The sequence below is a fragment of the Aeromonas sp. Prich7-2 genome (genome assembly GCF_017939255.1).
In the GTDB taxonomy this organism is placed as follows: domain Bacteria; phylum Pseudomonadota; class Gammaproteobacteria; order Enterobacterales; family Aeromonadaceae; genus Aeromonas; species Aeromonas caviae.
Map to the genome: position 1 here is coordinate 1 of NZ_JAGKRI010000019.1, position 57671 is coordinate 57671.

45 protein-coding genes, 3 tRNA genes and 1 riboswitch (1 of these 49 running past the window's edge) are annotated in these 57671 nt (G+C 64.3%); of the genes, 22 read left to right on the forward strand and 26 right to left on the reverse strand.

Features of this window, described 5'->3' with window-relative positions; genetic code table 11:
* Positions 1-332: 332 nt before the first annotated feature.
* Positions 333-1952 (forward strand): methyl-accepting chemotaxis protein, encoded by a 1620-nt coding sequence (locus J9892_RS04765; protein WP_171865459.1) that lies wholly within the window; start codon positions 333-335, stop codon positions 1950-1952.
* Between the two features lie 54 nt (positions 1953-2006).
* On the opposite strand, the gene J9892_RS04770 is transcribed toward J9892_RS04765, so the two are convergent.
* Positions 2007-2609, reverse strand: a complete 603-nt coding sequence (locus tag J9892_RS04770) for a DUF924 family protein (RefSeq protein ID WP_139700309.1) — start codon at positions 2607-2609, stop codon at positions 2007-2009.
* Between the two features lie 206 nt (positions 2610-2815).
* Here J9892_RS04770 and J9892_RS04775 point away from each other — a divergent pair, with 206 nt between their 5' ends.
* From J9892_RS04775 to J9892_RS04805, 7 genes are all read left to right on the forward strand, one after another.
* On the forward strand, positions 2816-3727 hold the full coding sequence (locus J9892_RS04775) for a DUF808 domain-containing protein (RefSeq protein WP_139700307.1): 912 nt from the start codon (positions 2816-2818) through the stop codon (positions 3725-3727).
* A 169-nt stretch (positions 3728-3896) separates the two neighbouring features.
* Positions 3897-5687, forward strand: a complete 1791-nt coding sequence (locus J9892_RS04780; RefSeq protein ID WP_103243329.1) for a M3 family oligoendopeptidase — start codon at positions 3897-3899, stop codon at positions 5685-5687.
* A gap of 78 nt (positions 5688-5765) precedes the next feature.
* Positions 5766-7574: a M3 family oligoendopeptidase gene (locus J9892_RS04785; protein WP_210538026.1), complete on the forward strand. Its 1809-nt coding sequence runs from the start codon at positions 5766-5768 to the stop codon at positions 7572-7574.
* Between the two features lie 184 nt (positions 7575-7758).
* Positions 7759-8298, forward strand: coding sequence for an alpha/beta hydrolase YcfP (ycfP, locus tag J9892_RS04790; protein ID WP_005331594.1), 540 nt, complete (start codon positions 7759-7761; stop codon positions 8296-8298).
* 74 nt (positions 8299-8372) lie between these two features.
* Positions 8373-9665 carry an NAD(P)/FAD-dependent oxidoreductase gene (locus J9892_RS04795; RefSeq protein ID WP_041212859.1) on the forward strand — a complete coding sequence of 431 codons (1293 nt, stop codon included), beginning with the start codon at positions 8373-8375 and terminating at the stop codon, positions 9663-9665.
* Between the two features lie 377 nt (positions 9666-10042).
* On the forward strand, positions 10043-10360 hold the full coding sequence (locus J9892_RS04800; RefSeq protein ID WP_124244354.1) for a heavy metal-binding domain-containing protein: 318 nt from the start codon (positions 10043-10045) through the stop codon (positions 10358-10360).
* 347 nt (positions 10361-10707) lie between these two features.
* Positions 10708-11721 (forward strand): S66 peptidase family protein, encoded by a 1014-nt coding sequence (locus tag J9892_RS04805; protein WP_139700301.1) that lies wholly within the window; start codon positions 10708-10710, stop codon positions 11719-11721.
* Between the two features lie 151 nt (positions 11722-11872).
* Here the strand turns inward: J9892_RS04805 and J9892_RS04810 are convergent, their stop codons facing one another.
* Positions 11873-14143 carry an LTA synthase family protein gene (locus tag J9892_RS04810; protein WP_139700299.1) on the reverse strand — a complete coding sequence of 757 codons (2271 nt, stop codon included), beginning with the start codon at positions 14141-14143 and terminating at the stop codon, positions 11873-11875.
* A gap of 251 nt (positions 14144-14394) precedes the next feature.
* Here J9892_RS04810 and J9892_RS04815 point away from each other — a divergent pair, with 251 nt between their 5' ends.
* Positions 14395-15489 carry a hypothetical protein gene (locus J9892_RS04815; RefSeq protein WP_161470427.1) on the forward strand — a complete coding sequence of 365 codons (1095 nt, stop codon included), beginning with the start codon at positions 14395-14397 and terminating at the stop codon, positions 15487-15489.
* A 105-nt stretch (positions 15490-15594) separates the two neighbouring features.
* Here the strand turns inward: J9892_RS04815 and lysC are convergent, their stop codons facing one another.
* Complete coding sequence (gene lysC / locus J9892_RS04820; protein ID WP_128297322.1) at positions 15595-16947, reverse strand: lysine-sensitive aspartokinase 3; 1353 nt, start codon at positions 16945-16947, stop codon at positions 15595-15597.
* An 87-nt stretch (positions 16948-17034) separates the two neighbouring features.
* Positions 17035-17259, reverse strand: a riboswitch (Lysine riboswitch).
* Positions 17260-17368: 109 nt separating this feature from the next.
* Positions 17369-18697, reverse strand: coding sequence for an amino-acid N-acetyltransferase (gene argA / locus J9892_RS04825; protein WP_041215931.1), 1329 nt, complete (start codon positions 18695-18697; stop codon positions 17369-17371).
* Between the two features lie 252 nt (positions 18698-18949).
* On the opposite strand from argA, the gene msrA reads away from it, so the two are divergent.
* On the forward strand, positions 18950-19582 hold the full coding sequence (msrA, locus tag J9892_RS04830; protein WP_010674365.1) for a peptide-methionine (S)-S-oxide reductase MsrA: 633 nt from the start codon (positions 18950-18952) through the stop codon (positions 19580-19582).
* 302 nt (positions 19583-19884) lie between these two features.
* Here msrA and J9892_RS04835 read toward each other — a convergent pair whose 3' ends face one another.
* From J9892_RS04835 to J9892_RS04845, 3 genes are read right to left on the reverse strand one after another with little or no spacing between them, the layout of a single operon-like run.
* The gene (locus J9892_RS04835) at positions 19885-20220 is read right to left on the reverse strand and encodes a DUF3802 family protein (RefSeq protein WP_041215402.1); all 336 of its coding nucleotides are present in this window, start codon (positions 20218-20220) and stop codon (positions 19885-19887) included.
* A 60-nt stretch (positions 20221-20280) separates the two neighbouring features.
* Complete coding sequence (locus tag J9892_RS04840; protein ID WP_128274285.1) at positions 20281-20760, reverse strand: GNAT family N-acetyltransferase; 480 nt, start codon at positions 20758-20760, stop codon at positions 20281-20283.
* A 3-nt stretch (positions 20761-20763) separates the two neighbouring features.
* A complete protein-coding gene (locus J9892_RS04845; protein ID WP_124813428.1) occupies positions 20764-21135 on the reverse strand; it encodes an MmcQ/YjbR family DNA-binding protein in 372 nt (123 codons plus the stop codon).
* Between the two features lie 106 nt (positions 21136-21241).
* Here J9892_RS04845 and J9892_RS04850 point away from each other — a divergent pair, with 106 nt between their 5' ends.
* On the forward strand, positions 21242-22036 hold the full coding sequence (locus J9892_RS04850; protein ID WP_104452773.1) for an alpha/beta fold hydrolase: 795 nt from the start codon (positions 21242-21244) through the stop codon (positions 22034-22036).
* A gap of 15 nt (positions 22037-22051) precedes the next feature.
* On the opposite strand, the gene J9892_RS04855 is transcribed toward J9892_RS04850, so the two are convergent.
* Positions 22052-23029, reverse strand: coding sequence for a LysR family transcriptional regulator (locus J9892_RS04855; RefSeq protein ID WP_080988704.1), 978 nt, complete (start codon positions 23027-23029; stop codon positions 22052-22054).
* A 61-nt stretch (positions 23030-23090) separates the two neighbouring features.
* Between J9892_RS04855 and J9892_RS04860 the strand changes: the two genes are divergently transcribed.
* Genes J9892_RS04860 through J9892_RS04880 form a run of 5 tightly spaced genes read left to right on the forward strand, consistent with a single transcriptional unit; the run spans position 23091 to position 30460 of the window.
* Positions 23091-24788, forward strand: a complete 1698-nt coding sequence (locus J9892_RS04860; RefSeq protein WP_210538027.1) for an L-lactate permease — start codon at positions 23091-23093, stop codon at positions 24786-24788.
* 13 nt (positions 24789-24801) lie between these two features.
* Positions 24802-25593, forward strand: a complete 792-nt coding sequence (locus tag J9892_RS04865; RefSeq protein ID WP_210538028.1) for a (Fe-S)-binding protein — start codon at positions 24802-24804, stop codon at positions 25591-25593.
* The gene (locus J9892_RS04870; RefSeq protein ID WP_139700292.1) at positions 25586-27022 is read left to right on the forward strand and encodes a LutB/LldF family L-lactate oxidation iron-sulfur protein; all 1437 of its coding nucleotides are present in this window, start codon (positions 25586-25588) and stop codon (positions 27020-27022) included. Before J9892_RS04865 ends, J9892_RS04870 begins: the two co-directional genes overlap by 8 nt.
* 1 nt (position 27023) lies before the next feature.
* Complete coding sequence (locus J9892_RS04875; protein WP_043155596.1) at positions 27024-27668, forward strand: lactate utilization protein C; 645 nt, start codon at positions 27024-27026, stop codon at positions 27666-27668.
* Complete coding sequence (locus tag J9892_RS04880) at positions 27668-30460, forward strand: FAD-binding and (Fe-S)-binding domain-containing protein (RefSeq protein WP_043155597.1); 2793 nt, start codon at positions 27668-27670, stop codon at positions 30458-30460. The genes J9892_RS04875 and J9892_RS04880 overlap by 1 nt, the downstream gene beginning before the upstream one ends.
* A 696-nt stretch (positions 30461-31156) precedes the next feature.
* On the opposite strand, the gene J9892_RS04885 is transcribed toward J9892_RS04880, so the two are convergent.
* The 3 genes from J9892_RS04885 to J9892_RS04895 all read right to left on the reverse strand — a co-directional run bounded on the left by J9892_RS04885 (position 31157) and on the right by J9892_RS04895 (position 35499).
* On the reverse strand, positions 31157-32197 hold the full coding sequence (locus tag J9892_RS04885) for a lipocalin-like domain-containing protein (RefSeq protein ID WP_161470443.1): 1041 nt from the start codon (positions 32195-32197) through the stop codon (positions 31157-31159).
* A 173-nt stretch (positions 32198-32370) separates the two neighbouring features.
* Positions 32371-34797, reverse strand: coding sequence for an FtsX-like permease family protein (locus tag J9892_RS04890; protein WP_161470431.1), 2427 nt, complete (start codon positions 34795-34797; stop codon positions 32371-32373).
* 21 nt (positions 34798-34818) lie between these two features.
* Positions 34819-35499, reverse strand: a complete 681-nt coding sequence (locus J9892_RS04895) for an ABC transporter ATP-binding protein (RefSeq protein WP_043155604.1) — start codon at positions 35497-35499, stop codon at positions 34819-34821.
* 152 nt (positions 35500-35651) lie between these two features.
* Between J9892_RS04895 and J9892_RS04900 the strand changes: the two genes are divergently transcribed.
* The 3 genes from J9892_RS04900 (at position 35652) to J9892_RS04910 (ending at position 38285) form a co-directional block, all read left to right on the forward strand.
* Positions 35652-36125: a DUF4357 domain-containing protein gene (locus J9892_RS04900; RefSeq protein ID WP_010674381.1), complete on the forward strand. Its 474-nt coding sequence runs from the start codon at positions 35652-35654 to the stop codon at positions 36123-36125.
* Positions 36126-36260: 135 nt separating this feature from the next.
* Complete coding sequence (nhaD, locus tag J9892_RS04905) at positions 36261-37685, forward strand: sodium:proton antiporter NhaD (protein WP_043155607.1); 1425 nt, start codon at positions 36261-36263, stop codon at positions 37683-37685.
* A gap of 33 nt (positions 37686-37718) precedes the next feature.
* A complete protein-coding gene (locus J9892_RS04910) occupies positions 37719-38285 on the forward strand; it encodes a pyridoxamine 5'-phosphate oxidase family protein (RefSeq protein WP_043155609.1) in 567 nt (188 codons plus the stop codon).
* Positions 38286-38344: 59 nt separating this feature from the next.
* Here the strand turns inward: J9892_RS04910 and J9892_RS04915 are convergent, their stop codons facing one another.
* The 15 genes from J9892_RS04915 to J9892_RS04985 all read right to left on the reverse strand — a co-directional run bounded on the left by J9892_RS04915 (position 38345) and on the right by J9892_RS04985 (position 54083).
* Positions 38345-39541 carry a Bcr/CflA family multidrug efflux MFS transporter gene (locus J9892_RS04915; RefSeq protein ID WP_010674385.1) on the reverse strand — a complete coding sequence of 399 codons (1197 nt, stop codon included), beginning with the start codon at positions 39539-39541 and terminating at the stop codon, positions 38345-38347.
* Positions 39542-39593: 52 nt separating this feature from the next.
* Positions 39594-41270: a 6-pyruvoyl-tetrahydropterin synthase-related protein gene (locus J9892_RS04920; protein WP_161470432.1), complete on the reverse strand. Its 1677-nt coding sequence runs from the start codon at positions 41268-41270 to the stop codon at positions 39594-39596.
* A gap of 72 nt (positions 41271-41342) precedes the next feature.
* The gene (locus J9892_RS04925) at positions 41343-42605 is read right to left on the reverse strand and encodes a hypothetical protein (RefSeq protein ID WP_161470444.1); all 1263 of its coding nucleotides are present in this window, start codon (positions 42603-42605) and stop codon (positions 41343-41345) included.
* Between the two features lie 106 nt (positions 42606-42711).
* Positions 42712-43272, reverse strand: a complete 561-nt coding sequence (locus J9892_RS04930) for a hypothetical protein (RefSeq protein ID WP_161470433.1) — start codon at positions 43270-43272, stop codon at positions 42712-42714.
* A gap of 31 nt (positions 43273-43303) precedes the next feature.
* Complete coding sequence (locus J9892_RS04935; RefSeq protein ID WP_161470434.1) at positions 43304-44728, reverse strand: NAD(P)/FAD-dependent oxidoreductase; 1425 nt, start codon at positions 44726-44728, stop codon at positions 43304-43306.
* Between the two features lie 75 nt (positions 44729-44803).
* Entirely contained in the window at positions 44804-45643 is an 840-nt protein-coding gene (locus J9892_RS04940; protein WP_043155619.1) for an FTR1 family protein, read from the reverse strand.
* Positions 45643-48603 (reverse strand): hypothetical protein, encoded by a 2961-nt coding sequence (locus J9892_RS04945; protein WP_043155620.1) that lies wholly within the window; start codon positions 48601-48603, stop codon positions 45643-45645. Before J9892_RS04945 ends, J9892_RS04940 begins: the two co-directional genes overlap by 1 nt.
* Before the next feature lie 4 nt (positions 48604-48607).
* On the reverse strand, positions 48608-49057 hold the full coding sequence (locus J9892_RS04950; protein WP_043155621.1) for a hypothetical protein: 450 nt from the start codon (positions 49055-49057) through the stop codon (positions 48608-48610).
* Positions 49058-49175: 118 nt separating this feature from the next.
* Positions 49176-49661: a YqhA family protein gene (locus tag J9892_RS04955; protein WP_042075281.1), complete on the reverse strand. Its 486-nt coding sequence runs from the start codon at positions 49659-49661 to the stop codon at positions 49176-49178.
* Between the two features lie 82 nt (positions 49662-49743).
* Positions 49744-50493, reverse strand: coding sequence for a peptidase (locus J9892_RS04960; RefSeq protein WP_227656664.1), 750 nt, complete (start codon positions 50491-50493; stop codon positions 49744-49746).
* Positions 50477-51277 (reverse strand): transglutaminase family protein, encoded by an 801-nt coding sequence (locus J9892_RS04965; protein WP_043155628.1) that lies wholly within the window; start codon positions 51275-51277, stop codon positions 50477-50479. Before J9892_RS04965 ends, J9892_RS04960 begins: the two co-directional genes overlap by 17 nt.
* The gene (locus J9892_RS04970) at positions 51274-52200 is read right to left on the reverse strand and encodes an alpha-E domain-containing protein (RefSeq protein WP_043155630.1); all 927 of its coding nucleotides are present in this window, start codon (positions 52198-52200) and stop codon (positions 51274-51276) included. The genes J9892_RS04965 and J9892_RS04970 overlap by 4 nt, the downstream gene beginning before the upstream one ends.
* Entirely contained in the window at positions 52194-53630 is a 1437-nt protein-coding gene (locus tag J9892_RS04975; protein WP_042075286.1) for a circularly permuted type 2 ATP-grasp protein, read from the reverse strand. The genes J9892_RS04970 and J9892_RS04975 overlap by 7 nt, the downstream gene beginning before the upstream one ends.
* A gap of 299 nt (positions 53631-53929) precedes the next feature.
* A tRNA-Asn gene (locus tag J9892_RS04980) sits at positions 53930-54005 on the reverse strand.
* A 2-nt stretch (positions 54006-54007) separates the two neighbouring features.
* A tRNA-Asn gene (locus J9892_RS04985) sits at positions 54008-54083 on the reverse strand.
* A gap of 457 nt (positions 54084-54540) precedes the next feature.
* Here J9892_RS04985 and dauA point away from each other — a divergent pair.
* The 3 genes from dauA to J9892_RS05000 form a co-directional block, all read left to right on the forward strand.
* Entirely contained in the window at positions 54541-56277 is a 1737-nt protein-coding gene (gene dauA, locus J9892_RS04990; protein WP_161470438.1) for a C4-dicarboxylic acid transporter DauA, read from the forward strand.
* Between the two features lie 269 nt (positions 56278-56546).
* Positions 56547-56634, forward strand: a tRNA-Ser gene (locus J9892_RS04995).
* An 83-nt stretch (positions 56635-56717) separates the two neighbouring features.
* Positions 56718-57671, forward strand: the 5' portion of a protein-coding gene (locus tag J9892_RS05000; protein WP_223954969.1) for a site-specific integrase. Its footprint extends 255 nt past the window's final position; only the first 954 of its 1209 coding nucleotides appear in the window; the start codon lies at positions 56718-56720; the stop codon falls past the right edge of the window.

Sequence of the window (57671 nt, forward strand, 5' to 3'; positions counted from 1 at the left end):
TGAGTTGGACAAACAGGCAGAGCAGTTCAAGTTACCCGCCCGCCGAGAACGAAGTTACCCAAGGTGCATCAAAGCCAAACCACAGAAGTATGCGACGAGAAAACCTAGTAAAAACAATGCCAGTCAGGCTTAACTGACTGGCATTAAGGCGAATGCCTTCCTTTTTCCATTCTGCCAGAGGGGGGCGGCGGTCCCGAAGGCCGGGTTGGGGCGGCGGGTGTGACGCGGCCGAGCAGAAGTTGAAAAGTGTAATGAAATGCATGTTTTAGGCGCTATTTTCGGGGCCCGCATCGGCTACACTGGCAGGGAGTCTATGGATGGAGTAAGCACTCATGAATATCGCTCGTCGGCTTCAACTCATTGCCCTGCTGGTCATGCTGGCCCTGGGGTGCCTCAGCTGGTTCAGTATCAGCAGACTCTCCTCCGCCAATGCGGATCTCAGCTATGTAACAGACAACACAGTCCCCAGCATTTCCACGATCAAGGAGATAGAAACAGACTTCTACGCCCTGCATTCATTGATCCAGGCGCACGTGCTCAACACCGACGACGGCAAGATGAGTCAGATAGAGCAGAGCATTGCATCCCTTCACACCAAGATGGACGCCCTGCTGAGCCAGTATGAAAGCGGGATGATCTCCAATGAGGAGGACAGGCAGCTCGTCGCCGATGATCGGCGCCTGGTTGCCCAGTACGGCAAGGCCTCTGAAGACGTCCTGCGCCTGTCCCGCGAGAACAAGAATGTGGAGGCCAGAGAGGCGATCGACAAGGCGCTTGCCCCCTTGTTTGAGCAGCTTTCCCAGGCCATCGACAAGCACGTCCACTTCAACATCCAGCAAGGTGACGCCGTCAAGCTGCGAGGCGAGCAGAATGCCGATAGCAGCATGCAGGCCCTGTTGTTCATCTCGGTGGGCACGGGAGCCCTCACGCTGGTGCTCTTTCTCTGGCTGTTCAGGCAGGTCGCCAATCCCCTCCGTCTGGCCATGGCGACCCTGTCCGAGATCCAGCGCGACCTGAACTTCACCCTGCGGGCCAATGTGAGCCAGCAGGACGAGATCGGCCAGACGCTGACGGCGGTCAACCGCCTGCTGGACACCTTGCAGCAGACCTTCACCGAGTTCTCGGTGGGCAGCCTGCAAATCAAGAGCACGGCAGAGTTCCTCTCCCAGGCGGCCCAGCACATGGCGGAGTCGGCGAGTCAGGCCAATGACGCCACCAGCCTTATCGCCGCCGGAGTGGAGGAGATGAGCGTGAGCATCACTGACATCTCCCAGCGCACCCAGGAGACCAGCCGCATCACCAATGAATCCGGCAAGCTCGCCAGTGACGGCGGGGCCACCATAGAGCGCACTGTGCTCGCCATCAACGACATCGCCGACGCCATTCGTCAGGCCTCCCGCGATGTGACGGCGCTGGGGGAGGGGATCTCCCGCATCGGTGGGGTGGTGAACGTCATCAACGATGTGGCGGGGCAGACCAACCTGCTGGCGCTCAACGCCGCCATCGAGGCGGCGCGGGCCGGTGAGCAGGGACGCGGCTTTGCGGTGGTCGCCGACGAGGTGCGCAAGCTGGCGGAGCGGACTGCCCAGTCGACCCAGGAGATCTCAAGGACGGTGGAGGCTATCCAGCAAGGGTCCGAGGCCACGGTGGCCAGAATGGTCCTGGTGGAGGAGAAGGTGGCGCAAGGGGTGGCCATGGCGACGGAAAGCGGGGCCATCATCACCCAGATCCGCCAGGCCTCCCATCGCGTCATGGATCAGGTCGGCGAGATCACCCTGGCCATCCGCGAGCAGACCTCGGCGGCGGAATCCATCGCCCTCCAGGTCGAGCAGATAGCCCAGGTGGTGCAGCAGACCAGCAGCACGGCGGAGGAGACCTCCGCCGCCGCAGAGGAGCTGAACGTGACCACGGAGAATATCCACCAGCAGATCTCCCGCTATCGCATCCAGTGATGCGCGGATCGGTTGTTCTCTCCCCGCCATGCCCATGGCGGGGATTTTTTTATGTCAGAACCCCGAACCGGGCTGTTGCAGGAAGGCGGCCTCTTCCTCCGTGCTCGCCCTGCCCAGGATGGCGTTGCGGTGGGGGAAGCGGCCAAAGCGATCGACGATCACCTGGTGGCGCCGGGCAAAGTCGGCAAAGCCTTCGAAGGTGGCCCGGGCCGGGCCTGTGACCTGCTCGTCGGCCAGCGCCTCGAACAGGGCGACGCTTCTGGCCTGCTGCTCTCTGGACTCCGCGTGCTCGAGGGGCAGATAGAAGAAGACCCGGGCCAGCGGCGAGAGCCCCTTGTCGACCCCGAGGGTGAGCCCCTTGAGGCACAGCGCCCTGGCCTTGTCGTCCTGGGCGAAGGCGGCGGGGGTGTGGCGGTGAAGGTTTCGCGGCAGCTGGTCCAGCAGCAGGATGAGGGCCAGGCGCCCTGCGGGATCGCCCTCCCAATGGGCGAGCTCGCCCGCTGCGGCACGGGCCGCCAGTTCGCCGAAGCGTGAGGCCAGCAGGGCATCGGTCTCGCTGCTCTTGCCCCACCAGAGGGGGGCCTGACGGGCGGCACGGGGGGCGTCGTCTGCGTCATCGCCAAACCAGAAATCGAGCAGAGGTTGCCAGGGTTGCATGGGAACTCCTTGGGCCGGTGGCCGTGAGGTGAAAACGGAGCAGGGGATCTGCCATGGGGGGCTGCCGCCGTGGCGGCTTCCCGTTACACTGTGCCATCTTTTGCCCCAAAGGGTGATCCCCGGATGGGCCCGTGCTCCCCTGACCCCCTCATCACCCTGACCGGGGCAGCCCGGATGTGTCCCACTCAATAGAAGGAATGCCAGATATGGCCGGAGCCAGTTTGTTGACCCTGCTCGATGATATTGCCAGCGTGCTCGATGATGTCGCCCTGATGACCAAGGTGGCGGCGAAGAAGACGGCCGGGGTGCTGGGGGACGATCTCGCCCTCAATGCAGAGCAGGTCTCCGGGGTGCGGGCCGAGCGTGAGCTGCCGGTGGTGTGGGCGGTGGCCAAGGGATCGTTTCGCAACAAGCTCATCCTGGTGCCTGCCGCCATCGCCATCAGTGCTCTTATCCCCTGGCTCATCACCCCGCTCCTGATGCTGGGGGGGGCCTACCTCTGTTTCGAGGGGGCGGAGAAGCTGGTCCACAAGTTCCTGCCCCACGAGGAAGAGGCGCATCAGGCGGCGCCGGTGCCCGAGGATCTGGCGGCCTATGAGCACCAGAAGGTGAAGGGGGCCATTCGCACCGATTTCATCCTCTCGGCGGAGATCATCGTGATCGCCCTCGGCACCGTGCAGGGGTCGAGCCTGGGCCTGCAGATCGCCGTGGTAGCGGGCATCGCCCTGCTGATGACCGTCGGGGTCTATGGCCTGGTGGGGCTCATCGTCAAGCTCGACGACATCGGTCTGCACCTGCTGCAAAAGCCCGATGGGGGCGCCGTGCGCCGGGCGGTGGGGCAGGGGCTGCTGGTGACGGCGCCCCGTCTGATGCACCTGCTTGCCCTGGTGGGCACCATCGCCATGTTCATGGTCGGCGGCGGCATTCTGGTCCATGGCTGGCCCTTCCTCCATCATCTCATCGAAGGGACGGCGGACACGGTGGCCGCCCTGCCCGGGGTCGGCGGGGTACTGGCCGTGGTGACGCCCACCCTGCTGAGCGCCCTGGCCGGCGTGGTGGCAGGGCTGGTGCTGGTGGTGGCCATGACCCTGGTGAGCAAGCTTCAGCCCGCCAAATAGGTCGCTTGTCGGGGGAGGGCCGACAGGGGCCGTCGCACCCGGGGGCGCTCTTCTGCTGGTTGCCTCGAATGGGGGCTAGGCAAGTGCCTGGCCCCCTTCGTACTATCCGGTTTCACCCGCCCGCAGAGGCGGGGTGACCCGATATGGACGCAAACAGACAAGGACAACCATGAAACCACCCGTTTGGCGAGATGATCACATCTATGCCGCCCCCGACGATCCTGCCATCGAGGCCGCCTTCCAGGAGGCTGCCCGCGCCCTCACCCGGCTTGACGCCCTCCTGGCGGACCTGCCGGATCCCGCCCATCCCGTTGCGGATGCCAATGCCCTGCGCCACCTGCTGCGGGCCATCCGCCGCGAGGCCAACGGGGTGAAGAGCCTGGCCTGGAACAGTCAGGTCTATGGTTACAACCGGCTGAGCCAGAACGGGCGCGACGAGGAGGCCCGGGTACTGCTTTCCCGGGGCCAGCAGCTGGAGGCGACCCTGGCCCAGCGCAGCAAGCCGGTGGACCTGTTCTGGGTTCGCGCCCCCGAGTCACTGGTGTGCACCCTGCTGCAAGACCCCGAGCTCTTCGAGCTGGCCTACCAGATCCATCACGACAGAGCGCTGCAGGATCAGTGGCTTTCGCTCGAGAGCGAGCAGCTCATCGAGGGGTTGGCGGTGGACGGCCTGCAGGGGTGGGGGGATCTCTACGACAACCTGGTGGGGCGGCTGCTGCCGGTGGTGGAGGGGATGCCCATGGGGCTTGCCCAGGCGGACAACCTGCTCGCCCACCCGGACAGGGCGCGGCGCGCCAGCGCCTGGCACGCCATCCAGGACGCCTGGGAGGCGGAGCAGGAGACGGTGGCCGCCATTCTCAACGCCATCAACGGCTGGCGCAACGAACTCGGCCGCCAGCGCGGCAAGGGGCGCAGGCTGGATGCCCTCGAGGTCACCTGCCATCAGGAGCACATCACGGGCGCGACCCTGGAGACCCTGATGGCGGCGGCCGGGGAGCACAGGGAGCTCGGGCGCCGCGCCTTGCGTGCCATGGCCTGTGCCCAGCAGATCACCGACTTCGCCCCCTGGGATCTCTTTGCCCCGGCGCCCCAGGCCGTACACGGCAAGTTCGGCGTCGAGCAGGCGCTGAATCTGGTGATGGAGGCCTTTGCCGCCTTCGATCCCGAGATGGGGGCGTTTGTCCGCATGATGGCCGACAAGGGGTGGATCGATGCCGCCCCGAGCGAGCACAGGCGAAGTGGCGCCTATTGCACCGAGTATGCCGATCCACCCGAGCCAAGGGTCTTCCTCACCTTCGAGGGGACCATGGACAACGTCATCACCCTGGCCCATGAGCTCGGTCACGCCTGGCACAGCTGGTTGCTGCGGGATCTTCCCTTCGAACAGCGGGGCTACCCCAAGACGCTGGCGGAGACCGCCTCCCTCTTTGCCGAGATCCTGGTGCGCGATGCCCTGCTGGCCGCCACCGACAAGGTGGAGCCGCGCCGGGCCATCGCCTGGCTGGACGGGGAGCGGGCCGCGAGCCTGCTTCTCGACATCCCCGCCCGCTTTGCCTTCGAGCGCGCCCTGGTGACGGCGCGGGAGGCGGGTTACGTGGGGGCGAGCCAGATGCGGGAGATGATGAAATCGGCGCAGCAGCAGTGCTATGGTGACGCCCTCAGCCAGTATGACGAGCTGTTCTGGGCCAGCAAGGGTCACTTCTCCATCGCCGAGTCCGGGTTTTACAACTACCCCTATCTGTTTGGCTATCTCTTCAGCCTGGGGCTCTATGCCCAGCATGCGCGGGCCGGGGGCGAGTTTGTGCCCGCCTATCGCGCCCTGCTGCGAGATACCGGCCGCATGAGCGCCGAGGCGCTGGTGGAGAAGCACCTGGGGGTCGACATCCGCGAACCCGGGTTCTGGCAGGAGAGCCTGCGCTATGTGGAAGAGGCGGTGGTGCGCCTCGAGCGGCTGGTGTGATGCCTGCCCGCGAAGGTGGTGGCTCTGGCCACCTGGATTTCACGACGGGCCAGGCCCGTCCCTGACGATGAGCGTTCGATGCAACAACGAGTCTATCCACAGCAGTGGCAAAATGATCACATCTACCCCTCCCTCGACAGCTGTGTCCTCGAGGCGGACATGAGCCTGGCCCGCGCCAGCCTGGCCGAGCTGAGCGGTTTTATCGAGGGACTGGCCCAGGTTCCTCGCACCCCAGGCGCCTTGCAGGACTTCCTCAGGGAGGTACGCCTGCGGGCCCGGCGCATTCGCGACATCGGCTGGAACATCGCCGTGCTGGCCGCCTGCAAGGGGAGCCAGGACGCCCGGGATCCCCTCGCCAAGCAGGTTGCCTCCCGGGCCCGGGCCCTCAATGCGGATCTGTTCAAGACGCTTGCCCCCATCGAAGATCTGATGCTGGGGCTGCCTGCGCCCGAGTTTGAGCAACTGATGGCCGACCCCCTGCTCGGGGAGGAGGGGTACCGGCTGCGCCACGAGCGTCGCCTGCAGGATCAGCGGCTGCCGGTGGAGGCGGAGCAGCTGGTCATCGGCCTTGGCACCGACGGCCTGCACGCCTGGGGCAACCTCTACAACGATCTGGTGGGCAAGATAAGGCTGGTGATCGCGGGTCGCGAGATGGGGTTGGCGGAGGCGAGCAACCTGCTCTCCAGCCCGGATCGTGCCCTGCGCAAAGAGGCCTTCGATGCCATCAGCGCCGGCTGGGAAGGGGAGCAGGAGACGGTGGCAGCCATCCTCAACGCCCTCAACGGCTGGCGCCTGGAGCTCTCGCGCCAGCGCGGCAAACACCGGCGCCTCGATGCCCTGGATCTCTCCTGCCACCAGAGTCACATCGAGCGGGCGACCCTGGATACCATGATGGCGGAGACCTGGCAGGCCCGCCATCTGGGCCAGCGGGCCCTGGGGCTGATGGCCGGTCACCTCGGCCTCGAGGTGCTGGGGCCGGAGGATCTCTTTGCGCCACCCCCTGCCGCCAGCCGCCGGGAGATCCCCTTCGAGGAAGCGGTCGACATCATCGCCCTGGCCTTCGCGCGCTTTGACCCCGAGATGGGGGACTTTGCCCGCATGATGGCCGAGCGCGGCTGGATTGATGCCGCCCCCACCCCCAACCGGCGCACCGGGGCCTATTGCACCAAGTTTGCCGAGCCGGTGGAGCCGCGGGTCTTCATCACCTATGCGGGCACCATGGACAACGTCATCACGCTGGCCCACGAGCTCGGTCACGCCTGGCACAACTGGCTCATCCGCGACTTGCCCATGAGCCAGTGCAGCTACCCCATGACCCTGGCGGAGACCGCCTCCATCTTCGCCGAGACCCTGGTGCGCAGCGCCCTCTACGAGCAGGCCCGAAGCGCCGAGGAGCGTCTGGCCATCGCCTGGGCGGATGCCGATGGCGCCGCCACCTTCCTGGTCAACATCCCGGCCCGCTTCGACTTCGAGCGGGCCCTGGTGGCCGAGCGCGAGCAGGGCTATGTGTCGTCGGCCCGGCTCAAGGGGCTCACCGACGAGGCCTGGGGGCGCTGGTACGAGCAGAGCCTCGACCGCTATCACCCCCTGTTCTGGGCCGCGAAGGCGCACTTCTCCATCGCGGGCTTCGGTTTTTACAACTACCCCTACCTCTTTGGCTATCTGTTCAGCCTCGGGGTCTATCAGCAGCTGATGAGCCGCCAGGCCGCAGGGGAGGCGGGGGTGGCCGAGGCCTACCGCGCCCTGCTGCGAGACACTGGTCGCATGAGCGCCGAAGAACTGGTCGAACGGCATTTGGGGCAGGACATTCGAAAACCCGCCTTCTGGCAGGGGAGCCTGGCCCTGGTGGAAGCGGCGGTGGCGCGCTTCGCCCAGTGCGGCAGTTAACCTCGCCAGACCCGGTTTGCGCCATGTCCCGCCGGGGCATGGCGCTGCCACAGCCGCCCCGACGCGCGGTTTGGTGGCCCGAAGGGGCGTGATCCAAAGCAAGAAAGTGGGATGTTTTGGTGGCGCAAGGCCCTGTCGCTGGGGTAGTTTCGATAGAACCGACACAGTTTTTGAGGTCTTGTCCATGATCATCTATCTGCATGGCTTTGATGCCACCAGCCCCGGCAATCATGAAAAAGTGCTGCAGTTGCAGTTTATCGATGATGATGTGCGTTTCGTGCACTACAGCACGGTTCACCCCCGCCACGACATGAGCCACCTGCTCAAGGAAGTGAAGAAGCAGCTCGACATGAGCACCGATCCCAAACCCCTCATCTGCGGCGTGGGCCTGGGTGGCTACTGGAGCGAGCGGATCGGGTTTCTGTGCGGCATCAAGCAGGTGGTATTCAACCCCAACCTGCACCCGGAAGAGAACATGCAGGGCAAGATCGACAGGCCGGAGGAGTACGAGGACATCGGCACCAAGTGTGTAACCGAATTTCGTAATAAAAATTCAGGAAACTGCCTGTGCATCCTTTCCGTTCAGGATGAAATCCGCGATAATCGGGACACTGAACGTGAATTGAAGAACTATTACGACATCGTATGGGATGAGCGCGAGACCCATAAGTTCAAGAACATCTCGCACCATCTGCAACGGATGAAGGCCTTCAAAGAAGCCTGAGCCATCACGTCAACCGATTTCGTTTTAGGGAGCCAATGGCTCCCTTTCGTTTTGAGGAACCAAGGAAAATCATCATGATGAATATTGTCGTTGTAGGCGGTGGCGCCGGTGGTCTCGAGCTTGCGACCAGCCTGGGCCGCAAGCTGGGCAAGAAGAACAAGGCCAGGATCACCCTGGTGGATCGCAATCGCACCCACCTGTGGAAGCCCCTGCTGCACGAAGTGGCCACCGGCTCCATGGATGCGGGCATCGATGCCCTGAGCTACCAGTCCCACGCCAAGAACCACGGCTTCGAATTCCAGCTCGGCAGCCTGACCGACATCAAGCGCGACGAGAAACGCATCGTGCTGGCCCCCATCCACGACGAGAGCGGCGCCCTGGTGGTCAACGAGCGGGAAGTGGCTTACGACATCCTGGTGATGGCCATCGGCTCGGTCTCCAACGACTTCAACACCAAGGGCATCAAGGATCACTGCATCTTCCTGGACAGCCCCTCCCAGGCGCACCGCTTCTACAACAGCATGATGAACCGCTTCCTGCAGTTCGCCACCGAATACCAGCCCGGTGACAAGGTGAAGATCGCCATCGTCGGCGGCGGCGCCACCGGCGTCGAGCTCTCCGCCGAGCTCTACAACGCGGTGGAGCAGCTCTACGCCTACGGCTTCAAGAACCTCACCACCGACAGTCTCAAGGTGACCCTGGTGGAAGCGGGCCCCCGTATCCTGCCGGCCCTGCCGGAGCGCATCAGCGGCTCCGCCCATCAGGAGCTGGTGAAGCTGGGCGTGGACGTGCGTACCGCCACCATGATCACCGAGGCCACCGCCGAGGGCCTGCACACCAAGGATGGGGAGCTGATTGAAGCAGACCTCATGGTGTGGGCCGCGGGCATCAAGGCGCCGGACTTCATGAAGGAGATCGCGGGCCTGGAAACCAACCGCATCAACCAGCTGGTGGTCCACGAGACCCTGCAGACCACCCGGGACGAGAACATCTTCGTCATCGGCGACTGCGCCGCCTGCCCGCAGCCGGACGGCAAGTTCGTGCCGCCCCGCGCCCAGTCCGCCCACCAGATGGCGACCCAGGCGTTCAAGAACATCCTGGCCAAGATGAACGGCGGCGAGATGAAGCCCTACCGCTATCACGATCACGGCTCCCTGGTCTCCTTGAGCCGCTTCTCCACCGTGGGCAGCCTGATGGGCAACCTGATGCGGGGCTCCATGATGGTGGAGGGCTACATCGCCCGCATCGTCTACATCTCCCTCTACCGGATGCACCAGGTGGCCCTGCACGGCTACATCAAGACCGGCCTCATCATGCTGGTGGGCCGCATCAACCGGGTGCTGCGCCCGAGCATGAAGCTGCACTGAGTGCATGGCGGCTGCCGCTGCGAACATCAGAAAGGAGAGGCTTGCCTCTCCTTTTTTATGGCCGACGCGAGTCGCTCCTGACAGCGCCTGCCGCCGTCCAGGGCGAAGACGCAGAGGGCCTAGGCAACTGCAGTCGCATCTGTATCATCAAGGCCCCGCTTTCATCGTGGCCCGGAAGCCCTCTCCCCAGCACCGGAGCCCAAGGTCGCTGTGCGGGGGTAAGTGCACGACACAGGCCCTATGGATGGCACCTTGATGAACCTGGCGGGCGCTGTGCTTGAAGCTCCTGGCCACGCCGGGCTTATGCTTTGGCCAACGCCTTGCTACCATGACGGCAACGGTGCTTCGCGCACCCAGCCCAACTCACAGGAGACCTCATGATCCTCTCAACCACCCCCACCCTGGAAGGCAAGACCATTCGCGAGTACCGCGGCATCGTCGTGGGCGAAGCCATCCTCGGCGCCAACATCTTTAAGGATCTGTTCGCCGGCATCCGCGACATCATCGGCGGTCGCTCCGGCGCCTACGAAAAAGAGCTGGCCCGGGCCCGGGAGATCGCCTTCGAGGAGCTCAAAGAGCGTGCCCAGGCGCTGGGGGCCAACGCCGTGGTGGGCATCGACATCGACTACGAGGTAGTGGGCCAGAATGGCAGCATGCTGATGGTCAGCATCAGCGGCACCGCCGTGGTGGTGTGAGCCTGCGCTCACGCCGTTAGAAGCCAATGCCCAAGCCGATCGCGAGATCGGCTTTTTTATTGGGGAACGGCGGCGGGATGTCGTCGGGAGAGGCGGGAACTGACCTCGCGGCCATGTATCAGCGCGTGATAGGCACCTTAAAGCCGGGAAAAGGGCGCGATCTGTGCTGTTATTGTTCAGTTTTTGTGTGCATTTAGCGAAAGTCATTTAATTTTTCTAAACAAAAACGAGCACTGTGAGTGCGATTTTTCGCCCTTGCCGGGCGTTCAAAGGCCGCAGTAGGATGCAGTCTGGCGCCGGGCTCGCATTTCCCGGCGGCGTTCATCTCATATGGCAGGGCTGCATCCATGACCTTACTCAAACCGCCGGGGCTCAACCCCGGCGACACCATAGGTTTCTTCTCCCCCTCCAGCGCAGCCACCGCCTGGGCGCCGAACCGCTTTGCTCGCGCCAAGGCTTATCTGGCGGCGCAGGGCTTCGAACTCAAGGCGGGCAGCCTGACCGGCGAACAGGATCACTGGCGCTCCGGCTCCATCGCGGCGCGGGCTGACGAGCTCAATGCCCTCATTCGCGATCCGCAAGTGCGAGCAATCATGTCGGTGATTGGCGGCAGCAACTCCAACTCCCTGCTGCCCTACCTCGATTTTGATGCGCTGAAGCGGGATCCCAAGATAGTCATCGGCTACTCCGACGTAACGGCCCTGCTGCTCGGCATTCATGCCCAGACCGGCCTCGTCACCTTCTATGGCCCGGCGCTGGTGGCTTCCTTTGGCGAGCTCTCGCCGCTGGTGGACGAGACCCTGGCCGGCTTCCTGTCCGTTTGCATGGCCGGTGGCGCCAGCCTGCCCCACCGGTTGCCGACTCCGACGCAATGGACCGAGGAGCGGCTCGACTGGGAGCATCAGACCCGGGCCAAGCAGTGCTGGCCAAACCGGCTGATCTCGGTGGGCACTGGCCGGATGCGGGGTCGGCTCATTGGCGGCAACCTCAATACCCTGGCAGGGATCTGGGGTTCCCCCTTTATGCCGTCCATCGAGCGGGGCGACATTCTGCTGCTGGAAGACAGCCTCAAAACCGCCGAGACGGTGGAGCGCGCCTTCACCCACCTCAAGCTGTGCGGGATGTTTGATCGCATCGGTGCCCTGGTGCTCGGCAAGCACGAGCTGTTCGACAGCCAGGGCAGCGGCAGGCGGCCCCTCGACATCCTGCTGGAGGTCGTGGGGGAGCCGACCTTCCCCATTCTGGCGGAGTATGACTGTGCCCACACCCACCCCATGCTGACCCTGCCCCTTGGCATCGAGGCCGAACTGGATCTCGATGCCCAGAGCCTCACCCTGTGCGAGTCCTGGCTTGGGGAGTGAGTCACTGCACTGCCTGCCATAGTTGCATCGGCACATAGACAAAGAGGCCGCTCGGGCGACCTCTTTGTCGTCTGCTACTTCGCTTCGGATCAGGGCAGGGCATCGGCCCGGAAGGTGTTGCAAGGATCTGTGTCCCTCGTGTCTCAATCGATCAGGGCAATGCATCGGGCCGGAAGCTGGCGCGGATCTGCGGCACCAGGGGGGAGGGGTCGAAGCCTTTCTCCTCCCCGAGCACCGGGTGGAGCAGGGGTTGGTCCCGGATAGGGGTGAGGTCCCCCGCCAGCAGCTGCCTTGTGGCTTGGCCCATCTGGTAGAGCTGGCGCACCGGGTCGAACTGGCGGGCGAGATCCAGCCCGTCCCCGGCCCGGGTGAAGGCCATCATGGGGATCTGGTAGCTGGCATCCCGTGGCGGTTTGGCGCCGTGGATACCCTTGCCCGCCGACATCAGGAAGGGCTGGTGGTCCCCGAAGGCCACCACCAGGTAGCGCTTGCCGGAGTTGTCCAGGGTCTTGAGCAGCCGCTCCAGGGAGGCCATGGCGTCCACCACCCCGGTGTAGTAGGTGTTGAGCAACTGGGTATCCGCCGGGCTCTGATCCGGGCAGGCGCCGCTGCGTTGCTGGGCCCGGTAGCGATCCCCGTCGAAGGGGCCGTGCCCCTGCATGGTGACCGCGTAGGCGAACAGGGGCTGATCGTCCTGGTTGCTGCGTTTGAGCAGGTGATCGATGAGGGCATCGTCGGAGATATAGAGCCCCTTGTGCTCGAGGGCGGTGAAGCGGGTATCGAACCAGCGCTCCTGGTAGCCGAGGGCCGGGATCGCCTTGGCGCGGCCCCAGAACTTCTCCACATAGGGGTGGGCGAACAGGGTCTGGTAGCCGCTTTGGGCTGCACTGCGCGCAAGGCCGGGCACCCGGTCCGAGAGGTAGTAGTAGGGCACCACCCCCTGTTTGAGCAGGCCCACCGGCAGGCCGGTGTTCATCTCGAACTCCGCCAGCACCGTCATGCCCCCCGTGGTGGGGGAGTGGATGGTCTTGCGCCATTGGGCCACGCTGGCGGGCAGGCTCAAGGTGGGGGCGGGGGCGCAGAGACGGCCCTGCCAGTCAAGCCAGAGCGACTCGTATTGCAGCACGATCACCAGATCGAAGCGGGGAGCCCTGGGCTGGGCGGGCAGGCTCAGCTCCGGGGTGCGCTCGTTGATCTGCAAGGGGTAGCGAAACACGTTGCCGCTTTGCAGCATCTCGTCCACCAGGTTGAACAGGTAGAGGCCGGGGCCGGCGCGGATGATGTCCCTGTGGTAGTTCACCGCCCTGTCCACATAGCGGATGTTGGCCCCGAGCAGCTTGTTGCCGGTCTGGGTGGCGAACACGCAGAGGGCAAAGAAGGCGGCGGTGGCGGCGGCGGTGCGCAGCAAGCCCCGCAGGATCCAGCGGGAGAGGGCGAAGCGCCACACCAGAAAGAGGAGCCCCAGCACGACGAGCACCGGCACCACAGGGTGCTGATCGAGCAGGATGTGCAGCAGGGCCAGCAGGTTGCCCAGATCGTCCCCCCCCAGCGGCACCCCGTAGATGGCGATCTTCATGAAGTTGGCGAGCAGCCCGATGCCCGAGAGGGCGGTGAAGAGCAGCCCCATATAGAGGCTGAAGCCTGCGAGGGCGCAGAGGCTCCAGCCCAGCACCATGCTGCCCCAGGCGAGGTAGTAGTGCTCGGGCCGAAAGCCCGACCAGAACAGGAATTCCCCCAGCTTGAACACCACGAAGCCGTGCAGCAGCACGAAGGTGAGGTTGCCGAGCAGCAGGCTGCCTGCCACCCGGGCGCGGTAGCTTCGGCGCAGCCGCGGCAGCAGGGTCTTGAGCACGGCGGCGCTCACCAGCAGCACCAGCAGCAGGCTGGTCATCAGGTAGAGGAGGTTGAAACCGCGCTCCGGCAGGGTCTGGAGGATCTGGCTGTATTCGGCGCTCTCCGGCCTGTCTGCCAGCAGCAGCCCGATGCGCAGCTGGTAGCGGCTGTCCAGGGCGTCGTCGGGGGCGCGCAGGGCGCTGTTGAGGCTCAGGGTGCAGCGCTCCTTGCGGCACTTCTGGCGCTTGTCCACCGCCTGGCTCAGCTGATCGATGCGCACCCCTTTGTCGTTGAGCAGCTCCACCCGCACCCTGTCCCCCTCCTGCAGGGGTTTGAGCAGTTGCCACTGGCTGCGCACCACCAGATAGAAGCCCCGGTTGTCACTTTTGTAGAGCAGGCTGTAGCGATTGAGGGTAGCGATGGGCTGATCCGCCGGGCCCAGAATGAGGGGGGCGGCACGCCCGAGCCAGCTGACGGGGTTGAGCAGCGGCAGGGCGAGGGTCAGCAGCAGCAGGGCGGTCAGCAGACCCAGCAACAGCCCGGCCAGGGGCTGGGAGGCGGGGCGGTGGCCGGTGACGGGGGCATTCATAAGGGCTCATCCTTGGAGCGGTCATGGCAGCGACGACTGCCTCTATTTTGACCCGATGGTGCGTGGCTTGTTCCTTGATGTCAATTTAATGACAACAAGATGAATATTCCGTGATGAGCACAGTGAAGCAATTTGTGATCCCGATCCGCCAGGGGCACTCATTCTGTGATGAAAGCGTCATCATGAGCCTTTGCTGCTGGTCTGGGAGGGGGGCGCTGTTTAGTCTCTCAGTAACGGTTGGAGGTACATGTATGAATCCCAAAGTTGCGGCGCGTCAGGCCAGATTGCTCCAGATGCTGGAGAGCAAAGAAGAGATCCGGATCGGGCGGGAGCGGGACTGCCCCCTGCCGCTGCCCCAGCTCGTCCGGCTGACCGAGGCTCACCCGGACGTCGTCAAGGTCTACGGTCACGGGCTCACCGCCGAGGTGTTCCATCTCAAGGTGGAGGGGCACCACTGGTGCCTGAAACGCTGCCGCCAGGACTCTCTGGTGGCCAATGTGGACGGCAAGACCGCCTTTCTCACCGAGCTGGAGCGGCGCCGGGAGATAGAGAGCCTGCGGGAGCTGCACCCCACCATCCTCTCCAACGTGGTCTGCACCAGTTTCGGCTCCGCCCGGGCCGGGGTGCTGGTCTCCCCTTGGCTGCGGGGGGAGCCGGTGCGCACGCTCTGCGAGCGGAACCTGGCGCAGATGCTGGCGGTGGAGGCGGAGCTGGCCCGCTGGGGTTGGTTTGACTGGGATCCGAGCCCGGGCAACCTGCTGGATGACGGCCAGCATATCTCGGTGTTCGATTTTGGCTACATGTGGCCCTTCGATCCCCTGCACGAGTTCAATTCCAACGGCCTCACCGATCCCGACTTCCACGTGCCTGAGCGGCTGGAAACCCGCACCCTCTCCGGGCTCTGGCTGGACGAGGCGGATCCCTTGCCGCTGTTTCGCCGCTGGCGCGAGCTCTGCCTCGCCTGGGCCAGGGGAGAGTTGCAATACCTGTCGCGGGAGGGGGCGAGCGCCCCCGTGCTGGCGCGGATGCAGGGACTGGTGGGGGAGTGGAGTGCGGCGCTGGCAAGCGACGAGGCGCTGGCGGCCAACTGGTGGCGCGACATGTACCGCAGCCATCGGCTCGACATCCTGGACGATCTCAGCGGCAAGAGCTGCGGCCCGCTCACCCTGCGCCGTCTCGACTGGCTGGAGCAGGCGGTACGGGAGCACTTCCCGGCCCTGGTGGACAATCTGGCTCCTGACGAAGCGGGGCTCGGTCAGGCCGGGTTGCTGCAACGGCTGGGAGGGCTGCGCGAGCAGATCCGGGCCAATCTGCTGCCCACCCGGGCCACCCTGGTCACCAGCTGATGGTGGAAGAAGAGTGACAAGAGGGGCGCCGCGGCGCCCCTCTTTGCTGAGTGGGGAAGTGTGATGGGGCGGAGGAGGCTCGTTGTGTGCCAGCGCCGGGGCGACTCAGTCGAGCAGTTCCCGGTGCAGGCAATTGACGATGTGGCCCGCCTCGTCCTCTTTGACCAGGAAGCAGAGGTTGTGGGCGCTGGCGCCGTAGCAGATCATCCGGATGTTGTGCTCGCGGATGGCGTCGAACACCTGGCTGCCTACCCCGGCCGCCTCGCTCATGCGGTTGCCGATGAGCGCCACCAGGGCGAAACCGGTCTCCACTTCGACCTTGCACAGCTGGCCGAGCTCCGCCAGCACCTTGTCGTTCAGGATGGGTTCGCCGTTGCTCTGGCTGCCGGTGTGATCCAGGGTCAGGGAGACGCTCACCTCGGAGGTGGTGATGAGATCCACCGAGATGCGGTGACGGGCCAGGATGCCGAACACCTCGGCCAGGAAGCCGTAGGCGTGGAACATGTTGAGGCTGTGCAGGGTCACCAGCACCTGCTGGCGGCGCAGGGCCACGGCCCGGAACAGCGGGTTGCTGCGGGTGGTGGCGCGGATCCAGGTGCCACCGGCGGCGGGGTCCTTGGCGGAGCCCACGAACACCGGGATGTCCTGGCGCAGCGCGGGTTGCAGGGTGGCCGGGTGCAGCACCTTGGCGCCGAAGGTGGCCATCTCCGCCGCCTCCACGAAGCTGATTTCGGGGATGGGGCGGGCGCGGGTAACCAGGCGGGGATCCGTGGTGTAGATGCCGGGCACGTCGGTCCAGATCTCGATGCTGCCTGCGTCCAGTGCCTCGGCCAGGAGGGCCGCGCTGTAGTCGGAGCCGCCACGGCCGAGGGTGGTGGTGCGACCATCGCCGTCGGCACCGATGAAGCCCTGGGTGATGACCAGGCTGTCACCCAGCAACGGGCCCACCGCCTGCTGGCAGAGGGCGCGGGTCGCCGCGAGATCCACGGTGGCCTTGCCAAAGCGGCTGTCGGTGCGCAGCAGTTGGCGCGCATCCTGCCACTGGGCCTTGACCCCGCGCTGGTGCAGGAGTTCGGTGAAGAGACGGGTGGACATCAGCTCGCCGCAGGCGATGAGGCGATCGGCGAGTTCGGCGTCGGTGTGCTGACTGGCCTGACGGGCCATGGTGCGAATGTCGCCGAGCTGGGCATGGATGAGGGCGCTCACGTCGCTCGGGTTGCCAAGGGCGGCCAGAATGGCCAGCTGGATGTCGGCAAGACTGGCAAGCTGGGCATCCTGTCCGGCTTCGTCCAGTTCACCCTGAGCCAGGCTCACCAGCAGGTTGGTGACGCCGGCGCTGGCGCTCAGCACCACCACCCGGGTCGCCGGATTGGCCAGCACCACGTCGGCGCAGTGGTTCATGGCCGCGGCATTGGCGACGCTGGTTCCGCCAAACTTGGCGACATTGATCGGGTTCATTGCATACTCCTGTCTCAAGGTGAAAATCCGGTTTCATCGGGCAAAAAGAGAGGAGGAGGCAAAAAATGGCAGGAAAACGCGAGGATCCCGGCCAGAAGCACTCCACCTGCAGAGCCCATCCCGTACCGGCCCCAGGTGGGGCGCGGTGTGGGATGACCACTACCGATGACAACCCGGGGGATTCAGCCCCCGCAGCCGACGTGGCGGTGTCCAGTCACTCGCCTCGTCTCGGCGCTGCTCCCCCTGACCCAAGTTCACCGGACACTGGTGTCCTCCCTTGGGCTGCCTGGGCAGCGCTCCTCTTCTGGTGCCACCTGTGACAGGTGGCGTGCATGTACAAATACCTTGGTCTGGATTGCACTGTCAATCGAGTTCGTAAAAAAGAACAAAATTGACGGTAACCAGGCACAAGATCAATCAGTTACGAAATGGTCTTGGACAAAACCTTGGAGCGACGCTGCCAGTTGTAGAAGCGCTGGCGCTCCACCGGCAGATCTTCGACTTCCAGGGGATCGAAGCCCCGCTCCCGGAACCAGTGGATGGAGCGGGTGGTGAGCACGAACAGGCGACGGATGCCGAGCCGCTTGGCCCGCTCGGCCACCTTGGCGATCAGGGTGTCTCCCCGGTTGGAGTTGCGATACTCCGGGTGGATGGCGACGCAGGCCATCTCGGCCATGGCTTCTTCCATGAAGCAGTAGAGCGCCGCACAGCCGATGATGAGGCCGTCCCGCTCGATGATGGTGAACTTGTCTATCTCCATCTCCAGCTGCTCCCGGGAGCGGCGCACCAGGATCCCTTCCTCCTCCAGAGGACGGATGAGATCCAGGATGCCGCCGATGTCCTCAATGGTGGCGGCCCGGGCCCGCTCGGCGCTTTCGCGCACGATCTGGGTACCCAGCCCCTCGCGGCTGAACAGCTCCTGCAGCATGGCGCCGTCGTCCTGATAGCTCACCAGGTGGGAGCGGGGCACGCCACCCCGGCAGGAGGCGATGGCCGCGCGCAGGTAGCGGGCGGTGCCTGACATCTCTTCACCCGCCTGCTCCAGCGCCACCAGCAGCTCTTCGGCCTGTTCGGGGAAGAGCTCGGAGATGGCCTCTCCGTGCCTGTCCATGACCCCCTGGGTGCTGCTGAAGCAGATGAGCTTGTCGGCTTTGAGATCCACCGCCACCCGGCGGGCAACCTCTTCCGAGCTCAAGTTGAAGCTCTCGCCGGTGACCGAGCAGCCGATGGGGGAGATGAGCACCAGGCCGTGCTGATCCAGCTGGCGGGTGATCCCCTCCACATCGATGCGACGCACCCGGCCGCTGTGGCAGAAGTCGATGCCGTCATCCACACCCAGCGGCTGGGCGGTGACGAAGTTGCCGCTCACCACACTGATGCGGGCCCCCTGCATGGGGGTGTTGGCGAGGCCCATGGAGAGCTGGGCGGTGATGTCGTATTGCAGACCGCCGCACACCTGCTTGATGATGGCGAAACTGGCATCGTCGGTGACCCGGATCCGCTTGTGATACTGGGCCTGGATGCCGGCGCGGGCCAGGGCCTCGTCATTTTGCGGACGCGAACCAAACACCAGCACCAGGCGGATCCCCAAGGTCTGCAGCAGGGCGATGTCGCTGACGATGTTGGCGAAATTGGGGTGACAAATGGCTTCCCCGCCGATCATCAGGACGAAGGTGGCACCCCGGTGCACATTGACATAGGGGGTGGATTGCCGAAAGGCATGGACCAGGCTGGGTTCGCGTTCACGCACGTGTTTCATTCCATAAAAAAGCAGCAATTTGCCCAATATATGAAAATAAATTCACAAATCAAGACTAAATATCGACTTGATGTTTTTTTGTCGCCATTTTGACCAGTGCGGGCGGGGAGGGGGAGACGCAGGCGAGGGCGGGAGGGTAGCCCCGGGGGCCGCTCCCTGGTTGATCCGGGCTAATAACCTGATATCTTCGGTGTTCCTTTTCGTCAGCCGCATTGCGCGGGGTTTTATACAAGGACAGGGCATATGGAGCAGATTATTTCACCGGCAGAGGCGCTGCCGGGACGGCGGGAAGCGCTGGAGATTGGCCAGGTGCACGCAGTAAACGGCCACCCGACCCAGGGGCCCTGGCCCGAGGGGATGGAGCTTGCCTGGTTCGGCATGGGCTGTTTCTGGGGTGTGGAGCGTCTGTTCTGGCAGCAGCCCGGGGTCTATTCCACCGCCGCCGGGTATCAGGGGGGGCTGACCCCCAATCCCACCTACAAGGAGGTGTGCAGCGGCCTGACCGGCCACGCCGAGACGGTGCAGGTGGTGTTCGATCCCAAGGTCATCAGCTATGGGGATCTCGTCAAGCTGTTCTGGGAACACCATGATCCGGCCCAGGGGATGCGCCAGGGTGGCGACATCGGCACCCAGTATCGCTCCGTCATCTTCGTCGGGGACGACACCCAGGAGGCGATTGCCCAGCAGAGCCTGGCCGCCTACCAGCAGGCCATGACGGCGAGCGGTGACGGGCGCACCATCACCACCCGCATCCTGCCGCTGGCCCCCTTCTACTATGCCGAGGATTATCACCAGCAATATCTGGAGAAAAATCCCGAGGGGTATTGCGGCCTGGGGGGCATCGGTGTCTGCCTGCCTCCCAGCCTGAATCGCTGAGGCATCAATGCATACCACGGGGGCCATCAGGCCCCCGTGTTATTGTGATGAAAAATAATTGAAAAAAATGCGTCAGGTGGGGAACTAAACTGAACCCTGGCTGACCAACAGGGTAGCGACCACGGATGGTTGCCAAGACCAGACACATTTTTTGCCCCGAAATTCATTACTCTGACAAGCGCGATGAATTGACAATGCTAGCAAGCAGGGCTGCCCGATGAGGCGGCCCTTTTCATTGGGCGTCCCGCCTCACTCCTCGCCTCATTGCATCTCGTCCCCTTGCCGTCACGGCAGGGATGGGATCAGCCGATGGTGCTGTCGAACAGGTTCTTGATGAGGTCGATGAACTCGATGAGGAAGGCTTGCTGGGCTTCGCTGGGGGCGGACAACCAAACGGCGGAGAGCACCTCTTCCAGGTCGGCGACCACGGCATCGGCCTCCTGCATGATCAGGAAGCGCACCTTGGGGTCGAGCTGGGGGTTCTGCTCGCAGATGGCCATCAGGTTGTCGGCCACCCGGCTGCTCACCAAATCCTCGATGGTCTGGGCACCGCCGCCTTGTTGCTGGCTCTCGAACAGACCCAGACTCTCTACCAGATACTCGATCAGCGCAATGTAACCGTCGCTCTCTACCACCATGATGGCTGCCCTTTCTTCATTGCCTTGGGGAAATGGTGCGTATTTTAGTGGCTGAACCCGTCATGGCAAGCGGCAGTGGAGCCGATGGCGGATAAATTGGACACCGCCGCGCTCCACCGTCTCCAATCCGGTCAGCAGGAAGCCGTGACGCAGGAAGAGGGCGAGGCTGAAGGCGCTCGCCTCCGTGGTGAGGCTGCCAAGCCCCATCTGGCTGGCGGCTGCCAGCACCCGCTCCAGCAGCAGGGTGCCGAGCCCCTGGCGCGGATGATCCGCGCTCACGTAGAGCAGGCTGAGATGACCGTCATCGCTCAGGGTGGCAAAGCCAAGGGGCACATCGTCTTGCTCGATGACCCAGCCATGGTGCTCGCGCAACTGGCTGGCAAGCCCCGGGTGATGGGCCCCCCTGGCCCACTGCTCCACCTGCTCCGGGCTGTAGTGTGCAGGCCCCAGGCGGCGTACCGACTGCTCGAACAGATCCAGCAGCCTTGGTATGTGCGCCTCCTCGAGGGGGACGATGCGAGAAGAAGAAAGAGACGGCATGGGTCAACCCTCCCTGATGGTCGCGCGGGGGCCCTGGGGCCGCTTCGCCCTGGGCAGACCCGCCACCACCCGCTCATAGGAGTGGACTATCCAGCCCTGCCAGAGATCGTCAGACAGGCCTTCACTCAGGGTCACCGTGTTCCAGTGCTGCTTGTTCATGTGCCAGCCCGGTTTCACCTCGGGGTGGATCTCCCGCAGCAGCAGGGCGAGCTCGGGTTCGCACTTCAGGTTGATGGAGAGGGGCTCCGCCTGCCAGTCCACCAGGGCAAACATCTTGCCGGCGATGCGGTAGACCAGGATCTCCGGGCCGAAGGGGGTGTCCTCGGTGGCGCCGGGCTGGCTGAGCAAAAATTCACGCAATTGAACGAGGGTCATGGGGACTCCAGGCTGGTCCGATCATGGTGGAAGCATGTTCACCGGGGTGAGCCTTCTGTTAATATGCGCGCCGAGTATACCCCCCATCACCCCGGGAGCCCATGAGATGTTGTACCACAAGACCTTTGAACTGGGTCCCGATCGGGATTGGGTGGTGTTCGTGCACGGTGCGGGCGGCAGCTCCTCCATCTGGTTCAAGCAGTTGCGGGCCTACCGGGAGCACTTCAACGTGCTGCTGCTGGACCTTCGCGGTCACGGCCAGTCCAACCAGCTGCAGCAGGTGGTAAAGGGGCACTACAGCTTTCGGGCCGTGACCGAGGATATCCTGCGCCTGCTGGATCACCTGCGCATCCCCCACGCCCATTTTGTCGGCATCTCCCTTGGCACCATCCTCATTCGCCATTTGGCGGAGCTTCGCCCCGAGCGGGTCAAGAGCATGGTGCTCGGCGGTGCCATCCTGCGTCTCGACATCCGCTCCCGGGTGCTGGTGCAGCTTGGTCGCCTCGGCCAGCACTTCCTGCCCTACATGTGGCTCTACCGCCTGTTCGCCTTCATCATCATGCCGCGCCAGCACCATCAGGAGTCCCGCAACCTCTTCGTGCGCGAGGCCAGAAAGCTGTGCCAGAAGGAGTTCAAGCGCTGGTTCCGTCTCGCCACCGAGGTGAACCCCCTGATGCGCTACTTTCGCGAGCGGGCCCTGCCCATTCCCACCCTCTACGTGATGGGGGAGGAGGATCACATGTTCCTCGCACCGGTGCGCGAGCAGGTAGCCCGCGACCCTTACAGTTGCCTCGAAATCATCGAAAAGTGCGGCCACGTCTGCAACGTGGAGCAGCCGGATCACTTCAACCGCCAGTCCCTGGCGTTTCTCTCCCGTCAGGCGGCGTCATCCGCCCTTTGAGGCCCGGCAAGGGTCTCAGATGAAGTAGTGGCCAATTTCCAGATAGCGCTGGCGGATGTGCTCGATGAGCAGCCTTATCTTGCGCGGCGGCTGGCGGGTGAAGGGGTAGACGGCGTAGATGCCGAGCTTCTTGCCCACCCGGTCGGGAAACAAGTCCACCAGATCCCCCTGCATCAGGTCGTGATAGACCAGACAGCGCGGCACATAGACGATACCGCGTCCTCCCAGCGCCGCCTTGCGCAGGGCCCCGGCGTTGTCGGTTGAAAAGCTCCCCGACACCGACACCAGATAGTTTCCCTCTTCTCCCTTGAAAGCCCACTCCGAGGCCCCCGTGCTCTGGTAGGCGTAGCGCAGGCAGTTGTGGGTGAGCAAATCCGACGGCTCCCGCGGCGCCCCGAAGCGGCGCACATAGGCGGGGGCGGCGCAGATCACCCACTGGGAGTCGAGAATGTGGCGGGCAATCAGGCTCGAGTCATCCAGATAGCCGGTGCGAATGACCAGATCGAACCCCTCTTCCACCAGGTTGACGAAGCGGTTGTCGAGCGACATCTCCACCGTGAGCCCCGGGTGCTGCTGGCAAAAATCGGCCACCGCATCGGCGAGCAAGAGCTCCCCCGAGATGGTGGGCACCGACATCCGCACATGACCGCTCACCTTTTCACCAAATCCCGCCACCGCGTCGAAGGCGTCCAGTGCGGCGGCCTTCACATTTTTGGCACCTTGATAGAGCGCCTTGCCCGCCTCGCTCAGGGTGAGCCGGCGGGTGGTGCGATAGAGGAGCTGGACCCCGAGCTCCTCCTCAAGACGCCCGATCCGCTTGCTAACCACTGAATTTGTCAGGGAATTTTGTTCAGCTACCTTGCTGAAGGATCCGGCCTCCACCACCTGGGCGAAGAGGATGAGGTCGTCGGTACTGGCCATATTGATCAACTTTTGGAACGAATGTTGTTCATTATTTCCATATATCGCGAAAAAGGAACAGGGTAAGGTCACGTCCGCTTAACAAAACAACAACAAGGTGCGCCTCTGCACCCCTCTGGACAAGGACGCAATGATGACAGACACCCTGCTGGCCCTGGTGGCCTTCTCGCCGATCCTGGTGGCCGCCGTGCTGCTGGTCGGCCTCAACTGGCCCGCCAAGCGCGCCATGCCCGTCGCCTTCCTGTTGACCGTGTTCATCGCCCTCTGGGGCTGGCAGATGAGCCCGACCCGGGTCTTTGCCTCTACCCTGCAGGGGCTGGTGATCACGGTGACCGTGCTCTGGATCGTGTTCGGCGCCATCCTGATGCTCAATACCCTCAAACACACCGGTGCCATCAGCGCCATTCGCGGCGGTTTTACCAACATCTCGCCGGACAGGCGCATCCAGGCCATCATCATCGCCTGGTGCTTCGGCGCCTTTATCGAAGGGGCCTCGGGTTTTGGCACCCCGGCCGCCATCGCCGCGCCCCTGCTGGTGGCCATTGGCTTTCCGGCGCTCGCCGCCGTGCTGCTCGGCATGATGATCCAGTCCACCCCGGTGTCGTTCGGCGCGGTGGGCACCCCCATCCTGGTGGGCATCAACAAGGGGCTGGATAACCAGGCCATCGGCCAGACCCTGAGCGCCGGTGGCAGCAGCTGGGACATCTACCTGCAACAGGTGACCACCAACGTGGCCCTCATTCACGCCACCGTCGGCACCCTGATGCCGGTGCTGATGGTGATGATGCTGACCCGCTTCTTCGGTCGCAACCGCAGCTGGACCGAGGGGCTCTCCATCCTGCCCTTCGCGATTTTCGCCGGGCTCGCCTTCACCGTCCCCTATGCCCTCACCGGCATGCTGCTCGGCCCCGAGTTCCCGTCCCTCATCGGCGGTCTGGTGGGGCTGGCCCTGGTGGTGACGGCGGCGCGAGCCGGTTTTCTGGTGCCCAAGAACTCCTGGGATTTCGCCCCCGAGAACGAGTGGCCTGCCGAGTGGCTGGGCTCCCTCAAGCTCGATCTCAAAGAGGCCGCCGGCCGCCCCATGTCGCTCATGCTGGCCTGGCTCCCCTATGTGGCGCTGGCGCTCCTGCTGGTGGCGAGCCGGGTGAGCCCGGCATTCAAGGCCAGCCTCTTGTCGGTGAGCCTCGCCTTCACAGACCTCTTGGGGGAGAAGGGCGTGAGCGCGTCGATTGAGCCGCTCTACCTGCCGGGGGGCCTGCTGGTGCTCTGCGCCCTGCTCGCCACTCTCATTCAGGCCCGTGCCCTGGCGCCCTTCGGCCGCGCCATGAGCGAGTCGAGCCGCACCCTGATCGGCGCCGGCTTCGTGCTCATCTTCACCGTGCCCATGGTGCGCATCTTCATCAACTCCGGCGTCAACGGGGCGGATCTCGCCAGCATGCCGGTGACCACGGCCAATTTTGCCGCCGGGCTCGTCGGGGAATTCTTCCCGGCCCTGAGCGCCACCATAGGCGCGCTGGGGGCCTTTATCGCCGGCTCCAACACGGTATCGAACATGATGTTCAGCCAGTTCCAGTTCGAGGTGGCGCAGACCCTGGGGGTCTCCACCGCCGCCATGCTGGCGCTGCAAGCCGTGGGCGCAGCGGCTGGCAACATGATCGCCATCCACAACGTGGTGGCGGCCTCGGCCACCGTGGGCCTCTTGGGCCGCGAGGGGGCGACGCTGCGCAAGACGGCGCTGCCGACCCTCTACTACCTGCTGGCCACCGGCCTTATAGGGTTGGCGCTCATGTACAGCTTCCACGTCTCGGACGCACTGCTGCAGTTGAAGTAAAGGAGAGCAAGTGATGAAGGTAATGCGGGTCTATCCGGCCAAGCCGGCCGATGTTTATCTCTACGCCACCTGTCTGGTGGACCTGTTCGACCCGGTGGCGGGGCTCGATGCCATCGCCCTGCTCGAGCGGGAGGGGATAAGGGTGCACTTTGTCGAGAAACAGACCTGCTGCGGGCAGCCGGCCTACACCTCGGGCCATGAAGAGGAGGCGCGCCAGGTGGCGCAAAGCCAGATGGCGCTCTTCCCCGAGCCCTGGCCTGTGGTGGTGCTGTCTGGCTCCTGCGGCGGCATGATGCATCACCACTACCGCCGACTCTTCCCCGAGAGCTCCGAGGTGGCGGCGTTTTGCGAGCGGGTGTTCGAGCTCACCGAGTTTCTGGTCCGGATCTGCCGGGTGCGCTGGCAGGGGGTGGGGAGGGCGAGTATCGTCATGCACACCTCCTGCTCGGCCCGGCGCGAGATGCAGGTGCACACCACGGCCCGCAGCCTGCTGGGGCAGCTCGAGGGCGTCACCTTGCACGAGCAGGCCTACGAGAGCGAGTGCTGCGGCTTTGGCGGCACCTTCTCGGTGCGCCATCCCCACATCAGCCAGGCCATGGTGGAGGACAAGACCCGCCACCTGCTGGCCAGCGGCGCCGACACCCTGGTGAGCGCGGACTGGGGGTGTCTCTTGAACATCAAGGGATCCCTGGCCTATCAGGGCAAGACACTGCCCGCCATGCACCTGGCCAGCTTCCTGCTAGCCCACAGCGAGCCGATGGCTCAGGGCTTACAAGCGCAAAAACAGGGGGCTAATCATGAGTGATCACGCCAAGTATTCGCCACGCCGCTTCCATCCCCAGGCCGAGGCGGCCCTGGCCGACCCCGTGCTGCGCCAGAACTTTCGCGGCGCCATGGATTATCTGCGCGCCAAGCGCCGCGATGCCTTCGCCGACCCTGCCGAAGAAGCGGCGGTGCGCGATGCGGCGGAGCAGATTCGCCAGCGCTGCCTCTCGCGCCTGCCCGATCTTTTGGTGCAGCTCGAAACCAACTGCGAGCGCAACGGCATCCGGGTGCACTGGGCCCAGACGCCGGCCGAGGCCAATGCCATCATCCTTCGCATCGCCCAGCAACACGGGGTGAGCTCCATCGTCAAGGGCAAGTCCATGGTGAGCGAGGAGGTAGGCTTCAACCACGAGATGGCGCGCCACGGCATCCGCTGCCTTGAGAGCGACATGGGGGAGTTTATCGTCCAGCTCGACGGCGACACCCCGTCCCACATCATCATGCCCGCCATCCACAAGAACAAGCAGGAGGTGAGCGACACCTTCGCAAGCAACCTGGAAGGCTTCACCCCCACCACGGACGTGGACGCCCTGATCCAGACCGGGCGGCGGGCCCTGCGCGAAGAGTTTCGCCGCGCCGGCATGGGGCTCTCCGGCGTCAACTTTGCGGTGGCCGAGACCGGCAGCCTGTGTCTGGTGGAGAACGAGGGCAACGGGCGCATGTGCACTACTGTGCCGAAAGTGCACGTGGCCATCACCGGCATCGAGAAGGTGGTGGAGTGCCTATCCGACGTGCCGCCCCTCTACAGTGCCCTGACCCGCTCGGCCACCGGTCAGGCCATCACCACCTACTTCAACGTCATCAGCGGCCCGCGCCGGGCAGGGGAGCTGGACGGCCCGGACGAGGTGCACCTGGTGCTGCTCGACAACGGCCGCAGCCAGGCTTACCGGGATGAGGAGCTGCGCAAGACATTGCAGTGCATCCGCTGCGGCGCCTGCATGAACCACTGCCCTGTCTACACCCGCATCGGCGGCCACGCCTACGGCACCATCTACCCGGGCCCCATCGGCAAAATCATCTCCCCCCATCTGCTGGGGTTGGAGAGCACGCAGGATCTGGTGACGGCCTCGAGCCTGTGCGGTGCCTGCGGCGAGGTGTGCCCGGTGCGCATCCCCATTCCCGACATGTTGCAGCGCCTGCGCCGGGAGGCCAAGCACGACGCACAGCCCGGCCACGAACCGCTGGCGGGGCAGGGGGCGGCCAGGAGCCGGCTCGAGACCCTCGCCATGCAGGGCTTTGCCTTCGCCGCCACCCACCCGCGCCTCTACCACGCCGCAACCGGTGTGGCCGGTCGCTTGCGGGGCTTGATGCCCAAACACCTGGGCCCCTGGACCCAGTGCCGCGAAGCTCCCAAACCCGCCCCCCAGAGCCTGCACGCCCTGTTGCGCCAGAAGAAGAAGGAGTCCTGAGATGTCGAGCAAAGAGGCCATATTAAGCCGCCTGCGCGGCGCCGCCACCCCCATGGCACATGCCCCCCATGGCTGGCAGCCCTGGCGCGGAGAGGATGAACAGGCGCGGCGCGAGCGCTTTGTTGCCGGGATCAGCGCCAGCCACGCCGAGATCCTGACCGTCAAGGAAGCAACCCTTGCCCGGGATCTGGCCGCCTGGCTGGATGAAGAGGGCGTGACGAGTCTGGCCTGTGGCCAGGGCGGCCGCTGGCAGGAGGCGGTCGCGGCCGCCTGCGCCGGGCGATCTGTGCTGACCCCCGCAGGCAAGTTCGCGAGCTGGAAGGACGATCTGTTCGACGTCTGTCAGGCGGGTATTACCCACTGCGCGGGCGCCATCGCCGATACCGGGACGCTCGTATTGCTGCCCGATGGCGGCGAGCCGCGCACCTTGTCCCTGGTGCCCCCCTGCCATATCGCCCTGCTGGCGGCTTCCACCATAACCGACAACCTGGCGGGGCTGGTGGCGGCCGGGCGCTGGCAGCAGGCCATGCCCACCAATCTGTTGCTGGTCTCCGGCCCCTCCAAGACCGCCGACATCCAGCAGACCCTGGCCTACGGCGCCCACGGCCCGAGCCGCCTCTTGGTGGTGCTGGTGGAGGATTGCTGATGCGCTGGAATGAATTTGACGCCGCCGTGCTCTCGCGCATCCCGCCGGAGCGGCTGGTGAGCGACCCGGACTTGCGATTGGCCCACGGCACGGACGCGAGCTTCTACCGCCTGGTGCCTGAGCGCATCGTGCGCCTCGACTCCCTCGAGGAGGTGCGCTTCGTGCTCGGAGTGTGCCGCGAATTGGGCCTGCCGTGCACCTTTCGCGCCGCCGGCACCAGCCTCTCGGGCCAGGCCCTGAGTGATTCGGTGCTCATCACCCTGACCGACAGCTGGCGCGGCCACCGCATTCTGGACGAGGGGGCGCGCATCGCCCTGCAACCCGGGGTGATCGGCGCCGATGCCAACCGCTATCTGGCACCCCTGGGGCGCAAGATTGGGCCGGATCCCGCCTCCATCAACGCCTGCAAGCTGGGTGGCATCGCCGCCAACAACGCGAGCGGCATGTGCTGTGGCACCGCCCACAACAGCTATCACACCTTGCACGCCATGACGTTGCTGCTGGCCGATGGCACCGTGCTGGAGAGCGGCGATCCCCAGAGCCGCGCCGCCTTGGCGGCCAGGCGCCCGGAGCTGCTCACGGGGCTTGCCGCCCTGCGTGCCGAAGTGCTGGCGAATGCCGAACTTGCCGCCAAGATCCGCCACAAGTACCGGCTCAAGAACACCACCGGCTACGCCATCAACGCCCTGCTCGACCATGAGGACCCTGTCGATATCCTCACCCACCTGATGATTGGCTCGGAGGGGACCCTCGGCTTTATCGCCGAGGTGGTGCTCGACACCGTGCCCGAATACCCCCACAAGGCCTCGGCCCTGCTGGTGTTTCGGGACGCCGAGCAGGCCTGTCTGGCCACCTCGCGCCTGAAAAGTGCGCCGGTGGCGGCGGTGGAGCTGATGGATGGGCGCTCCCTGCGCTCGGTGGCGGGCAAGCCCGGTCTGCCGGACTTTATCAAGACGCTGGATCTGGCTGCCTGCGCCCTGCTTGTGGAGGTGCATGGGGAATCGAAAGAGGCGCTGGTGGCTCGCTGCGAGCAGGTGACGGCCATGGCCGCCGAGTTCGTCCAGGTCGCCTCTGTGCCTTTTACTATCGACAGCGCCGACCTCTGGGCCATTCGCAAGGGGCTCTTCCCGGCGGTGGGGGCGGTGCGTACCACAGGCACCACCGTCATCATTGAAGATGTCGCCTTTCCCATCGAGCGCTTGGCCGAAGGGGTGGCGGGGCTGCAAGCCCTGTTCGATCGCTTCGAATACGGTGAAGCGATCATCTTCGGCCACGCGCTGGAGGGGAACCTGCACTTCGTCTTTACCCAGGGCTTTGACGATCCGGCCCAGGTGGCCCGCTACGGCGCCTTTATGGATGCGGTGGCGGAGCTCGTCGCCGTGCGCTTTGGCGGGTCGCTCAAGGCCGAGCACGGCACCGGCCGCAACATGGCCCCCTATGTGGAGCTGGAATGGGGGTCGGAGGGGATGGCGCTGATGCGGCGCATCAAGGCGCTGCTGGACCCGGACGGCCTGCTCAATCCTGGCGTCATCATCAACGATGACCCCAAGGCCCACCTGGCCCACCTCAAGCCCATGCCGGCGAGCGATGCCATCGTGGATCCGTGCATCGAGTGCGGCTTTTGCGAGGCGGTCTGCCCCTCGCGCACCCTGTCGCTGTCGCCGCGCCAGCGCATCGTGCTTTACCGCGAACTGGCCCGCCGCAATCGTGCCGATGAGCCCTCCAACCAGCTGGCCCAGCTATTTGACTATCAGGGCATCGATACCTGCGCCGCCACCGGGCTGTGCGCCGATCGCTGCCCGGTGGGCATCAACACTGGCAGCCTGATCAAGAAGCTGCGTAGCGAAAAGTACCAGCGCTTTGTGCCCATCGCCCGCTGGAGCGCCGATCACTTCGCCGGCGTTACCCGCGCGGCCCGTGGGTCTCTCGGCCTCAAAGCCATTGCCGGCAAGCTGCTGGGAGACAAGGCGCTGGCAGGATTGGTGGGGGGCGTGCGCAAGCTCAGCGGCCAGCGCACCCCCGCCTGGTTGCCCACCCTGCCGGGGCCGAGCCGCTACCAATGGCTGCAAGGGGAGGGGAGCCATGACGGATCCAGCGAGCGCGCTGTGGTCTATCTGCCGTCGTGTGCCAGCCGGGTATTCGGCCAGCAGGAGGAGGCCCCGTCACTGCCGGACGTGGTGCAATCCTTGCTCAATAAAGCGGGCTGCCGGGTCATAGTGCCGCAAGGTATCGAGGGGCTCTGCTGCGGCATGCCCTATGACAGCAAGGGGATGAGCGAGGTAGCGGAAGCCAAGCGCAGTGAGCTGGCCGATGCATTGTGGCAGGCAAGCGAACAGGGGCGCTGGCCCGTGCTGCTCGATACCAGCCCCTGCGTGCAGCGACTGCTCTCGGGGGCGTTCGGCAAGGGTCTTCGGGTGTTCGAGCCCTCCGCCTTTGTGCTGGAACATCTGCTGCCCCACCTTGAGCTGACCCCCATCGATGAGACCGTGATGCTTCATATCACCTGCAGCAGCCGGCGCATGGGGCTCGGCGATAAGATGCTGGCGGTGGCCCGCGCCTGTGCCCGCGAGGTGATCGTGCCAGAGCATATCCAGTGCTGCGGCTTTGCCGGTGACAAGGGGTTGATGACCCCGGAGCTCAACGCCGCGGCACTTGCCAGCCTGGCAGCTCAAGTGCCCAGGGATTGCCGTCAGGGATTCAGCAATAGCCGCACCTGTGAAATGGGGCTCAGCCAGCACGCTGGCATTCCCTATCACAGCATCCTCTATCTGGTGGATCAGGCGGCGAGATAGAAAAATAAAAACGGCAGGATAAATATCCTGCCGTTTTCAATAGGGTTACTAAGGTAACTTATTAGGGAAAGTGCGAACAAGTATCCCACGAACAAAAAATGAAAATTTTAGTCATTTAATATCAATGGGTTACCAGTAAATGCTCTCGTGCCATATGACTTATTCGCACCTTCCCTACCGCACGGATTTCAGCTTCCGTTGTGCTGCCTTCAAGCTGAATAAAATAGGATTGAACATTGCCACTCTCTGGATGCCTCTGGGGCTATAAGGGCCGGATGAGTAGTAGCCTATCAAAGGCCGACCGCTCCTGTTGAGTAAAAACACAGCCGTTCCGTGGGATTTGAATGAAATCTTGATGGTGGTCAGATTTTTACAGGGAAAGGTCAAGAGAAACGGGGGGAGGGGAGATGGCTTCTCTTCATTGCCACACCGCCCGGCCAACCAAGTCATGTGTTATCTCTTGCTCATCAATGCCTTGTAACAGCTGGTTACAGATCTTGCGTCGACCGGCGAACCCTTCCTCCAGTAAATTCAGCGGCGATTGAATGCACCACTAAGCCATGCTGGCCATCGCCTGCACCGCCGCCCTGTCCGCCTGTGACAGCGAGAAGGCGGCCAACAGCATCGCCAAACGCGCACCGATGCTGACATCCATGAGTCGAACCTGCTCATCCGCGATGGCGAACGGGGTAAGACTCAGTAGCCCGTCATCTCCAGATAACCGACGCCTTTTGCATCCCCCGAGACGGATACCGCCCCCTCCCAGTAGTCAAAGCGTCCCGTCATGGCCTGATCGGGCAGGCGCGCCTGGATGGTGAGCCTCATATCGCCGGCTGCCAGCTGCCACTCGATGGGGTAGGCTTGCCCCTTGGGGCCGCGCCAGGTCTTGCCGGGGGTGAGGCGGATCTGCGCAGGATTCAGCACCCGGCTGCTGCCGTCTCGTTCAATCAGGATGCCGTAGCGGTTCTCCGGCTCAGAGCGTCCCGATTTGGTGCGCAGGCGAAACAGCATCAACTCGCGGCCATCTTCAAACTGCAGCGAAAACCAGTCCCAGCCCGATTGCCACTGGGCCAATACCGAGCTGCTCCACTCGTGATCAAACCAGCCCTCACCGCTGACGTTACGGGTCTCCCCATCCAAGATCAGGGTGCCGCTGATGGTCAGGCGCGGGTAGGAGTAGTAGAAGGAGGCGTTGCCCGGGCTCTTCTCGCTGTAACCCGCTTTGCCTTGCAGTACCGCCGGCTTGGCGGCACTCACCTTCACATCAAGATCCCCCGCCTTGCTCTGCACCTTGAGGGTGGCGGGAAAGAGCGATTCCCCTTGAGAGGTAAGCACCCACTCTTTCAGCCAATACTCACCGCCGCTGGCACCGGCGAGCCCAGGCCCCTGGCGGCTGGTGCGCTCGTCCTGCTGGTGGCTGCCTTTGCTCACATCCGTGATGGCGAACTGGGCCAACCAGAGTTGAGGGGTGAGCCAGGGGTTGTCGGATGTTATCTCCTGTTCAATGCCTTGGCGAAACAGGGTCCACTGCATGCCGTAGCCGCGCCCTTGCTCGTCTTTGAGGTTGCCGGTGAGATACCACCACTCGGAGCGGTAGTCGGGGTGGGCAGCGTGATCCGCGGGTAGGCGGATGGACTGACCCGGCAGGGCCTGTTTGAAGTGATCGTTGCCACCACCAAGGATGCTCCCCAGATCGCTGGCCTGCGCGTTGCCGCTTATGGCAACAAGCGGGATCAAGAGGGCTGCGAGCCAAGAGGACAAGATTCCCCTCACCCTGGCACTCTCCCGAAGGGAGAGGGGATGGTTCGCGGCAGCTCTGTGCGCTTCTCTGCGCTGAATCAGGGGCGGTGACAGAGATCTGGTCAATGGGAACGTCAAGCCATGGCTGAGCCAGTGCGCCAACCAATCTTTCATACCACTCTCCTTGCGGCATACCAGGAGGCGAGCGCGCCACAGACGGGGGCGAGCAGGAGCGCCGTGACGGCGTGCAGGGGGGCGGCCTCGAAGGCCAGCCGCCAGCCAAAGGCGCGGGGGTTGACCACCTCAATCAGCACCCAGGCAAGGCCATAGCCCACCGGCAATGCCAGGATCGCCGTGAGCAGCCCGAGGCCTGCCCCTTGCCACACCAGCAGCCGGCGGCAGTGGCGCGGGCTCAGGCCAAGGCTCTGCAGGGTCTGCAACTCGCCGCGCCGGGCCAGCCCCAGCACCATAAAGGCCGAGCCGATGCCGACGAAGGCGATCCCCAAAATCAGTAACTTCAATAGTTCGGTCACCACGAAGGTCTGATCGAACACCCTGAGGGCGGCGGCGTGGATGGCGGGGGCGGGCAACAGGTTCACCTGCTCGCCAAACTGGCTCCTGAGCCTGTCACCAAGGTGCTCGGGATCCGGGCTGAAGAGGGCAAGGGATTGCACCTTGCCCCCTTCGAAGGCGTGCAGTATCTGCCCCTTGTCGCTGCCGTAATCCTGATAGACGCCGGTGACGGTGAAAGCCCTCGGCCCCCCTTCGCTGGTTACCTCTAGGCGCTGGCCCACCCTGACCCCGAGGCGTACCGTCAGCGGTTCGCTCGCCAGCACCTCGTCGGGAGCCGCGGGCCAGCGCCCGGCGAGCAAGGGGTAGGCGGCTTTGAGCTCGGGAATAAAGTCCATCTGCGCCCACTCGATGGGCTGCCCCTGCCAGCGGGCGGGGAGCACGGCGCGGCGGGAGGCGGCGCGCACATCTGGCGAGGCGAGGATGGTGTTGAGGGTCTGCTCGCCGAGTGCGCCCCTGCTGCCAGCCACCCCCTTGGGAGCGGTGACGTAGAGATCGGCGGCCAGGCGCTGGCCGAGCCAGATCTCCACGCTCGAGCGAAAGCTCGACACCATGACCCCGATGCCGATGGCCGCGGCGATGGCCAGTTGCAGCGCCATCACCGCGATGGCGGTGCGATCCAGGTGATAGAGGGTTTCTGCCACCCCGAGCCGGGCGGTGAGGGGGCCGCGTGCACGCAGCCGCCCCAGCAAGGAGCGAAGGGCATCGGGCAGCAGGAGGGCCATGGCGAGCAGCCAGCCTCCGGCCACGAAGAGGGCGCCGCCAAGGCCGGTGGAGGGCTGCCACAGACACAGGGCGCACAGCAGCAGAATGGCGATGGCAAGGCCCCGGCGTTGCCAGGGGTGAGCCGGTGGGCGACTGTTGCCCTCTCGCAGCTCAAGGGGGGATTGGCGCAGCAGTTGCCACCAGCCGGGCAGGTTGGCGGCAAGCATCCCCAGAAGGCCAATCACCAGCGCCTTGCCAAGGCTCGTCGGGGAGAGGCGCAGCAGGTCGATGGGGTTGGGGCCATAAAGGTCGGCCAGCGCCTGGGTGAGCTGCCCCATCAGGGCGAGGGCCAGCAGGCTCCCCAGCAGCAGCCCGAGCAGGGTGCCGATGCTGGCGAGGATCAGGATCTCCAGGGTTAGCCAGCGCAGCACCCGGCGCGGCGGCATCCCGAGGATGATGAGCTGGGCGAGCAGGGGGCGGCGCACGCTCTGCACGAAGCGCTGGGCGTTGAACACCAAAAACAATCCCACGGCCATGGCGAGCAGGGAGAGGGCAGTGAGGTTCAGGGCCAGCGCATCGCCGAGCTGGCTGGCATCGAGCGCCGGGCTGATGGGCTCAAGCCAGAGGGGCTGATGGGGGGCATAGGATTGCAGGGCCGCCTGCAAGGCTCTTTGCAAGGTATTGGCCTCTGCGTCGCTGAGCTTGAAGACGATGCGATCCAGTCTGCCAGCCTTGCCAAGCAGGGGCTGGGCGAGGCCGATGTCGGTCACCAGCAGCCGCTCCATGGGGACGGCGCCGGGCTCGAAGGTGCCGGCCAGGGTAAGGGTCAGGGGGCGTTGCCCCTCATCCCCCAGCACAAAGGTTCGCGACTGGCCCGGTTGCCAGTCAAGGCGCCTCGCCTCGGGGGCGGCCAGCCAGACGCTGTCGGCGCGATTCAACGAGACATCGGGTTGGCTGTCTGGCGCATCGCCAAAGAGGCGGCGCAGGGGGCCGGGGTTGAAGAGATCCATCCCCAGCAACTGGAAGCTGCGCCCCTGCTCGTCCTTGAGCCAGGCGTGAAGCTCTGGCATGGCGTCAAGGTTCGGCTGGCTTCGCACCAGCCTCACGTAGACTTGTTCATCCAGGTCACCCTGGGGGGCCAGGCGGTAGTTGGCCTCCCCGGCGAGCTGGCTGCGGGCGGCGACGAAGTTGGTGCGGGCGCTGTGGTTCAAGAGCTCGATGGCCACCACCAGGGTGACCCCGAGGGTGAGCCCGGCCAGGCTCATCAAGAGCAGCCAGGGGTGAGCGCGATAGAGGCGCAGCAGTGCCTTGAGCGGCAACATCAGCAGGCCCCCCGGCAGACGTCAGCCATGGCGGCGCCCCTTGAGCTCGACCAGCTGTCCCCCTTCAAGGCGCAGCACCCGATCCGCCAGGTCGCCATAGCCCGGGTTGTGGCTCACCAGCAAGAGACCGGCGCCGGTATCGCGCACCGCGCTCATCATCAGGGCCATCACCTGCTCGGCGTTGTGCTCGTCGAGACTCCCGGTGGGTTCGTCGGCGAGCAGCCAACGAGGCTGATGAATGAGGGCACGGGCCAGCGCCACCCGCTGGCGCTGGCCGCCGGAGAGCTGCTCCGGCCAGGCGTGGCGTTTGTGGCTCATGCCAAGGCGCGTGAGCAGGGCATCGAGGCGCCCATCGTCCTGGGGCAGGTTGTTTATCTGAAGGGGCAGGGCGAGGTTCTCGGCCACGGTCAGGGTCGGCAGCAGGTTGAAATCCTGATAGACGATGCCGAAATGGCGCCCGCGAAGCCGGGCACGCTCGTCTGTCGGCAGGGTGTCGAGGCGGGTCTCTTCCAGCCAGATCTCCCCCTCGTCCGGGGCGATGAGACCGGCGATGAGGTTGAGCAGGGTGGACTTGCCACAGCCGCTTTGCCCCAGCAGCAGGCAGGTTTCCCCCGGGGTGAGGGCGAGATCCAGCCCCTCAAACAGGGGGAGCGTCTCGCCGCCGTTGGCGAAGCGTTTACTGAGGTTGCGCAGGCTAAGCATGGTATAACCGTTTGATGGTCAATGGCTTTCACAATGTCCGTCACTATGCCAGTTAGTGATCGCGCCTGCAAAAGGGATGGGGATCCTCGCTGGATCCCGCTCGCCTGAGGTGGTTAGAATAGGGCCTTCCATGGGTCACAGGATGAGCAAGGATGTTACACAAGCAAGTCAGTTTTATCGTCGACAGCAAGGGCGTCAAGCAGGCTGCCGTGGTCCCCATCGATATCTACAACGAGCTGATGACCCTGCAAAAGGCCCTCTCCGACAACAAGCCGGGGGAGCGCGAGCTCTACCACTTCAACGGCAAGGGGGCAGAGGCCCATGGTTATCCGGTGGGCAAGCGGCAGAACCCCGGTTTCATGGTCCAGGCGGGCTCCACCGCCAACGGCGAGGATGCGGCCTCCCTGCGCGAGGCGGTGATCGAGCTGCGCCAGGAGCTGCTGGGCAAGGGGGTGCTCGTTCCCCACCCCGAAGGGGGCTTCATCTTTACCGCTGATCAGCTGTTCAACAGCCCGAGCCTGGCCGCGAGCCTGGTGGCGGGCAACAACCGAAGCGGGCTGGATGCCTGGCAAAACAGCGCAGGCTACACCCTCAAGCAATCGGGTTTTGGCAAGAAGACCTCCTGATGACGGGGCCTGGCAACGGGCCTCGCTCATGTTTGCCTGAGTGCCCGCGGCGGGCCGCTCATCAGGATGACAAGGAGGGCGGCTTCCCTTTGGGCTGCTAGCCTCAATGCCAGACGCCTGCCAGGAGATGCCGCCATGTCTGGACTCCTTCGCCTCGTGCCCGGGGCGGCCCTGCTCAGTGCCCCCGCCGCTGCGGGCAACGGCCCCCTCGATCTGACCCACAGCGGGGTCGGGCTCTTCGCCCTCGCCATCTTCGCCCTGGCTTATGCCCTGGTGATGGCCGAGGAGTACCTGAAGCTGCGCAAGTCCAAGCCGGTGCTGGTGGCCGCCGGCATCATCTGGATAGCCATCGGCCTGGTCTATACGGGGCAGGGGCACAGCGAGCTGGTTCAGGCTGGTTTTCGCCACAACCTGCTGGAGTATGCCGAGCTGATGCTCTTCTTGCTGGTGGCCATGACCTATGTGAACGCCATGGAGGACAGACTGCTGTTCGCCGTGCTGCGGGTACGCCTGGTGCAAGCGGGCTTCAGCCTGCGTACGCTCTTCTGGCTCACCGGTTTTCTCGCCTTTTTCATCTCCCCCGTGGTGGACAACCTCACCACGGCGCTGCTGATGTGTTCAGTGGTGCTCAACGTGGCCAACGGGGAGCGCCGCTTCATCAACCTGGCCTGCATCAACATCGTCGTGGCGGCCAATGCGGGCGGCGCCTTCAGCCCCTTTGGCGACATCACCACCCTGATGGTGTGGCAGGCGGGCAAGGTGCCGTTCCAGCAGTTCTTGCTGCTCTTCATCCCCGCCCTGCTCAACTTCCTGGTGCCGGCCACCCTGATGAGCCTGATGGTGCCCCGTCTGGTGCCCGCCATGCCGGGCGAGATGGTGGTGCCAAGGCGCGGCGCCGTTGTCATCGTGCTGCTCTTTGTGCTCACCATAGTGACCGCCGTCGCCTGCCATCATTTCCTGGGGCTGCCCCCCGTGCTCGGCATGATGATGGGGCTGGGCTACCTGCAATTTTTCAGTTTCTATCTGCGAAAGACCCAGCCCGTTACCTTGGCCCGGGCACGGGCGCTGTATGAGCGCACCGGGGACGAGGCCAGGCTGCTGCGTCAGGGCTCGGTGGTGCCGTTCGATGTGTTCAACAAGATTGCCAAGGCGGAGTGGGACACCCTGCTCTTCTTCTACGGGGTGGTGATGTGCGTCGGCGGCCTCGGGTTTATGGGGTATCTGGCGCTTGCATCCCATTTCCTCTATGACGGTGGCGATCCGACCCTGGCCAACGTCACCATCGGCCTGCTCTCCGCCCTGATCGACAACATTCCGGTGATGTTCGCCGTGCTCTCCATGGAGCCGCAGATGAGCACGGGGCAGTGGCTGCTGGTGACATTGACCACCGGGGTGGGGGGCAGTCTGCTTTCGGTCGGCTCCGCCGCCGGGGTGGCCCTGATGGGCCAGGCCAGGGGCATGTATACCTTCGTCGGGCACCTCAAGTGGTTGCCTGCCATTTTGCTTGGTTATATGGTCGGCATAGGGGCGCACCTGTGGCTCAACAGCGCCCTGTTTTAGGCAACCCGGTGCCAGGCACCAGGGAGAGGCAGGATGGGACAACTGTTCGAGGCGCTTTTGCCGCGCCATGTCACCTTTATCGAGGGGCAGAAGATCTTCTTCGTCGGTACGGCGGCCGCGAAGGGATCGGTCAATCTCTCCCCCAAGGGCGGGGATTCGCTGCGCGTCCTCGATGCCCACACCCTGGCCTGGCTCAACCTGACCGGCAGCGGCAACGAGTCCGCAGCCCAGGTGCTGCAACAGCCGCGCATGACGGTGATGTTCTGCGCCTTCGAGGGGGCGCCGCTTATTCTGCGGGCCTATGGCCAGGCACGGGTGCTGCACCGCACTGATCCGCAGTGGCCGTCGTTGCTGGCGCTGTTCCCCCCAAGCGTCGCGGCTCGCCAGATCTTCCTGCTGGACATTGAACGGGTCCAGACGTCGTGCGGCATGTCGGTGCCTCTGTATGAGTACCAGGGGGACAGGGAGGATCTTGCCAACTGGTCGGCCCGTCAGGGCCGGGAGGGGATTGAGGCCTACTGGCGCAAGAAGAACCAGCTAAGCCTGGATGGGCTGGAGAGCGAGATCCTGGCGCGCAGCGGGTTGCAGGCCGATGACTGAGGCCTGCGCCCCGATGCAAAAAGCCCTGTCCATGGACAGGGCTTTTTCATTGCAAGGCATCAGGGGACGCGCTTGCCGCTCAGCAGCCAGTAACTGAGGGCCGACCCCAGGCCGCAACCGGCGATGGCGATGGCCATGGGGAGCGGCGATTCAGGGGGATTGAGGTTGACCAGTACCCCCACCAGGGCCCCAAGGCCAAAGCGCAGGGTGCCCGCCAGCGCCGAGGCGGTGCCTGCGGACTGGGGGAAGTGGCCCATCAGGCCGGTCATGGCGTTGGCCCCCACCAGGCTGATGTGGCCGACGAAGAGCACGACGGGGATGACGATGCCCCACAGGCCCCCGGTCTGGCTCCAGGCGTTGTAGATGAGCAGGGCCCCGGCGAGCGGCAGCACGGTCAGGCCGTATCGCAGCATGCGCTCGGCACCCACCCCTTTCACCAGCCGGCTGTTGGCGAAGGTGACCACCATCATCAGCAGGATATTGAGGCCAAAGAGCCAGCCGTAGTGCTCGGTCGGCACCTTGAAATACTCGATGTAGACATAGGGGGAGGCGCTCAGGAAGGCGAACATGCCGGAGCTCGACAGGGCGCCGCACAGCACATAGCCCATGGCACCACGGTGGGAGAGCACCCCCCAGTAGTTGCGAAGCACCTGCCCGAGTCGCAGGGGCTGCTTGTGCTCGGGTTTGAGGGTTTCCTCAATCTTCCACTGCATCACCAGGCAGATGAGCAGGCTGATGGCCACCAGCAGCCAGAAGATGACCCGCCAGTCGCTGTGAGCGCTGATATACCCCCCCACGACGGGGGCCACCAGGGGGGCGAGGGTCATCACCAGGATGACGAAGGACATGGCGCGGGAAAACGCATCCTTCTCGAACAGGTCTCTCAGCAGGGCGTTGACCACCACCGAGCCAGCCGCCCCGCCAGCTGCCTGCAACATGCGCCAGGCGAGGAGCTCAGGCAGGGAGTCCGCCATGGCGCAGCCCACGGAGGCCACGGCAAACATCGTCAGGCCCGCCAGGATCACCGGCTTTCTGCCGAAGCTGTCGGCGAGCGGCCCGTAAAAGAGCTGGCCGATGGCAAAGCCCCCCAGGAAGGCGCTGATGGTGAGCTGGGCGCCGTCGATGCTGGTAGCCAGATCCCGGGCGATGGCGGGAATGGCGGGCAGATACATGTCCACCGCGAGCGGAGTCAGGCCCGCCAGGGCGCCGAGCAGGATGAAGAGGAAACGGGGGGAGAGGGAGCTGGCTTGGGGCATAGGGTATCCGAGTCGTGGGCTGGGCCGGGTTAAGAGGCAGGTGTTGAGTCTATCAGTTTTGGCGGGCGCGATCAGGTGCATCCTGCCCGATGCCCTTTTGTCTGGTGTGGCGCCAGAGCAGCCAGAGCCAGGCAAGCCATCCGAGCAGGGAGAGGGCATTGCCGGTGCGCTCCGGCCAGCGTGCCGCCAGGGTCAGGGTGAGGCTGTGGTGGCCTGCCGGAACCCAGAGTTGCATCAACCCCTGGCGATTGGCGCTCACCGTCAGCGTCAGGTGTCCGTCGAGGCGGGCCTCCCAGCCGGGGTAATGGTATTGGTGCAGGACCAGCCGGGTCGGTACCCGGGTCTTGACCTCCAGCGCCAGGGCGCGGGGTTGCCAGCGGGTCAGGCTCCAGCTCGCGCCTGGCGGTTCGGCGCTGACAGGCGGCTGGAACTCCTCCTTCCAGGCGAGCAGGGTCGGGGCGAACATGCCTCCCGGTACCTGCCTTGGTCTGTATTCCCGGGCACTGCGCTTGCTGTCGAACTCGAATGCCATGGCCTCTCGTTCGGGGGCCTGGGTCAGGGGGGCGTGACGCACATAGGCCAGGGTGGAGAGGAGGGTCAGCAGAAATACTCCCCACCAGAGCCCCTGCCAGAGACGATGGGGCTGGGTGCCGAGCGCCACCACAGCGACCGTGGCAAGGGCGAGCACCAGGTTGAGCCGCCAGGGAAACTGCACCCGCTGCAAGGGGGGAAGCAGGCTCCAGAGAGGCTGGCTCGGGGGCAGCATCATCAGGAAGGCGACGACGCCGATCGCCCCCCAGCACAGCAGCTCGGGGTGGCGCGGCTCCCGGGCGGCGGCCCAGGCGATGAGCAGCAGGACCAGGGTCAGCATGCTCTGCCACGCCAGGTGACCGCGAAAACGCCAGTCCTCCCAGGCGCTGGGCAGGCGGTCGAGAAAGTTGCGCCTGTAGTCGAACATGCCGCCGCGCATCAGCTCCATGGAGATGGCCCCCTGATCCGCCAGGGCGGGCAGCAGCAGGGCGGCTGCCATGCAAAGCCCCACGCCCTGGGCGCCGAGGGCTTGCCAGCAGGGCGTCAGAGTGCGGGTGCGTCTGGCGAACCAGAAGGCGCGCAAGGTGACCAGCCCCATCATGAGCAAGAGGCTGGGGAGGTGGGAGAAGGCCAGCAGCGCCAGCCCCAGGATCAGCAGGGGCAACCCCTGAGGTCGTCCGCGGTGGGCGAGATCCTGCCCCAGCAGGATAAGGGGAGCCCAGGCGAAGGCCCAGAACTCCGCCAGGGCGAAGCGGGCATAGAGATCCATGGCGACATGATAGGGCAGCGCCAGATAGAGCAGGCTGGCGGCCAGGGCCCGGCCAGGGGGCGTGGTGGCACGCAGCCACAGATAGGCAAACACCCCGGAGAGCAGCAGGGCCAGGGTGGCGCTGCCAAGTAAAGGGTAGATGGCCTGCTGGGGGTGGGCACCGGGCCCGGCAAAGAGGGCGCTGACGTAGTAGGGGAGCGGGGGATAGAAGAAGAAGGTGGGGCTGCCGAAGCCGCCGTTCATGGCCATCAGCCAGCGGGGATAGAGCTCCCCCTGCCAGAGCTGGCGGGCAAAGTAGTGGCCGGATAGCAGGTGGTGGAACAGATCGTGTCCCTGGCTGCCCCCCTGCCACCAGAGCGGCAGCATCAGCAGGGCGCAGGCCAGCGCCAGGATCAGGGGCACCAGTGCCCACTCCTTGCCTCCCTTCATTCATCCTCTCCCTGCCAGGCCCATGCGCAGTGAGTGTAGACGAGTCGTGCGATGCCCTCGCAAGTGCCCGGTTCAGCGGGGCAGGGCGAGCCAGAGGCCGGGTTCGGCGTGAAAGCGGGGGGAAAACCAGAGGGTGTCATAAGGGCCTGGTAGCGCCTCTGCCCCCAGGGGGCGGCGGCTGAGGCGGCAGGCCCCCTGGGTGAGCGCAAGGGCGGCATCCCCCCGGTACCAGCCGTCGGTGACGGGCAGGGTTGTGGTTTCCCTAAGCAGCCTCACTCCCCACTGGGTCACCAGCCCCGGGCACGTTTGTTCGGCCAGTCTGGCGGCCCGGGTCATGGCTGGTGCCACCGGTGGGGTGAGGGTGCTGAGCAGCAGCAACAGGGCTCCCAGCATGGCTGGCAGCTCGCCCCGGCGCGGCAGCCAGCCTGCCAGCAGCACGAGGCCGAGCAGGGTGATGGGCGCGAGATGGCGGGGATTGTCCGGATTCTGGCCAACCAGGGTCCAGAGCAGCAGAACGAGCCAGTAGAGCGTCCAGAGCACGGAGGGGGTCGCATTGTGATCTTTTGACCGTTGCCAGAGTGGCAGTATCAGCAAGGCTCCCATCAACAGGGGCCAGAGCGGGGTGAGCTGATCGTTGAAGGTATTCGCCCAGCTCAGCAGCCGATCCCCGTGGGCCGCCGCCGTGTTGCCCCAGAGGGTGAAGTGGCCGTCGGTAAAGCGCCGCCCCTCGGCAAAATAGGCCCAGCCGTCGGCCTGCCAGACAAACAGCAGGCAGGCTAGCCCCACCAGCGCGATGGGGAGCACAAACCTGACGCGGTTGCCCTGCTGCGCCATCCCCAGCCAAAGGGGCAGCAGAGCCAGCACGAAGTAGGAGGGGCGTAGCGCCAGCATAAGGCCGAGCAGCAGACCTGCCAGGGCCGCTTTGCGATGCAGCAAGGCCAGCAGCGCGGCCAGCCAGGCGGCGAGCGCAGGCCCGTCGGACAGGCCGGAGAGCGCCAGGGTCGGGGTGAGCGGCAGGGCCAGCACCAGCAGCCAGACCGGCGCCAGCAGGCTTGGCCGCTGCCACAATCTGACCGCGAGGGAGGCGGCGAGCGGCGCCAGCAAACTGCTCCCCAAGAGGCTGGCCCACTGCACCGCCCGGGCCGGTTCGTCCACCGCCAGATTGATCAGCCGCGCCAGCCAGATAAAGGCGGGGTAGCCCGGAAAGTGGGGGGAGAACTCCAGCACGCTGAAGCGCACCACCCCGTGGGCAAAGTTGAGGGCATCGTCGGAATCGAGTGCTACCGGGAAGGTCAGCAGCCAGCCAAGCCAGGCCAGTTGCAGCAGGGCAAGCAAGTAGAGTCGATTGGCGAAGCGTAATCGGCCGTGGCGACGCCCCCCTTCTCCCCGTGCGGGAGAAGGGTTGGGGATGAGGGGGGCCGTCGTCATCGATGAGAGGTCATCAAAGCGACGCCAGCACGGCCATCAGCGCTTTTTCGGCCTCGGTGAAGGCAGCGGCATCGGCAGGTTTGGCACCCACCCCGAACACTCCCGGGTTGCCGATGGCGTCCAGTACCTTGGCCAGCGCCTGTTCGGCGGCCTTGCGATCCCCTTCGTCGAGGGAGGGGAGGATCAAATCGAGGAAGCGCTTGCTCTTGACCACCAGCACCTTGGCGGTCTGGTAGTCGCCAAGGTTCTGGCTGGCCCCCTCGAGGCGGCGCTCGATCTCCGCCTTGTAGGCCCGGTTGAGCAGGGCGGCGGTGGTTGCTGCGTCTTTGGCCTTGATGGCGGCGGCCAGCGGTGTTTGCAGCTCCACCTGGTGGTGCTCTTCCAGATAGGTCAGCTCCTCGGCAATCTCGCTCAAGGTGGCGCTGGCATCCTTGCCGTCAGTGGCGGCCCCCAGCAGCGCCTCGCGGGCATCGATCAGCGGCTCCTTGCCGGCGGCGGCGTAGGAGTAAGCCTGCGCCTGCCCGCTCAGGGTCAGCAGCAGGGTGAGGGCGAGTAAACCCGGGCGGATGGTCATCCTGTTCTCCTTACTTATGCCAATGGCGCGGTCAGGCCACGCTCTGGGTTTCGATCACGGTGTTTTCGTTGCGATGATTGAAGATGGCGTGGCGTCTGTCCACCCCGTCGATCACCATGTCGGCGGCCATCATCCCCATCTCCATGGCGGTGTCGGTGAAGATGTAGCGGAATGTCCCCTGACGGCCAGTCATGATGAGGTTGCCTATCGGCATCAGCGCCTTGATGGCTTCGTTGCGGCGGGCCTGATAGCCCAGATCCATCAGCGGATAGGCGTACTCGCTGCGGGCTTCGAAGGTCTCATCGCCAAGTTTCTGGGTGTCGACGCCGAGGCTTGCGAGATCGGCGGTGACCCGGCCGCGCAGATCAGAGAGCGGTGCCTGCCAGGTGGCATCCCCCGGATTGCAGGGGATCTCCAGCATCACCGAGGTCTGGCCTTGGGGCGCCATAAAGGGGCTGCGGCGGCGGGGCTCCTGCAGACGGGTCGCCAGAATATGGGGGTCGGAGAGGTACTGCCAGGTGTTGTCCGACAGGTTCTCCTGTTTGAGGGGCATATTGACGAAGCGAAGCGACCGGTAGTGCAGATCGCACGGCAAGCCCAGATGCTGGCAGGTGAGCGGCAGCGGCAGGGTGGAGATCACCTGATCAAATCGCTCGCTCTGCTCCACATTATCATGTGACCAATAAACCCGTTCGATGTGGCCATCGGTCTGCTCAAGGCGGGTGATGGTGGCGCCGGTCTTGAGCTCTACCCCCTCTGCCACCAGCCGTTCGCCGAGCGTGGTGAAGATCTGGCCGAAGCCGTACTTGGGATAGCGGTATTTGCGGGCATAGGTGCGCACCGACATGCTGCCGTTGCGCCTTGGCAGCAGGCGGCGCGCCACGTCTTTGAGATCGATCAGGCTGATGCGCTGGCCAGCCCAGTCGGCGGAGAGCTGGTCCGGGTTGATGCCCCACAACTTGCCGGTGTAGCCCTCGAAGAACTGGCGGTAGAGGGTGCGACCAAAGTGGCTCTGGATCCACTCGGCAAAGCTCGCCTTGGCAAAATCGGTGGGCTTCTTGGCAAAGGGCAACAGCAGCAGATCCTTCACCGCACCGGCCATCAGGGCCAGCGGCGCCGTCTTGAGCAGGTTGGGCAGGTTCAAAGGGTAGTCATAGGTGCGCCCGCCAAAGCGGATGACGCTCTTTCGCTCGGCGTGGAGCAGGTCGTCCCCCATCAGCTCGTCGATAAAGGCGAGCAGCTCGGGGTTCTTGGTGATGAAGCGGTGGCCGCCGTAGTCGAAGCGATACTCGCCGTCGCGCCCCTTGAAGGTCTGGGTGGCGCACATGCCGCCGACGACCGGCTCCTGCTCGAACAGGGTGACCGCAAAACCGGCCTGGCGCAGGCGCCAGGCGGCCATCAGACCGGCAGGGCCGGCGCCCAGCACCGCAATGTGCTTCTTGTTGTTGTCGTTCATGAGTGTTCCGAAACGGCGTGATAGCTGGGGGAGCCCGCCTGTGCGCGGCTCCCGAACAGAGTGTGATCCCCGGGCTCAGCCCCTGGTCGGGGCGGCGCTCCCTTGGGGGCGATAGCTGCGATGCCAGAGGGTGACAAAGATGATGAGGTAGCTTGCCCAGGTCAGCAACTGCAGGCCCGCCGGTGAGGCGTTGTAGCCAAACAGGGCGCGCAGGAAGGTGCCGAATACCCCCTTATCGTCGAGGATGTGGCTGATGTTGAAGACAGGCGTGGTCCAGAAAGTGATGACGTCCGCTGCCTGCAACATGTTGACGGCGGACGAGAGCAAGCCTGCTGCGATGATGATGATGAGCAGGCCGGTCCAGCGGAAGAAGGGGGCCAGCGCCACCTTGCGGGTGGATCGCAGCAGCCCCCACACCAGCACCACAGAGACCAGCAGCCCCGCCAGCGCCCCCATCAGCCCCTGGTGCAGATCCACCCCTTGCCCGGAGTAAACCAGGGCCGAGAAGAACAGCACGGTTTCAAAGCCTTCGCGCATCACCGCCAGAAAGGCGAGCAGCACCAGACCAAACAGGTTGCCACCGTCGATGGCGGCATCGATGCGCGCCGTCATGGCCCCCACCTGGGATTTGGCCTGTTTTTGCATCCAGATAGCCATATAGGTGAGCACCAGGGTGGCAAAAATCAGGATCCCCGCCATCAGCAAATGGTTGTAGCGCTCGCTCTCGAACTGGCTCACCACCACCTGGAACAGGAAGGCGATGACAAGGGAGGCGACAAGACCCAGCCCCACCCCCAGATAGATGAACTTGTTGTAGCGGCTTGCCCCCAGCTTGGCGAGGTAGGAGAGGCTGATGCCGACCAGCAGGAAGGCTTCCAGCCCCTCGCGCAGGGTAATGAGAAAACTTGCGAACATCAGGATTGAGGCTCCGTATCGGGCGTGAGGGGGAGGGGCTGCAGGGTGAGTTGCAGCCGATTGAGTTGCACTATGGGTGGCTCCGGCAAGCTCGGCTCGGCGGCGCGCACCGCATCATTGACCCACTTGGGGTAGGTGCGGAAATTGAGTCTGATATCGGCCTTGAAGGGCCCCTGGGCATCAGCGGGCAGCGGCCAGACTTCATCGCGCCAGCCATCGGCCGGGATGCGGGTGTCTTCAAGGAGCTTGGCGTAGCGCCAGAACTTGAGCCCCACCGGCTTGCCCTCGGCGTCGCCGAACACTTTTCTGAACAGTCGTGCATCTTCAGGGACGGCGCCATCCACCGGCTGGCCGCTTTCAAGCACCCGCTTGCCGCTGGCGTCGGTAACGGTCAGCTCCAGCCAGAGTTCACGGAAATCGGCGACCCCGGTGGGCAGGGCGTGGCCGGCGCCTGTATTGGCGACTCTCACTACCAGCGCGGGTTGGCCACTCTGGTTTTCAATGCGGGCCGAGAGGGTGGCGCTTGAACGCAGCAGCGCCAGGCTCTCCTGCTCGAGGGTTGCACTCCTCAGCCCCACCAGCTGGTGCTGGGCACCGGTAAAGTTGTGGCGATAGAGCCGCTCTTTCACGGTGCCGTTTTCGGTGGACTGGCCCGCCACCGGCGCGCCGCCATTGCCCGGCTCGGGGTTCATATGGCAGTCGATGCAGGTGCGCCGTTTGGCGGGATCTTCGGCTTTGGCGAAGCTGGATTTTTCCCACTCGTCCCAGGTGTTGACGATATTGGCGCCGGTGCCCGGGGCGAACTCGTTGTGGCACGATTTGCACAGGGCCGCGTCCCGGTAGAAATCCTTCTGGTAGGAGGCCTTGTGCATGGCGGGACGGGCGTTGATCTGCCGCTCCGCCAGCCAGTGCTGGAGGCTGCCTCCCGGGGCATCCTCGAACACATAGCTCTCGCGGTCTTTCAAATTGACCGTAAAGGCGCTGTTGCCGCCGGCATCCTCGAGCTTGGTGATGCGATGACAGAGCACGCAGCCTGTGCCTTCTTCCACCACGGGCTCGCCTTTCTGGTGGGCCGCAATGAGCGAAGCGCCGCCCTGCTCGAACATGTGGGAGCCCTTGGGCAGATCAGTCTGGCCGTTCATCACCTGCTGGGGCATGTGACAGCCCTGGCACCACTGGCCGAAGGCTTCGCCCTCGGTTTCGCGGGCCAGTGCCTGCACCACCTTGTAGTAGGGGTGGGAGTTGCCCATCAGCCGGTGGTTGCTCTCGCTCCAGTCCTTGAACGCCTGTTGGTGGCAGTTCTGGCAGGAGGCGGAGTTGAGCCACTCTTTCGGGTGGGTGGTCGGCGCCTTGGCAGGATCCCTGCGCGGGGCATCGAGCCGCAGCCAGTTGGCCAGATAGGGGAGGTTGCCGTCACTGGTCACGAAGGCGTGCAGATCCTCCATCATCGCCTGCACCTCGGGCTGGGGCCTCGCGGGGTCGACCGCTTCGGCCCCATCGCGGGTGTCATGACCCATGCCGCCCTGGGTCTGCTGGGTCATGCGCAGGTATTCGCCGATAAAGTCCCCCGCCACCATGTTGGCGAGGTTGGCGTGGCCGTTGATGGCGTTGTCACCGCTCTGCTGGCGATGGGCCGCCATCAGATAGCGGTTGGTGAAGTTGAACCCGTCCAGATGGCAGGAGTTGCAGCTCATCCAGTTGTCCCCCGCCATGGGGAAGCGACTGTTGGCGGCAGTATTACCCAGGTTGAACAATCGTTCACCGCGCTTGAGGGCTTTGGGGCGGGGATCGGTCTCTACCAGCTTGGCGAAGTGGGGCACATCGACGGTGACCCGGGCAAACGGGCCGCTGCCGCCGCTATTGAGACGGGTGAGATCCTGCCCCATGACGTTGTGGACCAGGATGTGGTCGCCATCGATCAGCAGATCGCGCGGATTCTGGCCCGGCAGGTGACGCAAGAGCTGGGTCGCCTTGGCGCCCCCCTGAAACTTCTTGCGGCGGTGGCGGTTGCTGTTCTGCTTGCCGCTGCGCGACAGGTCGAACACCAGCAAGTCTTCGGAACCCGCCAGGGTCAGGTAGACCCGCTTGCCATCGGCGGCGAAGCGCGCCGCGAACGGGTTGGAGACGATCTGGCTGCGGTTGCCGACACTGGGCAGGTTGATCTGCAAGAAGAGCTGTTTTCTTTCATCGACCCGCTCCTTCTCTTCATCGAGATCGATGATGGAGACCGCCGGGAAGACGGTGCTCTGAAACTGGAAGGGGTGGTCGAAGCTCCAGAGCACATGGGGCAGCCAGGCTTCGCTGCCATCGGGGGAGAGGGCGATGCCGTCCAGCAGGCGCGGCAAGCCCTGGGAGTCGCTCGGGGTATCGCTGTGGGTTTCCGCCAGGGTGATGAGCTTGGGCTTGGGGAGGGTAGCGCCCTTCTCAAGTTTGGCGAGATCATAGATGGCGAGCTGGCCTGTCATGGCGTGGGTGAGCAGCAGGCGATCGTCGTTGGTCAATGCCAGCCCGCGGGGAGTCTCGGCGGTTTTTGCATCCAGCTGGAGGTTGCCCGCCCTGTCATAAGCCTGAAGGCGCCCTCCCTCGAACAGCGTGACCCAGAACCACTGACGCTTGGGATCGAAGATAACGCCATAGGGTCTATGGCCGGTGGGGATCGCCTTGTCCAGGGTGAGATCATCCTCCAAGAGCAGCAGGCGATCGCCGCTGTAATCGGTGACCAGCAGGGTGCCGTCGTCTGCGCGGGCCAGCTGGCGCAGATCGCCTCCCAGCTGCACCTCCTTGAGCCGCTTGCCGCTATCACGCTCAAGCAGGGTGACGGAGCCGGCACTCTGGTTGGCGGTGACGAGGCGCGGGGCGCTCCCCTCGTCATAGGCAATCATGGCGGCGCCCATCTCCTGGGCCGAGGCGGTCCCCAGCAACAGGGCGGCGAACATCAGGGATAACAACAACTTCAACATAAGATCAGGTGCGCCATGTCAAGATGGTCCAGCGCCAGGCGTGGCGCAGCACCAGAGGAGTCAACGCGAGCGCGCTCAGCCAGTGGGCCCAGCTGGCAAGGTTGCCCATGCCATCGCCCGGGGTGCCGTGCAGCACCAACAGCAACCCGCTGGCGAGGCACACCAGCAGCAAGGCTTCGATGATGCGCCCCGTGGTGCGCAGGAAAGGCTTGCGGCTCTTGCGCAGCAGGTTGCGATGGGAGAGCCAGAAGGCGCCAAACAGCAAGGGGAACAGGGTGAGCGAGAGGGTGACGTGCAAGAACAGGTTCCAGCGTGCCAGGGACCAGACCGGGGTCAGGGGTTCCCACAGCAGCAGGCCGGAGAAGAACATCAGGTAGAGGGCGCCCTCGGCCGCCTGATGGTGGTAGGCCAGCCATTGCCAGCATTGTCGCGGTGAGAGGGAAAGACTCGTCATGGGTGCTCCAGCACCCGGGCGCTTCAACCCGGGGCGGGCAAGTTTACAATGGGGGAAGGGTAATGAAAAGAGTTATCAATTCGACCCTTGATGAATAGATCCTGAATGAAATGGGGCCCTATTTGTGATCCGCCAGCCGCTCGGTCACCGCATAGATAAGCGCCGCGGTGGAGAAGGCCAGAAACACGATGACCGACCACTTCATCTCAGTCTCGTTGCCGGTGCCGTCGTCGAGAAAGGCCTTGAGCACCTCGATGCCTGCGATGGTGACCAGGGAGTTGATGACGATGAGCTTGAGGGACGCGAAGTTGATCTTGCTGAGCCAGTTGTCGCCCAGGGCCGCCCGCTGCTCCGGGGTCTTGATGAACTGCACATAGCCGCAGATGGCCACCAGGATCAGCATCTGGGCCACCAGCACGAAGTCCACCAGGGTGAGTACCCCAGTGATGAGATCCAGGTAGTGGATGTCGATGATGTCGCGGCACAGCACATAGAGCTGCATGGCGAACTTCACCATCAGGAGGGCGACACAGATCAGGATGCAGACATAGAAGGGGAACATCATCAATCGGCTGCCGTTGAGCATGACGTTGAAGCGGCGCATGGGAAACTCCATCGAAAAGGAAGGCTGCCAGAATATCCGGAAAGAAAGGAGCGGGAAAGCGCCTGGGCGCTCCCCACCCGGCCTAGAGGGGAAAGGTGGGGAGGCCCCGAAACAGCTGCTGCAACCCCTCGCCCCAGGCCTTTCGCAGCGCCACGAAGTGGGGGTTCTGTTCGGTGATGCGGTGCAGGTGTGCCGCCGAGAAGCTTCCCTCGGCATAAACCAGGGCGTCCAGGGGCAAGCCCACCGACAGATTGCTGCGCAGGGTCGAGTCGATGGAGATGAGGGCGCACTGCAGGGCGGTCTGAAGCGGCGTCTCATGGTGGATGATGCGATCGAGGATGGGTTTGCCGTACTTGCTCTCACCAATCTGGAAGTAGGGGGTGTCGGCGCTCGCCTCGATGAAGTTGCCCTCCGGATAGATGTGGAAAAGGCGGTGGCGCTCCCCCCGGATCTGCCCCCCCAGCAGCATGTTGCAGCCGAAGTTGATATGGCCCTGCTGCTGACCCCCATCCCGGCTGATGACGGTGCGTATGGTCTGGCCGATGAGGGCGGCAGCCTCGTAGAGGCTGGGGAGGGCAAGGAGCTCCTGCCCCTCCGTCAGCAGGCTGATGACGCTCTGGGTGGTGGCCAGATTGCCCGCGCTTTGCAGCACCAGCACCCTGTCTTCCCCGGTGAAGAGGTGCAGCTTGCGGAAGGTGGCGATGTGATCCACCCCCGCATTGGTGCGCGAATCGGACGCAAACACCATGCCGTCTTGCAGGCACATGGCAACGCAATAGGTCATGGGCAGGCCCCCGCGGCCGAGATCCCGGCTCTCATTGCTGCTGTCCATCCAGGCGGGTCACCTGCGCCTGGCTCTGCAACTGTTCGCACCCGCCGCCATAGCGCACGCCGCGCACCGGACAGGCATCCAGATAATCCATGCCGACCGCGAGCTTGAGGTGCTCGCTGGTGGAGCTGGTGAGGTTGGTGACGTCGAAGGTGTGCCAGCGCGCTTCGATCCACACCTCGGCCCAGGCGTGCATCGCCACGTGGCTGTTGTCCTGGCTGTAGAGGTAACCGCTCACGTACCGGGCCGGCAGGCCGGCGTGGCGGCAGCAGGTCAGGAAGACATGGGTGTGGTCCTGACAGACGCCGCTGCCCGAGGCGAGGGCCTCGTCGGCGCTGAAGGTGGCGTCCGTGCTGCCGGGCTGATAGGGCATCAGCACCAGGATGCGTGCCATCAGGCTCTGCAAGTCGGCCAGGGTCGGCTCCTCTGGCAGGCAGGCCTTCGCGAGATCCTGCAGGGCCGGGGTCGGGCGGGTGAGGGCGGTGGGCCTCAGGTAGCTCAGGGGGGAGATGAGAGAGCTCTCTTCATCCTCCGGGGCGTCGTCGCGGATCTCCACCTCCCCGTGGGCGCGGATCAGGATCCCCTCGTGGGGGGACTCCAGGCTCAGCACGTGCAGTATATTGCCGTAACCGTCCGTGGTGCAGGTGGCCTCCCCCGGCAGCTCCAGCTCCCAGGAGAGGATCTGCTGGCGGGCCGTGCTGTGGGGGGTCAGGCGCAGGTACTGGGTGCTGCGGCGCACCACGTCGGCATAGTGGTAGCGGGTCTGGTGATCGATGATGAGTCTCATAATACCTCCAGGTAGGCGGCGTGGATGCTCTGGCCGATGGCGCCGATGTCGCTGAGGAAATCCCTCAGGTACGCCTGCATGCCGAGGGCAAAGACATCGTCGATGGCGCCATAGGTCAGATGGGCGTTGAGTATGGTGGTGAGACGCCGGGGCGTCTGACCGGCGTTGCCCTCGATCTGGGCCAGGATGTGCTCCATCTCGTCGAGGCAGGCCCGCAGGGAGCGCGGCACTTCATTGCGCAGGAGCAGCAGCTCGGCGATGGAGGCATGGGAGAGCGTCTTGTAGAGGGTCTGGTGGGCCTCATAGGCTCCCACCGAGCGCAGCAGGGCGTTCCAGCGGTAGAACTCGCGCACGCTGTCCTCGTCCTCCCGGATCACCTGATACTTCACGGTCAGGATGCGCGCCGTGTTGTCGGCCCGCTCGATGAAGGTGCCAAGGCGCAGGAACCAGAGCACGTCACCGCGCATGATGGTGCCATAGGTGGCGCCGCGAAACTGGTGGGAGCGCTCCTTGATCCAGTCGAAGAACTCCTGTGCCTGACCGCTGGACAGCCCCGCCTGGCGCCGCCGACGGATCTCTATCCAGGCGGCGTTGATGCTCTCCCACACCTCACCGGGGATCTTGCCCCGCACCGCGTGGGCGTTGTCCCTGGCCATGCGCAGACAGCTGAAGATGCTGCTCGGGTTCTCCTCGTCGAAGCAGAAGAATTGCAGCAGGTTCTCCATGTTCACCTGGCCGTAGCGGGCCAGGAAGGGCTCGTGGGTGCCACTGATGGTGAGAGGCGCCACCAGCTCGCTGTGATCGGCGTCGATGGAGGGCATCAGCGACATGGTCTGGGTGACGTCCAGCATGCGCGCCGTGTTCTCCGCCCGCTCCAGGTGGCGGGACATCCAGTAAAGTTCGCTTGCGGTGCGGCTCAGCATGGGCTGCCCTCCATGACCCAGGTGTCCTTGGTGCCACCGCCCTGGGAGGAGTTGACCACCAGGGAGCCTTCGGTGAGGGCGACCCGGGTCAGGCCGCCCGGTACTAGGCGCAGCTCCTGCCCCGTGAGCACGAAGGGGCGCAGGTCGATGTGGCGGGGGGCGATGCCGGCGTCGACGAAAGTCGGGCAGGTGGAGAGGGAGAGGGTCGGCTGTGCGATGTAGTTGTCCGGCCGAGCCTTGAGCAGCTCGCGAAAACGGGCCAGCTCCTCGCGACTGGCGCAGGGGCCTATAAGCATGCCGTAGCCGCCGGCGCCATGGACCTCCTTGACCACCAGCTCCTCCAGATTGGCCAGCACGTGGGAGAGGGCAGCCGGCTCGCGGCACTGCCAGGTGGGCACGTTGTTGAGAATGGGATCTTCCCCCAGATAGAAGCGGATCATCTCCGGCACATAGGGGTAGATGGACTTGTCATCCGCCACCCCGGTGCCGATGGCATTGGCCAGCACCACGCCGCCGGCGCGGTAGACAGAGAGCAGGCCCGGCACGCCGATGAGGGAGTCCGGGTTGAAGGCGAGGGGGTCCAGGAAGTCGTCGTCGATGCGGCGATAGATGACATCCACCCTTTTCAGCCCAGTGGTGGTGCGCATCAGCACCTGACCATCCTTGACCACCAGATCCGCGCTCTCCACCAGCTCCACCCCCATCTGCTGGGCGAGGAAGCTGTGCTCGAAGTAGGCGCTGTTGAAGCGTCCTGGAGTCATCACCACCACGCAGGGGTTGTCCACCGGGCTGCTCTCGCGCAGGGTCTGCAGCAACAGGGCCGGGTAGCGCTCCACCGGCGCGATGGGCTGGTTGTGAAACAGCTCCGGGAAGAGGCGCATCATCATCTTGCGGTTCTCCAGCATGTAGGAGACCCCGGAGGGGGTGCGCAGGTTGTCCTCCAGCACATAGTACTCACCGTCGTGGTTGCGGATGATGTCGACCCCGGTGATGTGGACATAGGTGTCCCGGTGCAGGTCGACCCCCTGCATGCAGGGCTGGTACTGGGCATTGGTGAGGATCTGGGCGGCCGGGATCACTCCCGCCTTCAGGATGCGCTGATCGTGATAGATGTCGTGCAAGAAGGCATTGAGGGCGGTGACGCGCTGGCGGATCCCCTTGTCCAGATGTTGCCACTCCCGGGCGGGAATGATGCGGGGAATGCTGTCGAACGGGATGAGGCGCTCGGCGCCGTCCCCATCCCCGTAGACGTTGAAGGTGATGCCGACCCGGCGAAACAGCAGATCGGCCTCCTCACGCTTGCGCTCTATGCTCTTCTCGTCGGTCTGGTGCAGCCACGACAGGTAGGCGTGGTAATGATCGCGAAACTGGTTGTTGGCGAGCAGCATCTCGTCGTAACAACCGGGTCCGGGGGGCTTGATGGGCAGCATAGGCAACTCCTTGTGACGTCCCTGATCTCAGGAGTTGCAAGGGGTGTGCCAGCCAATCGAGTCGCTGCCGAGGCCTGTATCATTAATTTTTTATAGAAAAATCATATGGATGACTCTTCTGTCATCAGTGGATGGCCGAGGGTGCACCAGAGTGGTACCCCATGGAGGGTATGCCTGCGCCATCTTGTGGCGGCAGGACCCGACGGCAAGGGACGAGCGCATCGGGAGGCGACCGCTCTTGCCCCGAGGTGGGGCAGGGGAAATGAAAAAGCCCAGCCATAAGGCTGGGCTTTGGAAGATGGCTCCCTCGACAGGACTTGAACCTGTGACATACGGATTAACAGTCCGCCGTTCTACCGACTGAACTACGAGGGAATTGGCTCCTCCTACTGGACTTGAACCAGTGACATACGGATTAACAGTCCGCCGTTCTACCGACTGAACTAAGGAGGAATTGCCTGTCTCGTCGAGACGGGGCGGATATTAATGGCCTGAGGGACGGGTGTCAACCCGATGGCTTGCGTAAAAAATGGCTTTTTGGCCTGTTTGTCCAAAACTTGGTCGCTGTGGACTATTTTCAGCACAATCAGCAGCTTGAGATGCCCTTGCGGGAACATGCACGCCTGTGCGTCCTCTCCTTCATCCAGAGGTGCAGGTCAGGGTTTTTCTTGGGAGAAACAGCACGGAGGGCGGCCGCAGTTGGCGGGAAACGGCGCGCAAATACAGGGGATAGGCGACAATATTGCGCGCTCATGTCCATTTCTTGATCCCGCCCATCGAATTATCGGGCCGGCTCGGGTATGGTTGCTCAGGATACCATCGCCGCGTCGACAGCTCTGCCGGCCCTTGATGATGATCGGGTGCCGGTTCACCCCGGCCTTTGTCTCCTTCTTCTGGTATTACCCTAGACATGCACAATCAAGCTTCCTTACAAGGCGTGAAGCTGGCTATCGCATTGCGCCAATCCTGCATCGACGAACCCTATGGCGTGGCGCGCTTCGGCCGCGACCTCATCGCCGGCATCACGGTCGGCATCATCGCCATCCCGCTGGCCATGGCGCTGGCCATCGCCAGCGGCGTGCCGCCCCAGCACGGCCTCTACACCGCCATCATCGCCGGCATCGTGATCGCCGTGACCGGGGGCTCCCGTTTCTCCATCTCGGGCCCTACCGCCGCCTTCGTGGTGATCCTCTATCCGGTGGCCCAGCAATTCGGGGTGGGGGGACTCTTGATGGCCACCCTGATCTCGGGCTGCTTCCTGGTGGCCATGGGGATGGCGCGGCTCGGGCGCCTCATCGAGTACATTCCGCCTTCGGTCACCCTGGGCTTCACCGGCGGTATCGCCATTGTGATCGCCACCCTGCAGATCAAGGACTTCTTCGGCCTGCAGGTGCCCGAGATGCCTGAGACCTACCTGGGCAAGGTGCAGGCGCTGGCCCATGCCCTGCCCAGCTGGCAGTGGGGTGACACGCTCGTCGGGGTGGCCACCCTGGTGGTGCTGCTGCTCTGGCCCAGATTGCGGCTGCCGGTGCCGGGCCACCTGCCCGCCGTGCTGGTGGGGGTGGGCCTGGGTTTTGGCCTGCATCAGTTCGGGGTGGACGTGGCCACCATAGGCAGCAAGTTCAGCTACACCCTGGCCGATGGCACCCAGGGGATGGGGATCCCCCCCATAGCGCCGACCCTGGTGATGCCCTGGGCCCTGCCGGGACCGGACGGGGCGCCGGTGGAGTGGAACCTGGCCGCCATCGAGCGGCTGCTGCCCGCCGCCTTCTCCATGGCCATGCTGGGTGCCATCGAATCCTTGCTCTGCGCCGTGGTGCTGGATGGCATGACGGGTCGCAAGCACAGCTCCAACGGCGAGCTGGTGGGGCAGGGGCTTGGCAACATTCTGGCCCCCTTCTTCGGCGGCATCACGGCGACGGCCGCCATCGCCCGTTCCGCCGCCAACGTGCGGGCCGGGGCCACCTCGCCCATCTCCGGCATCGTCCATGCCCTGGTGGTACTGGCCGCCATCCTGGTGCTGGCCCCCTGGCTCTCCTGGCTGCCGCTCTCCGCCATGGCGGCCCTGCTGCTGCTGGTGGCCTGGAACATGAGCGAGGCCCACAAGGTGGTGGATCTGGTGCGCCGTGCCCCCAGGTCCGACGTGCTGGTGCTGCTGGTCTGCCTGTCTCTCACGGTTATCTTCGACATGGTCATCGCCATCACCTTCGGGGTGATCCTGGCTTCGCTGCTGTTCATGCGGGAAATTGCCAAGATGACCAGGCTGCACAACCTGGCGGAGCACAAGCGCTATGCGAGCGAGGTGCCGGCCCAGACCCTGATCTACAAGATCAACGGGCCCCTGTTCTTTGCGGCGGCGGAGCGGGTCTTCGACGAGTTGCTGGCCCAGGTACGGGATCACAAGGTGCTGATCCTGCAGATGGAGGCGGTCTCCATCCTGGATGCTGGCGGTCTCACCGCCTTCCAGCAGTTCGCAAAACGCATGGCCAAGGCGGGGGTCCGTCTCAAGGTGGCTGAATTGCAATTCCAGCCCCTCAAGACCCTGGCCCGGGGCAAGGTGCGCCCGGTGGCGGGGGAGTTGGAGTTCTACGGTTCGCTGGAAGAGGCCATTCGAGGAGAACATTTGCACGAAGCGGTTGAAAATTGATGGAAAGGGATAGGAAACGGCAACTTTTTGGTCACTTGGTTCGCTAATTGAGCAATCAGTGGCAAAAGATAAAAAATTGGATTGACCGGCCCGCTCCTATCCCTTACATTACGCCCCGTTCCAGCGCAGCAGCGCAACGAACCCGTGTTGGCTGAACACGTTAAATCACAGACAGAACTTTGGTGGGGTGCCCGAGGGCTGCCCACGATGAAGTTGGCAAGAAGCACGCATCGCGTGTTACGAAAGCCACTTCAAAGAAGTGAAAATTTGGTGAGGTGTCCGAGTGGCTGAAGGAGCACGCCTGGAAAGTGTGTATACGGCAACGTATCGAGGGTTCGAATCCCTCCCTCACCGCCAAATATAACCAGTTGAATTTCAACGGGTTTTTTCATTTCTAGACTTACGTGATTTTTTTCCTGGATCAACTGGGTGGAACAATCATGTATCTGAGTAAAAATGCCTCCGGCACCTACTACACTCGTCTCCCGCTGCCTAAGTCATTACGTGACCGTGGCTTGCCCTTCGCTATCCGTACTTCCCTTTGCACCAAAGATCGTCAGCTCGCCGTAGACCGCAACCTGGCAGTGGCAGCTCGTACTCGCGCACTTATCGCGGCTACTCCTGCCGATACTGCCCCCCGCAGTTTCTATCGCTGGATCCGCGCCGATCTAGACGCGTTCAAAGCAGCGGGGTTCATCCCTCCTCAAACACCTTCCACACCTCGTGAACCTTCTGTTGATGCCCCAGCTTGCCCCAGCAGTGGGATCATGCTCACCCACGCATTGGCGAGATTCATCGAGACTAAAACCAGTGAGGGGATCCAGCATAGGTCGGTGGGCCAGCTCCAACTTCGGATCAACGCCTTCGTCACCTGGGCCAAAGGGGTTAAAGTCGATGAGGTGACGCCCGCGCTGGCACAGGAGTACCGCAACAGCTTGCTGCGCAAGACCAACCTCAGTTTCAAAACCAAAGGAGATTACCTCGCCGCCCTGAAACAGTTCTTCCGTTGGTGCGTGGCGCTGGACTATTGCAGCCGTAACCCTTTTGATGGGTTGACGGCAGGCAAGAAGCCGCACAAACGGGCGGATGAGGAGCGAGTGCGCTGGCATCGCCCTCAACTGGCTCAGCTGTTTGCCAGCCTGCGCAGCAAACAATCCCAGAAAGGCAAAAAATTGAGAGTTCAAGACTGGTGGGTGCCCCTGCTGTGCCTGTATGCCGGGCTGCGACCCTCCGAGGCTTGCCAGCTCAAAACTCAGAACATCAAACAGGTTGAGGGGATTTGGTGTCTGATGGTCGATGCGGGAGAGGTGGATCAACAGCTCAAGAGTGCCAATGCGTACCGTACCGTGCCGCTACATAGTGCGTTGATCGGACATCAATTCCTGGACTATGTG

Excerpts from the sequence above, each read along its gene's own strand:
- J9892_RS04765 (WP_171865459.1), top strand. The coding sequence starts at position 333 with ATGAATATCGCTCGTCGGCTTCAACTCATTGCCCTGCTGGTCATGCTG.
- J9892_RS04770 (WP_139700309.1), bottom strand. The coding sequence starts at position 2,609 with ATGCAACCCTGGCAACCTCTGCTCGATTTCTGGTTTGGCGATGACGCA.
- J9892_RS04775 (WP_139700307.1), top strand. The coding sequence starts at position 2,816 with ATGGCCGGAGCCAGTTTGTTGACCCTGCTCGATGATATTGCCAGCGTG.
- J9892_RS04780 (WP_103243329.1), top strand. The coding sequence starts at position 3,897 with ATGAAACCACCCGTTTGGCGAGATGATCACATCTATGCCGCCCCCGAC.
- J9892_RS04785 (WP_210538026.1), top strand. The coding sequence starts at position 5,766 with ATGCAACAACGAGTCTATCCACAGCAGTGGCAAAATGATCACATCTAC.
- ycfP (WP_005331594.1), top strand. The coding sequence starts at position 7,759 with ATGATCATCTATCTGCATGGCTTTGATGCCACCAGCCCCGGCAATCAT.
- J9892_RS04795 (WP_041212859.1), top strand. The coding sequence starts at position 8,373 with ATGATGAATATTGTCGTTGTAGGCGGTGGCGCCGGTGGTCTCGAGCTT.
- J9892_RS04800 (WP_124244354.1), top strand. The coding sequence starts at position 10,043 with ATGATCCTCTCAACCACCCCCACCCTGGAAGGCAAGACCATTCGCGAG.
- J9892_RS04805 (WP_139700301.1), top strand. The coding sequence starts at position 10,708 with ATGACCTTACTCAAACCGCCGGGGCTCAACCCCGGCGACACCATAGGT.
- J9892_RS04810 (WP_139700299.1), bottom strand. The coding sequence starts at position 14,143 with ATGAATGCCCCCGTCACCGGCCACCGCCCCGCCTCCCAGCCCCTGGCC.
- J9892_RS04815 (WP_161470427.1), top strand. The coding sequence starts at position 14,395 with ATGAATCCCAAAGTTGCGGCGCGTCAGGCCAGATTGCTCCAGATGCTG.
- lysC (WP_128297322.1), bottom strand. The coding sequence starts at position 16,947 with ATGAACCCGATCAATGTCGCCAAGTTTGGCGGAACCAGCGTCGCCAAT.
- msrA (WP_010674365.1), top strand. The coding sequence starts at position 18,950 with ATGGAGCAGATTATTTCACCGGCAGAGGCGCTGCCGGGACGGCGGGAA.
- J9892_RS04835 (WP_041215402.1), bottom strand. The coding sequence starts at position 20,220 with ATGGTGGTAGAGAGCGACGGTTACATTGCGCTGATCGAGTATCTGGTA.
- J9892_RS04840 (WP_128274285.1), bottom strand. The coding sequence starts at position 20,760 with ATGCCGTCTCTTTCTTCTTCTCGCATCGTCCCCCTCGAGGAGGCGCAC.
- J9892_RS04845 (WP_124813428.1), bottom strand. The coding sequence starts at position 21,135 with ATGACCCTCGTTCAATTGCGTGAATTTTTGCTCAGCCAGCCCGGCGCC.
- J9892_RS04850 (WP_104452773.1), top strand. The coding sequence starts at position 21,242 with ATGTTGTACCACAAGACCTTTGAACTGGGTCCCGATCGGGATTGGGTG.
- J9892_RS04860 (WP_210538027.1), top strand. The coding sequence starts at position 23,091 with ATGACAGACACCCTGCTGGCCCTGGTGGCCTTCTCGCCGATCCTGGTG.
- J9892_RS04865 (WP_210538028.1), top strand. The coding sequence starts at position 24,802 with ATGAAGGTAATGCGGGTCTATCCGGCCAAGCCGGCCGATGTTTATCTC.
- J9892_RS04870 (WP_139700292.1), top strand. The coding sequence starts at position 25,586 with ATGAGTGATCACGCCAAGTATTCGCCACGCCGCTTCCATCCCCAGGCC.
- J9892_RS04875 (WP_043155596.1), top strand. The coding sequence starts at position 27,024 with ATGTCGAGCAAAGAGGCCATATTAAGCCGCCTGCGCGGCGCCGCCACC.
- J9892_RS04880 (WP_043155597.1), top strand. The coding sequence starts at position 27,668 with ATGCGCTGGAATGAATTTGACGCCGCCGTGCTCTCGCGCATCCCGCCG.
- J9892_RS04890 (WP_161470431.1), bottom strand. The coding sequence starts at position 34,797 with ATGTTGCCGCTCAAGGCACTGCTGCGCCTCTATCGCGCTCACCCCTGG.
- J9892_RS04895 (WP_043155604.1), bottom strand. The coding sequence starts at position 35,499 with ATGCTTAGCCTGCGCAACCTCAGTAAACGCTTCGCCAACGGCGGCGAG.
- J9892_RS04900 (WP_010674381.1), top strand. The coding sequence starts at position 35,652 with ATGTTACACAAGCAAGTCAGTTTTATCGTCGACAGCAAGGGCGTCAAG.
- nhaD (WP_043155607.1), top strand. The coding sequence starts at position 36,261 with ATGTCTGGACTCCTTCGCCTCGTGCCCGGGGCGGCCCTGCTCAGTGCC.
- J9892_RS04910 (WP_043155609.1), top strand. The coding sequence starts at position 37,719 with ATGGGACAACTGTTCGAGGCGCTTTTGCCGCGCCATGTCACCTTTATC.
- J9892_RS04915 (WP_010674385.1), bottom strand. The coding sequence starts at position 39,541 with ATGCCCCAAGCCAGCTCCCTCTCCCCCCGTTTCCTCTTCATCCTGCTC.
- J9892_RS04920 (WP_161470432.1), bottom strand. The coding sequence starts at position 41,270 with ATGAAGGGAGGCAAGGAGTGGGCACTGGTGCCCCTGATCCTGGCGCTG.
- J9892_RS04930 (WP_161470433.1), bottom strand. The coding sequence starts at position 43,272 with ATGACCATCCGCCCGGGTTTACTCGCCCTCACCCTGCTGCTGACCCTG.
- J9892_RS04935 (WP_161470434.1), bottom strand. The coding sequence starts at position 44,728 with ATGAACGACAACAACAAGAAGCACATTGCGGTGCTGGGCGCCGGCCCT.
- J9892_RS04940 (WP_043155619.1), bottom strand. The coding sequence starts at position 45,643 with ATGTTCGCAAGTTTTCTCATTACCCTGCGCGAGGGGCTGGAAGCCTTC.
- J9892_RS04945 (WP_043155620.1), bottom strand. The coding sequence starts at position 48,603 with ATGTTGAAGTTGTTGTTATCCCTGATGTTCGCCGCCCTGTTGCTGGGG.
- J9892_RS04950 (WP_043155621.1), bottom strand. The coding sequence starts at position 49,057 with ATGACGAGTCTTTCCCTCTCACCGCGACAATGCTGGCAATGGCTGGCC.
- J9892_RS04955 (WP_042075281.1), bottom strand. The coding sequence starts at position 49,661 with ATGCGCCGCTTCAACGTCATGCTCAACGGCAGCCGATTGATGATGTTC.
- J9892_RS04960 (WP_227656664.1), bottom strand. The coding sequence starts at position 50,493 with ATGGACAGCAGCAATGAGAGCCGGGATCTCGGCCGCGGGGGCCTGCCC.
- J9892_RS04965 (WP_043155628.1), bottom strand. The coding sequence starts at position 51,277 with ATGAGACTCATCATCGATCACCAGACCCGCTACCACTATGCCGACGTG.
- J9892_RS04970 (WP_043155630.1), bottom strand. The coding sequence starts at position 52,200 with ATGCTGAGCCGCACCGCAAGCGAACTTTACTGGATGTCCCGCCACCTG.
- J9892_RS04975 (WP_042075286.1), bottom strand. The coding sequence starts at position 53,630 with ATGCTGCCCATCAAGCCCCCCGGACCCGGTTGTTACGACGAGATGCTG.
- dauA (WP_161470438.1), top strand. The coding sequence starts at position 54,541 with ATGCACAATCAAGCTTCCTTACAAGGCGTGAAGCTGGCTATCGCATTG.